The organism is Paenibacillus sp. FSL R7-0313 (assembly GCF_037969885.1).
Lineage (GTDB): Bacteria > Bacillota > Bacilli > Paenibacillales > Paenibacillaceae > Paenibacillus.
This window is the reverse complement of record NZ_CP150219.1, coordinates 5246139-5303809: the sequence shown is the minus strand read 5'-3', so window position 1 is coordinate 5303809 and position 57671 is coordinate 5246139. Positions and strand designations below refer to the sequence as shown.

At 45.3% G+C, this 57671-nt stretch carries 50 protein-coding genes (2 of these 50 cut by a window edge); 41 read left to right on the top strand and 9 right to left on the bottom strand.

Annotated features, from left to right (window positions below; genetic code table 11):
• Together NSQ38_RS22890 and NSQ38_RS22885 are read left to right on the top strand one after the other, a co-directional pair.
• Positions 1 to 332, top strand: the 3' portion of a protein-coding gene (locus tag NSQ38_RS22890) for a helix-turn-helix transcriptional regulator (protein ID WP_017688825.1). 4 nt of this gene lie to the left of the window's left edge; 332 of the gene's 336 nt are visible here — the last part of the coding sequence; its start codon lies beyond the left edge, outside the window; it ends in the stop codon at positions 330 to 332.
• Entirely contained in the window at positions 329 to 1666 is a 1338-nt protein-coding gene (locus NSQ38_RS22885; protein WP_339784168.1) for an FtsW/RodA/SpoVE family cell cycle protein, read from the top strand. Before NSQ38_RS22890 ends, NSQ38_RS22885 begins: the two co-directional genes overlap by 4 nt.
• Before the next feature lie 51 nt (positions 1667 to 1717).
• Here the strand turns inward: NSQ38_RS22885 and NSQ38_RS22880 are convergent, their stop codons facing one another.
• Positions 1718 to 3535 (bottom strand): ABC transporter substrate-binding protein, encoded by a 1818-nt coding sequence (locus NSQ38_RS22880; protein WP_339784167.1) that lies wholly within the window; start codon positions 3533 to 3535, stop codon positions 1718 to 1720.
• A 134-nt stretch (positions 3536 to 3669) separates the two neighbouring features.
• Between NSQ38_RS22880 and NSQ38_RS22875 the strand changes: the two genes are divergently transcribed.
• The 6 genes from NSQ38_RS22875 (at position 3670) to NSQ38_RS22850 (ending at position 10965) form a co-directional block, all read left to right on the top strand.
• A complete protein-coding gene (locus tag NSQ38_RS22875; RefSeq protein ID WP_339784166.1) occupies positions 3670 to 5289 on the top strand; it encodes a DUF4173 domain-containing protein in 1620 nt (539 codons plus the stop codon).
• 92 nt (positions 5290 to 5381) lie between these two features.
• Positions 5382 to 5732, top strand: coding sequence for a hypothetical protein (locus NSQ38_RS22870; protein WP_256704410.1), 351 nt, complete (start codon positions 5382 to 5384; stop codon positions 5730 to 5732).
• Entirely contained in the window at positions 5669 to 6556 is an 888-nt protein-coding gene (gene yidC, locus NSQ38_RS22865; RefSeq protein WP_339784165.1) for a membrane protein insertase YidC, read from the top strand. Before NSQ38_RS22870 ends, yidC begins: the two co-directional genes overlap by 64 nt.
• Positions 6557 to 6844: 288 nt before the next feature.
• On the top strand, positions 6845 to 8812 hold the full coding sequence (locus NSQ38_RS22860) for an AraC family transcriptional regulator (RefSeq protein ID WP_339784164.1): 1968 nt from the start codon (positions 6845 to 6847) through the stop codon (positions 8810 to 8812).
• Between the two features lie 117 nt (positions 8813 to 8929).
• Complete coding sequence (locus NSQ38_RS22855; protein ID WP_091031293.1) at positions 8930 to 9955, top strand: iron ABC transporter permease; 1026 nt, start codon at positions 8930 to 8932, stop codon at positions 9953 to 9955.
• A complete protein-coding gene (locus tag NSQ38_RS22850) occupies positions 9952 to 10965 on the top strand; it encodes an iron ABC transporter permease (protein ID WP_339784163.1) in 1014 nt (337 codons plus the stop codon). The genes NSQ38_RS22855 and NSQ38_RS22850 overlap by 4 nt, the downstream gene beginning before the upstream one ends.
• A gap of 243 nt (positions 10966 to 11208) precedes the next feature.
• On the opposite strand, the gene NSQ38_RS22845 is transcribed toward NSQ38_RS22850, so the two are convergent.
• Positions 11209 to 12318 (bottom strand): LuxR C-terminal-related transcriptional regulator, encoded by a 1110-nt coding sequence (locus tag NSQ38_RS22845; RefSeq protein WP_339784162.1) that lies wholly within the window; start codon positions 12316 to 12318, stop codon positions 11209 to 11211.
• Positions 12319 to 12447: 129 nt separating this feature from the next.
• Here NSQ38_RS22845 and NSQ38_RS22840 point away from each other — a divergent pair, with 129 nt between their 5' ends.
• From NSQ38_RS22840 to NSQ38_RS22780, 13 genes are all read left to right on the top strand, one after another.
• Positions 12448 to 13155 (top strand): class I SAM-dependent methyltransferase, encoded by a 708-nt coding sequence (locus NSQ38_RS22840; RefSeq protein WP_339784161.1) that lies wholly within the window; start codon positions 12448 to 12450, stop codon positions 13153 to 13155.
• Entirely contained in the window at positions 13139 to 14236 is a 1098-nt protein-coding gene (locus tag NSQ38_RS22835; protein WP_339784160.1) for a saccharopine dehydrogenase NADP-binding domain-containing protein, read from the top strand. The genes NSQ38_RS22840 and NSQ38_RS22835 overlap by 17 nt, the downstream gene beginning before the upstream one ends.
• Positions 14237 to 14310: 74 nt before the next feature.
• Complete coding sequence (locus NSQ38_RS22830; RefSeq protein WP_339784159.1) at positions 14311 to 14604, top strand: hypothetical protein; 294 nt, start codon at positions 14311 to 14313, stop codon at positions 14602 to 14604.
• A gap of 78 nt (positions 14605 to 14682) precedes the next feature.
• Positions 14683 to 15975, top strand: coding sequence for an amidohydrolase (locus NSQ38_RS22825; protein WP_339784158.1), 1293 nt, complete (start codon positions 14683 to 14685; stop codon positions 15973 to 15975).
• A gap of 192 nt (positions 15976 to 16167) precedes the next feature.
• Positions 16168 to 17199 (top strand): dockerin type I domain-containing protein, encoded by a 1032-nt coding sequence (locus NSQ38_RS22820; RefSeq protein WP_339784157.1) that lies wholly within the window; start codon positions 16168 to 16170, stop codon positions 17197 to 17199.
• A gap of 71 nt (positions 17200 to 17270) precedes the next feature.
• On the top strand, positions 17271 to 19223 hold the full coding sequence (locus NSQ38_RS22815; protein WP_339784156.1) for an S-layer homology domain-containing protein: 1953 nt from the start codon (positions 17271 to 17273) through the stop codon (positions 19221 to 19223).
• 193 nt (positions 19224 to 19416) lie between these two features.
• The gene (locus tag NSQ38_RS22810; protein ID WP_339784155.1) at positions 19417 to 21381 is read left to right on the top strand and encodes an ATP-binding cassette domain-containing protein; all 1965 of its coding nucleotides are present in this window, start codon (positions 19417 to 19419) and stop codon (positions 21379 to 21381) included.
• Positions 21382 to 21409: 28 nt separating this feature from the next.
• A complete protein-coding gene (locus tag NSQ38_RS22805) occupies positions 21410 to 22078 on the top strand; it encodes a response regulator transcription factor (RefSeq protein WP_339784154.1) in 669 nt (222 codons plus the stop codon).
• Positions 22075 to 23412 carry a HAMP domain-containing sensor histidine kinase gene (locus NSQ38_RS22800; RefSeq protein ID WP_339784153.1) on the top strand — a complete coding sequence of 446 codons (1338 nt, stop codon included), beginning with the start codon at positions 22075 to 22077 and terminating at the stop codon, positions 23410 to 23412. The genes NSQ38_RS22805 and NSQ38_RS22800 overlap by 4 nt, the downstream gene beginning before the upstream one ends.
• Positions 23413 to 23628: 216 nt before the next feature.
• A complete protein-coding gene (locus NSQ38_RS22795) occupies positions 23629 to 25464 on the top strand; it encodes a UbiD family decarboxylase (RefSeq protein WP_339784152.1) in 1836 nt (611 codons plus the stop codon).
• A gap of 281 nt (positions 25465 to 25745) precedes the next feature.
• Positions 25746 to 26837: an HD domain-containing phosphohydrolase gene (locus tag NSQ38_RS22790; RefSeq protein ID WP_338594287.1), complete on the top strand. Its 1092-nt coding sequence runs from the start codon at positions 25746 to 25748 to the stop codon at positions 26835 to 26837.
• Between the two features lie 160 nt (positions 26838 to 26997).
• Complete coding sequence (locus NSQ38_RS22785; RefSeq protein ID WP_339784151.1) at positions 26998 to 27453, top strand: SRPBCC family protein; 456 nt, start codon at positions 26998 to 27000, stop codon at positions 27451 to 27453.
• A gap of 32 nt (positions 27454 to 27485) precedes the next feature.
• Entirely contained in the window at positions 27486 to 27647 is a 162-nt protein-coding gene (locus NSQ38_RS22780; RefSeq protein WP_155985038.1) for a hypothetical protein, read from the top strand.
• A gap of 1 nt (position 27648) precedes the next feature.
• On the opposite strand, the gene NSQ38_RS22775 is transcribed toward NSQ38_RS22780, so the two are convergent.
• Positions 27649 to 28869 carry an MFS transporter gene (locus NSQ38_RS22775; protein WP_339784150.1) on the bottom strand — a complete coding sequence of 407 codons (1221 nt, stop codon included), beginning with the start codon at positions 28867 to 28869 and terminating at the stop codon, positions 27649 to 27651.
• Between the two features lie 239 nt (positions 28870 to 29108).
• Between NSQ38_RS22775 and NSQ38_RS22770 the strand changes: the two genes are divergently transcribed.
• Together NSQ38_RS22770 and NSQ38_RS22765 are read left to right on the top strand one after the other, a co-directional pair.
• On the top strand, positions 29109 to 29690 hold the full coding sequence (locus NSQ38_RS22770) for a TetR/AcrR family transcriptional regulator (protein WP_339784149.1): 582 nt from the start codon (positions 29109 to 29111) through the stop codon (positions 29688 to 29690).
• Between the two features lie 270 nt (positions 29691 to 29960).
• Positions 29961 to 30929: a D-2-hydroxyacid dehydrogenase family protein gene (locus NSQ38_RS22765; RefSeq protein ID WP_339784148.1), complete on the top strand. Its 969-nt coding sequence runs from the start codon at positions 29961 to 29963 to the stop codon at positions 30927 to 30929.
• Between the two features lie 176 nt (positions 30930 to 31105).
• Here NSQ38_RS22765 and NSQ38_RS22760 read toward each other — a convergent pair whose 3' ends face one another.
• Positions 31106 to 32143, bottom strand: coding sequence for a LacI family DNA-binding transcriptional regulator (locus NSQ38_RS22760; protein WP_339784147.1), 1038 nt, complete (start codon positions 32141 to 32143; stop codon positions 31106 to 31108).
• A 386-nt stretch (positions 32144 to 32529) separates the two neighbouring features.
• Between NSQ38_RS22760 and NSQ38_RS22755 the strand changes: the two genes are divergently transcribed.
• Entirely contained in the window at positions 32530 to 33579 is a 1050-nt protein-coding gene (locus NSQ38_RS22755; RefSeq protein ID WP_338594292.1) for a 2,3-butanediol dehydrogenase, read from the top strand.
• Between the two features lie 181 nt (positions 33580 to 33760).
• A complete protein-coding gene (locus tag NSQ38_RS22750) occupies positions 33761 to 35074 on the top strand; it encodes a hypothetical protein (protein WP_339784146.1) in 1314 nt (437 codons plus the stop codon).
• A 27-nt stretch (positions 35075 to 35101) separates the two neighbouring features.
• On the opposite strand, the gene NSQ38_RS22745 is transcribed toward NSQ38_RS22750, so the two are convergent.
• A complete protein-coding gene (locus tag NSQ38_RS22745) occupies positions 35102 to 35227 on the bottom strand; it encodes a hypothetical protein (RefSeq protein ID WP_339784145.1) in 126 nt (41 codons plus the stop codon).
• Between the two features lie 180 nt (positions 35228 to 35407).
• Between NSQ38_RS22745 and NSQ38_RS22740 the strand changes: the two genes are divergently transcribed.
• The 11 genes from NSQ38_RS22740 (at position 35408) to NSQ38_RS22690 (ending at position 48526) form a co-directional block, all read left to right on the top strand.
• A complete protein-coding gene (locus NSQ38_RS22740) occupies positions 35408 to 36511 on the top strand; it encodes an NADH:flavin oxidoreductase (RefSeq protein ID WP_339784144.1) in 1104 nt (367 codons plus the stop codon).
• A 396-nt stretch (positions 36512 to 36907) separates the two neighbouring features.
• Positions 36908 to 38248 carry a beta-N-acetylhexosaminidase gene (gene nagZ / locus NSQ38_RS22735; RefSeq protein ID WP_339784143.1) on the top strand — a complete coding sequence of 447 codons (1341 nt, stop codon included), beginning with the start codon at positions 36908 to 36910 and terminating at the stop codon, positions 38246 to 38248.
• Positions 38249 to 38289: 41 nt separating this feature from the next.
• Entirely contained in the window at positions 38290 to 38994 is a 705-nt protein-coding gene (locus tag NSQ38_RS22730) for a response regulator transcription factor (protein WP_339784142.1), read from the top strand.
• Entirely contained in the window at positions 38991 to 39974 is a 984-nt protein-coding gene (locus tag NSQ38_RS22725; protein ID WP_339784141.1) for a sensor histidine kinase, read from the top strand. Before NSQ38_RS22730 ends, NSQ38_RS22725 begins: the two co-directional genes overlap by 4 nt.
• Before the next feature lie 309 nt (positions 39975 to 40283).
• Complete coding sequence (locus NSQ38_RS22720) at positions 40284 to 41054, top strand: ABC transporter ATP-binding protein (RefSeq protein WP_338594299.1); 771 nt, start codon at positions 40284 to 40286, stop codon at positions 41052 to 41054.
• Positions 41029 to 42987 (top strand): ABC transporter permease, encoded by a 1959-nt coding sequence (locus tag NSQ38_RS22715; protein ID WP_339784140.1) that lies wholly within the window; start codon positions 41029 to 41031, stop codon positions 42985 to 42987. The genes NSQ38_RS22720 and NSQ38_RS22715 overlap by 26 nt, the downstream gene beginning before the upstream one ends.
• A 173-nt stretch (positions 42988 to 43160) precedes the next feature.
• Positions 43161 to 44606 carry a 4-hydroxyphenylacetate 3-hydroxylase N-terminal domain-containing protein gene (locus tag NSQ38_RS22710; protein WP_339784139.1) on the top strand — a complete coding sequence of 482 codons (1446 nt, stop codon included), beginning with the start codon at positions 43161 to 43163 and terminating at the stop codon, positions 44604 to 44606.
• Between the two features lie 234 nt (positions 44607 to 44840).
• Complete coding sequence (locus NSQ38_RS22705) at positions 44841 to 45548, top strand: response regulator transcription factor (protein WP_339784138.1); 708 nt, start codon at positions 44841 to 44843, stop codon at positions 45546 to 45548.
• Positions 45526 to 46983, top strand: coding sequence for a HAMP domain-containing sensor histidine kinase (locus NSQ38_RS22700; protein ID WP_249910888.1), 1458 nt, complete (start codon positions 45526 to 45528; stop codon positions 46981 to 46983). Before NSQ38_RS22705 ends, NSQ38_RS22700 begins: the two co-directional genes overlap by 23 nt.
• A 35-nt stretch (positions 46984 to 47018) precedes the next feature.
• Entirely contained in the window at positions 47019 to 48098 is a 1080-nt protein-coding gene (locus NSQ38_RS22695) for an AI-2E family transporter (protein WP_091031174.1), read from the top strand.
• 29 nt (positions 48099 to 48127) lie between these two features.
• Positions 48128 to 48526 (top strand): Asp23/Gls24 family envelope stress response protein, encoded by a 399-nt coding sequence (locus tag NSQ38_RS22690; protein ID WP_047842725.1) that lies wholly within the window; start codon positions 48128 to 48130, stop codon positions 48524 to 48526.
• A 30-nt stretch (positions 48527 to 48556) separates the two neighbouring features.
• On the opposite strand, the gene NSQ38_RS22685 is transcribed toward NSQ38_RS22690, so the two are convergent.
• Positions 48557 to 49390: an AraC family transcriptional regulator gene (locus tag NSQ38_RS22685; RefSeq protein ID WP_339784137.1), complete on the bottom strand. Its 834-nt coding sequence runs from the start codon at positions 49388 to 49390 to the stop codon at positions 48557 to 48559.
• Positions 49391 to 49603: 213 nt separating this feature from the next.
• Here NSQ38_RS22685 and NSQ38_RS22680 point away from each other — a divergent pair, with 213 nt between their 5' ends.
• The 3 genes from NSQ38_RS22680 to NSQ38_RS22670 all read left to right on the top strand — a co-directional run bounded on the left by NSQ38_RS22680 (position 49604) and on the right by NSQ38_RS22670 (position 53939).
• Positions 49604 to 50608 (top strand): aldo/keto reductase, encoded by a 1005-nt coding sequence (locus NSQ38_RS22680; protein WP_339784136.1) that lies wholly within the window; start codon positions 49604 to 49606, stop codon positions 50606 to 50608.
• 317 nt (positions 50609 to 50925) lie between these two features.
• Positions 50926 to 52467 carry an acyl--CoA ligase gene (locus tag NSQ38_RS22675; protein ID WP_339790659.1) on the top strand — a complete coding sequence of 514 codons (1542 nt, stop codon included), beginning with the start codon at positions 50926 to 50928 and terminating at the stop codon, positions 52465 to 52467.
• Between the two features lie 227 nt (positions 52468 to 52694).
• On the top strand, positions 52695 to 53939 hold the full coding sequence (locus tag NSQ38_RS22670) for an aminopeptidase (protein WP_145147292.1): 1245 nt from the start codon (positions 52695 to 52697) through the stop codon (positions 53937 to 53939).
• A 96-nt stretch (positions 53940 to 54035) separates the two neighbouring features.
• Here NSQ38_RS22670 and NSQ38_RS22665 read toward each other — a convergent pair whose 3' ends face one another.
• A complete protein-coding gene (locus tag NSQ38_RS22665) occupies positions 54036 to 54494 on the bottom strand; it encodes a GyrI-like domain-containing protein (RefSeq protein WP_133384551.1) in 459 nt (152 codons plus the stop codon).
• Positions 54495 to 54660: 166 nt separating this feature from the next.
• Here NSQ38_RS22665 and NSQ38_RS22660 point away from each other — a divergent pair, with 166 nt between their 5' ends.
• A complete protein-coding gene (locus tag NSQ38_RS22660) occupies positions 54661 to 55821 on the top strand; it encodes a leucine-rich repeat domain-containing protein (RefSeq protein ID WP_339784135.1) in 1161 nt (386 codons plus the stop codon).
• Positions 55822 to 56068: 247 nt separating this feature from the next.
• On the opposite strand, the gene NSQ38_RS22655 is transcribed toward NSQ38_RS22660, so the two are convergent.
• A complete protein-coding gene (locus NSQ38_RS22655) occupies positions 56069 to 56701 on the bottom strand; it encodes a nitroreductase family protein (protein ID WP_339784134.1) in 633 nt (210 codons plus the stop codon).
• Positions 56702 to 56831: 130 nt separating this feature from the next.
• Here NSQ38_RS22655 and NSQ38_RS22650 point away from each other — a divergent pair, with 130 nt between their 5' ends.
• On the top strand, positions 56832 to 57071 hold the full coding sequence (locus tag NSQ38_RS22650; RefSeq protein ID WP_017688780.1) for a hypothetical protein: 240 nt from the start codon (positions 56832 to 56834) through the stop codon (positions 57069 to 57071).
• Between the two features lie 134 nt (positions 57072 to 57205).
• Here NSQ38_RS22650 and NSQ38_RS22645 read toward each other — a convergent pair whose 3' ends face one another.
• On the bottom strand, positions 57206 to 57671 hold the 3' portion of the coding sequence (locus NSQ38_RS22645) for a M15 family metallopeptidase (protein WP_339784133.1). 308 nt of this gene lie beyond the right edge of the window; 466 of the gene's 774 nt are visible here — the last part of the coding sequence; the start codon falls outside the window, past its right edge — the gene reads right to left on this strand; its stop codon occupies positions 57206 to 57208.

The following is a 57671-nucleotide window of genomic DNA, read 5'->3' as shown; positions in this document are numbered from 1 at the left end:
AGGTTAACAAACAAATGATTAAAGGCAGTACCGAGACATTGATTCTGACCTTGCTTCAGGAACGACCGTTGTACGGTTATGAATTAATTAAGGAACTACATCGTCAATCTGAGGGTGTGTTTAATCTGAAAGAGGGCACGTTATATCCTATTTTGCATGCCATGGAGATTGAAGGTTGGGTAGAGTCGTACTGGATGGAGGTCGAAGGCCGTAAACGGAAATATTATTCGATTCGTGACAAGGGGATGGAGGCCTTACAAAGTAAAAAAGCAGAGTGGAATTTGTTCCGTCGAGCTGTGGATCGGGTGCTTGGGGAAGGAGGCCTGACATGACGAATCGACATGAGCGAATTCAGCATTATCTTGATCACATGTGTGTTCAGGTTAAAGCTCGCGAAGTACATAATGACTTGCGTGATGAGTTGGGAAACCACATGGAAGAGATGATTTTGGATAAAGAACAAGAAGGTTATACAGAGGAAGAAGCAATTACATATGCCATTGAACAGATGGGTGATCCCGCTGTCGTAGGAAAGAGTATGCACCGATTGCATCGCCATCGTATGCATTGGGCGCTGTTAACGGGAATTGCCAGTTTGCTAATAATAAGCCTGCTGCTGATGTGGATTTATACGACAAATATTTCAGATGAAAACTATCAGTTGATATATATAAGTCATTTGATGTATACCATTTTTGGTTTAATACTGATGGTGTTTTTGATGTATTTTGATTATCAAAAATGGAAAAAAGCTGCCTGGTGGATCTATATTTTGTTAAGTGGTATGTTGTGGATTAATCCGCTGGTATCACCGTTTGATTACGGTGTACAACGGTTTTGGAGCATATTCGGTTTTACAATTGATCTTACAACGACATCGATGTGGGTGTTGCCTCTCGCCATAGGTGCAATTATGCTGGATAAGTTGAGCACCAAGTGTGATGTACAATCCGTCTCAACATATATGCTTCTTGTGGCTTTGCCGTCTTATAGCCTATTTCAAGCTTCAGATTGGGTACGATTGTTTCTGTTCGGAACGGCAACGCTAATCATGCTTGCCTGGATTACACGAAAATGGCTCTATACTTTCATCGGAGCTACAATAACCGGAAGTGTTATTATGTTGCAGTTGTTTTTGACAGGTGAATACAAGCGCTTTGAGAGACTCTCTGTCGTTTTGAATCTTCAGAATGATCTGCTGGGAAACTTCGAGTATAACCGTTCAATTATAAGTATCCTTCAGTCCGCCGGATGGTGGGGCAACGGTTTTGACATAACCTTTGGAATTTCCCAAAGGTTTTATATGGACTATCCCGGTGTGATGCTTATTGATGTGTTTGGCTGGTCAGCAGGTATTTTGCTATTGCTTGGAATCGTATGGTTTATTGCCAGTATGTTAAAGACGTTACCGTGTATTAGGGATGATTTTGGTCGAATGATTATTTTCAGTATTACAATCACGTTCGCTTTGCAAATGTTATATTCTCTTGCGATGACTACCGGGAAGGTTCCAATTGTCAGTGTCAACTTTCCTTTTATCGGGCGCGGCATTCATATAATATTAGAATACGCCATGGTGGGTTTACTGCTTGGAGTATATCGACGTAAAGATACTATTTCATTGAGAAGCAAACAGGGAGAGCCGATCACGACCATGTCAAAATAAAAAAAGATACGTGATCGGAGATCGGATGGTATAAGTCATATAATACGATGTTTAATCAGACTGATGTGCTCGTGCGTCAGAAGGAAACCAGATATGACGCAGGTTCACCCAGCCCTGGCTGTTGAAAGATAGACCACGTACCGAAGGCAGATAAGCCGTCTCTACCGGTTTTTCAGATAAATGGAACAGTAGGTTCTGGCTGACCAAAAATTGCTCAATGCGGTCTAATTCAGAAGTTCGATCTGCTGCGATGGGAGAGGCGACGATGGTTTGCAAAATCTTATGAATCGCTATGCGAGCAGAATCTTCCAAATGCTCAGACAACGTGGAGTAGAGATCATACCTGCGCAGTTCTTCGTCCCTGTCCCGAATGAGCGAGAAGAGAATCAGATCAGATTCCAGCCGCAGATTTCCTTTGAACTGCTCCATTGTAGCGGTACGGACGGTACAAGAGAAACCGCACTGCTCCAGTATGGACGCCAGATGTTGGGCATCCCTGCGATATTGTGGAATGGTTGCAATGTGCAGGGAGATGGGACTGGAGGATACGGAATTTATCGATATATCGCTAAATCCCTCCGAGTGGGCCTGGACTTTCTTGGTATTCACCGTACTAAAATCAGACACAACGACCTCAGAGTCTTCTGCAGTTCCATCATCTCTATACATTCCAGCAAGGCATAACTGAAGGTGTGCTCTTACTGCCGGATCGTTTAACGGTCCGGTTTTTTGTGTATTACACGTGAGTAATTTATGAACCATCACACCTGCACTAATCTGTGTCCAGTCTGCACCCGCAGACAAAGACGGATTATGAACTAGATGAAAGAACGGAGTTTCGATATCTTGGCTATCGTCCATTTTTGCCGAGGCACTCCACGGAATTTGCAGGATATCTACTCGGTCCATATGTGCTCTACCCTGAAAATACGAGGAAAAGGCTTCAAGTCTGCACAAGTGATCATCCCAGGCAGTGACCTTGAACGGCCCCGTCCCAACAGGTTTTTGCATCCCATGTACATCACTCGAATGCTTCATCTTATGTTCGTTTGTTCCTGGTGAGGGTACAATCGCCGCACGACTTGTTGTCAGGAAGGACAAAAACAATTCATGAGGACCTTTCAACTGGAAACACACGGTTAAGGAATCGACCGTTTCAATAGAGAGAATCTGTTTACTTACATCACGGTACAGTGTCCGGCGATCTGTAGATTGCAGCCGTTCAAACGTATGTACAATATCATGGGACGTCAACAACTGACCATCGTGAAAAGTAATACCTTTCCGCAAATAAAAGATCCATGTCTTTCGGTCTGCACTGACATCCCAGGTATGAGCGAGACATGGGAGAATCTCTCCCTGTTCACCCCGCTGAACCAACCCGTCAAAGACATGGCTAGTAACAAAGGATTCAGCTAATAGATTAATGTAAAGCGGATCAAGCGCATGAAGCTGTTGGCGGAGGGGCAACCGAAGTGTATCAATCTGCTCATTATTGGTGCCGGCTTCCGTATGATGTCCTGAATATCCAAGCAACCACTGGTTTAGATGATCCTGCATGATTGTTGAACTGGAGAATGCGCTCACCTGCTCGGCAGCTTGCTGCAACTCCCGGCGATTCATGGCCTGCATCATATATTCTGCGGCGATTTGATCAGCCGGAACAAGCAAAGTCAGTGAAGAACGCCGACCACGGCCACGCTGGGAAACCCAACGAATCCAATCAAGGGCAACCATCTTTTTGACAATCGTTAACGTATTGCGGTGTGTACAATTTAGCAACTCAGCGAGATCAGCGAGTGTAAGTTCATGTTCTGTATGGTGACCGTAATGACGATGCAACAGCAGATATTGCTGATGTAATTTCAAGTGTTGATTCCCTCCTGGAGGTGAACTCTGACGTATTCCTCTAAAATAAGAAGTTTTGTCGATTATAATTTCTATTTATATTCCTATTTTATCATCTAGAATATAACATAGAAAGGTTAATGGAGGTTTTTTCCATGATTGATAAAATAATGGCTTCACCGCAACGCGCTCTAATCACGCTACTGTCTGCATGGATGCTGGCGATCATTCACCAGTATTTATTCTATGGTAATGAGATTGGCGTATCGTATCCTATCTTTGCAATTCTCTTTTATGTGTTCATGTATCTGTTTGCACGGGACCGCATGAGGTCTTTCAAGTTCATTGATGCTTTTGTGGCGGCTGTAGTGCTATTGTTGTCGCTAACGTTCCTGTTATACGACAATGAACTGCTGTATGTTCTTAATTTTCTGGTTGTACCCGGCGTAGTTATCTTACATATGACGTATCTGATGGGCAGAAAACAGAAGCAGTGGTGGGAGATTGGTTTGATTGGTACGGCTATTGACCACTTGTTGCCTCAAGCCATACGTCATTGGGGGACGGTTGCTGCCATTGCTGTGAGAGCAGGAGGGCGTGGCATCGGCAAATCACAGAAAACAGTTGTTTTTAAAGTACTCATTGGTCTTGTGGCGTCCTTGCCTATCCTCATTGTAGTCGTTGCATTACTGTCCTCTGCTGACGGGGTCTTTGATCAGTATTTAGCCGGTTTTCCGGAGTGGCTGAATCAGCTGGCTTTTACTCCAGGGATACCGAGAATCATCTGGATTGTCATCGCAGGTGTATTGCTGTTCGGTTATGTATGGGGATTCGTACAGCCAATGCAATATGAGGCAGAGAAGAGAGAGAACGCACATTGGAAAAATGGAGCTGCATCCACGGTTGATAAGCGTGACCACACCTATATATTCTCTCCTGTGGACCCGACCACTGAAGGTAAGGTTACGAATAAGATTACACCCGAGCCCGAACGCACTCCAGTTCAGCGGGAACCATTCAGATTGGACCCCATCATTGTAGGGACGATGCTGGTTGTCATTAACTGTGTGTACGTTTTGTTTGTACTTGTACAGTTTTCGTATCTGTTTGGTGCAGGAGAGGGGCATCTTCCGGTAGATCTGTCTTACGCAGACTATGCGAGAAGTGGATTCGCAGAGTTAATTCTCGTCACAGGTATTAACTTCTTTATTCTTATTGTTGCTTTGCAGTATACCCGTTCGAGTCGCAAAGCGGGTTCCATCGTGCATCAGGTATTGCTCCTGATTCTGGTCAGTTGTTCAGCAATTATGTTGTATTCCGCGTTTATGCGCCTAAATCTTTATGAGCAGGCATATGGATATACGTACATCCGCTTCCTGGTACACGCATTTATGATCTTCCTTGCACTCCTGTTGCTGATTGCTGGCCTTCGTATACGGTACACATCAATACCGCTGATTCGCTGGTATATTGTGCTGGCGCTCACAGCTTATGTTGCAGTCAACTATGTGGGCATGGATAAACGGATTGCCGAGCTGAATATTGAACGTTATCATCAGACTGGCAATATTGATGCAACCTATCTGGCGAGTCTATCGGCAGATGCAGTTCCGTTACTTCGAGAGTTTGCTCAGGAGGAGTATCCGGATCTCAAGAGGGAAATGCTGGAACGTCAAGCATATCTGGATATGGATACATCAGATCGCTCATGGCCTTCTTATAACGTGGCAAGACACCGAGCTGAGCAAGAGTTGTCCAAATTGAGAACGGAATAGCTGAAGTGTATTTGTTTTCCCATACGGATTTATGCAAAAACAATATGTAAGTGTTATAATATAAAAACTAACCTATAAAGGGGGTGAATCCCTTGTTTGAACTGCAGGAGTTATTACCATATTTATTCTCGATTGGACTCATCTTCACCGTCAGTTATGCCTATATTGCCCATCTTCACTGTGGCATGACGGAGTACTGGGTGGAAGGTGGCGCCGGTGGTGGACTTGAACCTGTACTTCCCGCCCTGTGTTTGGACAGACAGCATAGACAGGAAGACTGGAGTCGCATGATTAGACGAAGAGAAGCGCCCGATGAAGATGAACCAGATTGTCATTCCTCGTTGAACGATTGGTCAACAAATCAACGAGGAGGATATATATGGAACATAAGACTAACAAGGGATTCACTTTTACTTCGGGCAAGGGACGGATCTATGGCCTGATTGTCATTTTGTTTGCAGTCATGCTGCTTGCCGGATGCAGCAACAACGTGTCGGAGATTACTTCATCGACACCGGGATTTTTTAATCACTACATTGTATTTCCACTCTCGTATCTGATACAGCACATTGCCACGATATTTAACGGAAGCTACGGGGTCGCGATTATCGTGATTACGCTTGTCATTCGTCTAGCACTATTGCCATTGATGATGCGTCAAGCCAAGTCCCAGCAGGGAACACGAGTCATCATGAACGCCATGAAACCCGAGATGGATGCGCTCAAGAAAAAATATGAGGGCAAAAATGACCCTGCTGATAAGCAAAAGCTGTCTCAGGAAACGATGGAGCTGTACAAGAAACATAAGTTCAATCCGCTGAATATTGGTTGCTTGCCAATGCTCATCCAGTTGCCTATACTTTCAGGTATTTACACAGCCATCCGACTTACACCGGAGTTGTCCTCTCACTCGTTCCTGTGGTTCAAACTGGGAGCGCCGGACTACGTACTCGCTGTGGTGGTCGCGGTCATATATCTGATTCAAGCCAAGGTATCACAAGCCAATATGGCGCCTGAGCAGCGAAAACAGTTCGCCATTATGGGATATCTCTCCCCATTGATGATGGCATTCTTTTCTCTTACAGCTCCGGCAGCGATGCCGCTCTACTGGACGGTTGGGGGGTCATTCCTGGTACTACAGACGTTATTATTCCGTAAAATGTACCCGGTGGAACATCCACAGGAGCCAGTGGTTGTGGAAGTGAGTAAGAAAAAGAATAAAAAATCTACCTCATCCAAACCTTCTCGGAAACCTGCAAAGTCTTAATAAACTTGGTCCCAGTTGGCTGCGGAAACATGGTGATTAAGGAACAGTGTTGAACACGAAAAACATAATGAAGAAGCCTGATCCATATGGATCAGGCTTTTTTTGTACTCTCAGGTGTTCCTTTTTAGTTTTTTTTACGAAAGCGGATGAAAAGCATAACGTCTACAGCCTGTTCCCCAATATCACTTAATGATGATATACTTACCTGATCAGATATGATATTGATAATCAATATCAATTATTGAGTGATGTATACATTGGAAAAAGTGAAACGAGGAGCGCGGATAGATGCAAGAGGAAGAAGCAAGACAGGGATTTACACCGGAGATGATTGATATGATGGCCAGTATCTGGACACGTTCGATCATTACATTAATAGATGTACGCTTTCAGAATGTAGCGTCACAATACCCGTTGGAGCAATATAAAATGCCTAGTAGCATGTTTATCTATGCATATGGGGGAGAAGCGCAAATCCAACTGAATGAAACCACATTTGCAATGGAACGTTTTGGCTTAGTTCACGGTGGGAAGGGGAGCCTGCTCAGTATTACGACTAAAGAGGAGATTGTGAATACCTTTATGGTTTTCTATAGAGCAGAATCACCTCTCTTTTTCAAGAAACACCTGCAGCAATTACTGGAGCAAGTCAATCCATTTGTTCAACAGTTTGGTTATACGCCAAGTAATCCCATCTTGCTACACGATTGGTTCCAACGGATGATGAATGGCTGGAAACGTGGCAAAGCGATGGATCAGCTACAGGCCAAAAGTTTTCTATATCAATTGATTCATGAGGTGTATAGGGATTTGGAGGGTGGTGAGATTCGGTATCTCCAGCCAGATCCAGCCTGTTCTGCCAAGATATATCTCGATAAACATTACAGGGAGCCGATTATGTTTCAACAAATTGCCGATATGTTTGGGATCAGTGGTGGACAATTGACGCGGTTATTCAAAAAAAGGGAAGGGATGAACTTACAGGAGTATCTCATTCAGAGGAGGATTGAAGCTGCCTGTCATGACTTGAAACATACAGAAGCGACGGTTAAAGAAATCGCAACAGGAGCTGGCTTCGCAGATGAGAAAAACCTGTTCCGAATGTTTAAGAAGCATTACAAGATGACACCAAGTGATTATCGGAAAATAAACGCACTATCCATGCAGGTTAATGGTATTGATAATGATTCTCATCTCCCTTACGATGAGAGGGAACTAGCGAGTCTAGTCAAGTCTTATAGAGATGGGGAATCAACGATGTTTGGATCATTAAGAAGTAAAGAAATGATTTTGGCGGCGGCGATAAGCATGATGCTCTTATTGACAGCATGTACGTCAGGGACGCCAGCGAATAATGGGGGAACGGCGAATACAACACCTGCACAGACACAGCAGACGACACAACAGGAAGGGTCGGAGACAAAAGCTTCGGAAGCAGTCTCGCAGACCAGAACGATAACCACAGTTAAGGGTGATGTTGAGGTGCCTAACAATCCTCAGCGAGTTGTAGTCGATTATTTGGTTGGTGATGTGGTAGCCCTAGGTGTAACTCCTTTAGGTGTGGCAAGAGCGGCAAGGGGCGAGAAGGAGCCTGTTTATGCTAACCAGATTACAGACTCCATAAAAGTAGCCATGGAGCCGGAAGATATCATGACGCTTGAGCCTGATCTTATCATTTTGGCATGGAGCGATGAGTCATATGATGATTTATCCAAAATTGCCCCGACCATTTATGTTCCTTATGGTGATATGACTACAGAAGAGCGGATACATTTTATTAGCGATGTTTTGAACAAACAGGAAGAGGCTAAGGATGTTTTGAATGCTTATACCGGAAAAATTGAAGAAGCAAAGCTAGCTTTTCAGAATGCGGGCCTATCCGATGTAACGATTACGGTTGGAGAATTCAGTGATAAAAGTAACTACATAGCTGGAGCCAAGCATGCCGTTGGCGAGCTTGTTTACGATGAACTTCAATTGCAGGCACCTTCAAAAGTCCAAACGGATATTATCGACGCAGATAAATATTGGGGCGATGTCTCCATGGAAGTATTACCCGCTTACTCTGGGGATTATATGATCTTCTTAGGAGATGGAAACGTTGCTTCTGATAATGCTGTGTGGAATGCCATACCTGCTGTGCAACATGATCGGATCGTAAAGGTGGATTCTTCGCTATCTTGGTCCACCGACGTAATGACTTCCAGTGCATTGATTGATTATATTGTTAGTCAATTGCTGGCATTAGCTAAATAAGAGTTAGAACGAAATTTTAATTGAACACTCCAAATTTTCAAACATGACCAATCGAATATATGGACGTTCATATCCATATTCGTTTGGATTGTCAATAGGTGATGAAAGGGAAACGAGATGAAAAGCAAGCCTGAACAAAAACGCCGTGGGGCGATGAACTTCACCATGTACATGGTAGTAGGGCTTGGATTAACGGTTCTCATGTCGGCGGCATCGATTATGTTTGGTGCTGCTGATATGAGGTTAGCAACGGTATGGGAGGCTATATTCCGATTTGATCCAATGCGCACTGAACATCAAATTATCCAAACCATGCGTCTTCCGCGTACCGTAGCCGATCTGATCGTTGGGTGCAGCCTTGCGGTATGTGGCGCTATCATGCAGGGGACAACGCGCAATCCGCTGGCCGACTCCGGGCTCATGGGGATTAGCTCTGGCGCAGCATTTGCAATTGCACTATGCCTGGCCTTTCTGCCGGGTTATTCGTATTGGCAGATGATGTTGTTCGCTTGTCTGGGAGCAGCGATCGCCACCGGTATGACTTACTTTACCGCGTCACTGGGCAATCGCGGAATGACGCCTCAGCGACTTGTACTGGCAGGTCTGTCTATTTCAATGTTGTTTGGCGCACTCAGTCAGTATTTGGCGATCAATTATAACCTGGGCAGAGCATTGACATTCTGGACGGCGGGTAGTACAGCGGGTGTCAAATGGGGAGAATTGCTGATTATCTCACCGCTCTTTGTTGGTGGTATACTGCTGGCACTGGCCTTATCCCCTTCCGTTACATTGCTCAGTTTGGGAGATGATGTGGCAAGTGGACTCGGTATTCGTAGCGGACTGGTTAAGATTTTGTCGACAATTATTGTACTCGTGCTGACTGGATTGGCTGTTGTTGTGGTTGGCCCGGTCGGTTTTGTGGGTCTGATTACACCGCATATTGTGCGATATATGGTAGGTGTCGACTATCGATACATTATTCCGGCAGCGGCAATATATGGTGCGTTGCTGACCGTATCGGCCGATTTGGCTGGACGCTTGATCAATAAACCGTTCGAAACGCCGATTGCCATTATATTTTCTATCATTGGTGTGCCGTATTTTCTCTTCTTGGCTCGAAGACAAAGGAGGGAATACGAATGACCAAGCGGCATTATACGGTGAAACGAGGCATTATCATCAATGTAGTGCTTATGGTGCTTATCCTTGTTTTTGCTATCATTAGCATGAATTCTGGCAAGATGAATCTTTCACCGCTAGAAGTGCTGAACGTTCTCATAGGAAACGGTACCGATAAGCAAAATCTGATTGTGTTTGACTTTCGTTTGCCACGAATTGTACTTTCGATCTTGGTAGGTCTGGGAATGGGAGCGGCGGGGGTCGTGATGCAGAGTTTGCTGCGCAATGACATGGCTAGTCCGGGAACACTGGGAATTAGTTCGGGATCGGGCTTGTTTGTCCTGTTCTTTGTTGTATTCATTGCACCAACAGGGAAGAGTTCCTTCATTGCTCTGCCTCTGTTGGCTTTTGTTGGCGGACTATTGGCGGCGGGATTGATCTTCTTATTATCGTATCGCCGCGGACGAGATATCTCACCAATCGGTTTAATCTTGACCGGGGTCGCGCTAGGAAGCGGGTATGGGGCGCTGACGACTTTCTTGACACTCAAGCTGGATGATTCGCAGATGAACTTCATGCTGTATTGGCTCGCGGGGAGCCTATGGGGCGATGATTGGGGCTATATTTCCATACTCACACCATGGGTCTTGATCTTACTCGGCTATATTTTTTACAAGGCTCGCATACTGAATGCCCTCCATCTGGGCAATCAGACAGCACAGGGGCTTGGTGTTTCCGTGAAGCGGCAGTTCTTGGGGTTGTCAATCGCTGCTGTTGCTTTATCCTCTGGCAGTGTAGCTGTGGGGGGAAGCTTCTTTTTTGTTGGCTTGATCGCTCCGCATATGGCCAGAAAACTGGTCGGTCCCGATCACAAATTACTCATTCCGGCTGCCAGCTTGGCCGGGGGTCTAGTCGTGGTGGTGGCTGACACGATTACGCGCACCGTTAGCCTGGTAGGAGATGTGCCGACAGGAATCGTTATTACAGTCATTAGTGTCCCATATTTTCTTTATTTACTAGCAAAAGCCAAATAACACAATCAATGATACAGTCTAAATATTTTGTGGAAAACGGCTTGGTAGGACTGTAGACTGCATTTTAAAGCAGAATGCACGATATCAAAAGTTCAAAGATCGAAGTTACCCTGTATTACCGCTATGCTTCTTAATCAATAGCATATAGAAAAAGATGCCATTACGAGGATATCGTATTGGCATCTTTTAATTTTTTCTCATTATTTGATAGTCAATTTGATTACTGGGAAATTTCATCAGGATTTATATCGCAGGTTCATCCGACAGCTGGAAACGGGAAACGAAATACCAGATGAGCTCGCGACGTGAGGATACCTTGGTTTTGGCGAAAATGGATTTTAAATGATCCTGAACCGTGTATACAGAAATATGCATCGCGGCAGCAATCTCTTTGGAAGAATAGCTGCGCAGCACATATCCGAGCAGTTCCCGCTCTCGACTGGATAATCCGTGGCTTTCGGCGAGCAAGGGCAGCAAATCCTGTGGCATCGCCTGCTCCAAACGGATAGCAATCTGATCCGGTCCCGTAAGCTGTTGCATGAGACTGGCATGAAGTAGGAGGTAACGGCCATCCGGAAGTTGGATACAAACTTTGGAGGGTGGATCGGTTGCAATCTGAGTACCCACGACCAGTTCTGCCCGATTCTTGCGCTGCAAGTGGGAACTCACTGCACGTACCGGACGGGGCAACACATCCGGCCCTACATGTTCCAGCATACGTAATTGGGACAGCCAATATTGAGCGGAGGCGTTCAGGGATAAGAGCTGGAACGTGTCTGAGGTGATCAAAATTCCGGGTTCCTCGGGACTTTCACTCGTGATCTCATCGATCAGTGTCAGGCTCGTGGACCGCAGCATCGATGCAATAGAAGCGGTCCAGGACTGAATCATCATCCGCTCCTCTTCTGTAAAGACAGCACTTTCTGTCTTACGATATAGGGTCAGATATCCCCAGCAAGCGTCTCCACTGACCAATACAGCACGTAGTTCATCACCAAACCCCGCTGGCTGAAGAATGTTGATATAACGTGGGCTTTGTTCAAGCTGTGAGTTCATGGACGTATGAAGTGTAGCTGTATGCTCACCGCTGCGAATTAATTCAGCGTATTTATGTATATCTTCTTCCATGTATTCATTGATGAATAACCGATCATGAATGGCCTCAATGCCATCTTCTGTCACGGCTCCTGTGGAGAGAAGAGTCAGAGGATCAACGGTAGTGAAACAGTATGCATCGTAAGGTATAACCGTATGGATCTGCTTGAGAACAGCTTCCCGATAGGTATGTGAGGTCCAGGTTCCTTTTTCAAGAGAAGTGATAAGTCTGTGGTTCCGATCAATACGTGATGTCAACAAGATTACTCCTCTCTCTGTGCGCATATCCCAATGTTCTGGGATTGTAGGCTCGCCGTATCCTTCTATAATGAAATTAGACGAACAACGAGTCAAGTCTAACTTCAATTCAAGAGGAGTGCAGTGTCCATGAATCACAATCCATCACCGATGAGCTGGGAAACAGCAGATGTTCATCGTTACGAACAATCGATAGCCCTGAAAATTCCGGGTTATTCTCATATGCATGATCTAATGGAACGGCTGCTTGCAGCATCTTTTGCGGATAACAACGATATTAATATACTTATAGCCGGAGCGGGAGGGGGAAAAGAGATTGCTCTGCTTGGCTTACGCCATACGGAGTGGACATTGACTGGTGTTGATCCTTCACTGCCCATGCTGCAACTTGCTGAGAAACGAGTCGCGGAAGCAGGCATCGGTTCCAGAGTGAAGCTGCAGCCTGTCACGGTTGAAGAATTGCCGGAGGATATCGTATATGATGGGGCGACAAGCATGCTCATGATACATTTCCTTCAGGGGATGGAGGCCAAGAGAACGTTTCTTACCAGTCTTGCAGCGAGACTTAAACCGGGTGCACCACTGATCATTGCGGCTGTAAATGCCGATCTTTGTTCACCTGCACATCCAATCATGATGCAAGCTTGGAAGGATCACATGTTGAGTGTGGGCGTCCTTCCTGAAGAGTGGGAGCGTTTTGCTGCTTCCTTGGGCCGTGAATCCGATCCCATATCCTCTGAAGAGATGACTCAGCTACTGACCGAATGCGGTTTCTCACATATTACACGATACTTCGGGGCGTTCTGGGTGGAGGGGTATTATGCAATTCGAAACTAACGTGAAGCCTATGAAAGATCAGATCTGGGTGATTGGCGGTTATGGTCAAGTGGGGCAGATGATATGTACTCAACTGGGGAAATTGTTCCCGGGTAAAGTATGGGCTGCGGGTACACGCATGAACCGTGCGGAGGAATTCAGCAGGTCTACAGGTGGTGCTGTGCTACCACTTCAACTGGATGTAACACGACCTGTAGAGCCATCCATGTTAAGGCCTGTGAAACTGGTCATCATGTGTGTGGATCAGAGCGATACCCGTTTTGTTGAAGCCTGCGCACAAGCCGGAACCGACTATATTGATATTTCTGCAAAATATGATTTTCTCGCCCAGGTGGAACAACTGCACACCAAAATGCAACGTTCCCAATCGACCGCGATCCTCAGCGTTGGATTATCACCCGGAGTGACTAATTTGCTTGTGCGCGAAGCGACCATGCATATGGATCAGGTGGAGGAAGCAGACATTACCGTAATGCTGGGACTTGGAGAGAAGCACGGAAAAGCTGCCGTGGAGTGGACCGTTGATCAGATGAATGCCACTTACCAAGTGATGAAAAAGGGCAAACCTGCTGAGGTACAAAGTTTCGGAGATGGCAAACGTATTGATTTTGGAGCAAAACTAGGGCAGCGGAAGGCCTATCGATTTAACTTCTCGGATCAGCATGTGGTTGCCCGGACGTTACGTATTCCAACCGTATCTACCAGACTCTGTCTGGACTCCCGCTGGATCACAGGATCCATGGCACTCTCCAAACGTGCAGGGTTGTTTTCGTTACTGCGTATCCCGTCTATTCGGAATGGAACGGTTAAGGCATTTGGCCTTATTCCTGGGGGAGAGCCGATGTATGCGGTCAAGGTCGATGCCGCAGGATGGGAAAATGGTGAGCAAATCCGCGTCGAACAACTACTGGCCGGCGCAAAGGAAGCAGATGCAACAGCAGCGGTAGCTGCAGCCGTGGCAGAACGTGTGTATAAAACAGAGTTGCCTCATGGTGTGTTTCATATTGAACAGTGTCTCTCTTTGCAGGACATTCAGGATGCACTTCATACGCCACTAAAGGTGACGACCAAGATCACCTAGTTTCATGTTCTTTTGCTGAGAACCTCCGATCTGCTATGATGGAACAATAATCATGGCATGAATGGAGGGAGTTCATGAACTGCGTTGCTGTATTACCTTATTACAAAGTACAGAGAGAAGTGACGGGTCTCGCCCAGCAGATTGAGATGAATGCCCGTTCCATGATTCTGTATTCAGATAAAATCGTAACCAAATACCGCGAATTCAACATTACGGAAGTGTTCGACATGTCGTTTCGCCGTATGGGTGATGAAGGTGGATTTTTCTATCTGCACACAAGCACAGGAGTATATCCATATATGGTCGAAATCGACCCCAAACCCTTTATACAAAGTTTCAGAAAGATGACGATTCAAAAATTAAAATGACTTGACCTTGCCGTTACGTGAAGGCTTACCCTCGGATATGGAAAGAACCATAACCAATCCAGAGGAGCCGTGAATGTAATGAGTATACTGATTCAGCAAGCTACAATCCTAACGATGAAAGATGCCTATGCCCCCTTCACGGGGGATATTCGTGTTGAGGGAGATCGCATTACGCAGATTGCTGAACACATTTTGCCTCAACCGCAAGATGAGATTATCGATGGCCGCAATAAGATCGCCATGCCGGGTCTGATTAATGCCCATCAACATACACCAATGAGCCTGCTTCGGGGATTCTCGGATGATCTGAAGCTGATGGACTGGCTCGAACGCAAAATGTTGCCTGCCGAAGCGAGGATGAACCCGGAAGACATCTATTGGGGGGCCAAGTTATCCATCGCCGAGATGATCCGTTCGGGTACCACTGCGTTTGCGGATATGTACATTCATATGAATGAGATTGCAGAAGCAGTTAAGCAAACGGGTATGCGGGCATCGCTTACACGTGGGATGGTATTCATGGAGGATGATGGGGGACGCAGGTTGCAGGAGGCGATCGATCTTGTACAACGCTGGTCTGGAGCGGCTGAGGGACGGATTACAACGATGTATGGACCCCACTCACCGTACACTTGTCCCGTGGAGCCGCTTCGTGAAGTCATTGCTCTGGCTGTCAGGGAGGATATTCCTCTGCATATTCATCTGGCTGAGACAAAGGAAGAAGTTGTGAAGATTCGTGAGCGCTATGGTTTGACACCGACAGAGTATCTGGAAGAGGCGGGGATGTTCGAACAGGCACATGTACTGCTTGCGCATGGTGTACACCTCAATCGCAGGGACATCGGCAGATTGAAGGGCATGCGCGGCGGTGTAGCACACAATCCGGTCAGCAATCTGAAGTTGGGGTGTGGAATTGCTCCAATTACCGAGATGTTGGCCCAGGGAATTAACGTGGGCATCGGAACGGATGGAGCGGGAAGTGCCACAACCGTGGATATGTTCGAGGAGATCAAAGCTGCCACCTGGCTGCAAAAGCTGGACTATGGCGATCCCACTCGCTTACCAGCCAAGGACATACTAAGCATGGCTACACGCGGAAGTGCTAGTCTGCTAGGTCTACAGGATGAAATGGGTGTGCTTGAGGTGGGGCGCAAAGCTGATCTGATCCTGATTGATCTGGCGAAACCACATCTTCAACCGGTACATGAGGTAGAATCGTTACTGGCTTACAGCGTAAATGGAGCGGACGTGGACACCACGATTGTGAATGGTCAGATTCTCATGCGAGGCAGGAAACTGCTGACGATTGATGAGGATGAACTCTACCGTGAGGTAAAGGTTAGAGCAAAAAGAATTGTTGAGGGAATTTAATTTTTAGTGAATTTGATCCAAACTGGAAAAATATTTGTACTCAAAACGCTATGGAGGCTTACTCCATGGCGTTTTTTGTCGAATTATAACTGGTAATAGGTCCATGGTCCTGTTCAGAATTGGTTCAGAATGGGTCGTTATACTGAGCATGTAGTTGTTCAAATTTGAAATGTATACGAGGAGGAACATGAATTGAAGGGGAAACAAAACAAAAAACGGCTTAAGCCGATATTGAAAAAAAGCATGTTGACTGCGCTCGGATTGGGCATTGCATTGCCTATAGGTGGAACGCTCCCACAGGCTAACGCAGGAGCCATTGGTCCGGAAATAACCATTTCACGACCTGTGCTCAACGAGGATATTCGATGGTTGAATCGTTCATCGGAAGATTCAAATCAGCATTCTCTCGTGTCGTATACACCAATCGAGGCACTGGATAAGACTGTTATCATTGATTTAAATACGCATTTTCCACTCAATGCATACGATTCGGTAGGCGCCAGTTCAGATGATGATAGTGTGGCTCGCGTATACGTAAACAATGAAAATAAATTGGTAATCATTCCCTATAAATGGGGTAAGATCAACATTGAATTGAAAGCCAATTATACTTTATCCGGTGAACCTGTTAAGGATAATTTCGAACTTTATATTAGTAAACAAGGTGATGTGAATAATGATGGCAAAGTGAATTCTGCGGATGCAGCAGCGCTATTGAAACATCTTCGTAACGAATTCAACCGTCGCTCCTATACTGCTGTTGAGATGAATCGGATGGATGTCAACCGTGACGGTGAAGTTTTTTGGTCTGATCCTCAGGCTTTGCTGGAAGGCTATGCCGTTACAGAGCTTGGTGCCAAGGATAACCGTTATGTATTGACATTCAAGCAAGTGGACGATGCGCCTTATGCATTGAATGCTCAACTAATCGGTGAGATGAAGACCGGAGTCAAGATAACCAGTACAGTCGAATACTTTGACGCAGATGGTGATTACCCTAATACGACGCTGTATCAATGGTACCAAGGTTCGGATGCAACGGGAGAAGGTAAGACAGAGATCGCGGAAGCAACAAGCTCTGAGTACACTATTACTACGAGCGACTTGGGAAAATACCTTTTCCTTGAAATCACACCTCAATCTACTTCCGACGAGCAATTCCGAGGAAGAACAGTAACAATTGTTGGCAAACAAGCTGTTGAAGGACCTCCACCACCCCCTTGATCTTAAGTAGGGGATAAAAATCTCGTTCATCAGTGCATCTATTAAAGAATAAAGACTATGGAGGTTATTACATGTTTCAACCGAAAAAGAAACGTCCAAGAATCAGAAAAACAATGTCAGGTTTGATCGCACTGGCGTTACTCTCGTCACTCGTATTGCCGAGTGTAGCAGGGGCGGAGCCGATGGAACCATCACAGGTACAGTTTACGGATGTCAGCGTACAGGCTGGACAGAGCGTGCATGTTCCTGTGACGTTAAAACAACCGCATTATGCGGCAGTTACCGCTTATAATATGCAGATTGATTATGATTCGTCTGCACTGGAGATCGTACGTATCACGCCTAAATATGTGGGCGGCAATTTACCATCCATAGTGGAAAACAATGAAGAAAACTTCCATTATAAGATTGATAATGAAGCTGGCTGGGTGCGGATCATCTGGGCTGATTTTACTGCAGGCGAACATCCAGTACCTGTGGAGCAACAACTGTTTGATATTGAGGTCAAAGCCAAAAATAATGCGGCTCCAGGAACGAAAAAACTCACGGTTAATAGGGAAGATGCAGAGCACTGGAGTTTCACAAACGTAGATTATGAAAATTATACTGAATTGTCTGGTGGAACAATCACAATTACAGCAGCAAACTCAGGTGGCGACAATTCTGGTTCGACACCTACACCGAATCCTGGTAACTCTTCGGGTGGAGGAGGTAGTGTATCACCAACCTCCCCTGTCGTTACCCCAGTTCCATCGACTCCGGCGGTAACTAAAGGTGTAGACATCTATGTGAACGGACAGAAACAGGAACAATCTGCGACAGCTACCACATCAACGGTAAACAATCAGGTTACCACCACGATTCACGTGGATAATGACAAAGTCATCAATCAGATTGGTAGTGGACTAAGAACGCTTCTGCTGCCGATTACAGGTACAGGTAAGGGCGCGGTCGTTGGTGAACTGAACGGCAAGCTGGTCAAAACAATGGAAGGAAGTAATGCCGAAGTTGTCATTCAGACTGACAGTGGTACATACACCCTCCCAGCTAACCAGATTCAGGTGGATCAGATTCATAACCAATTTGGAGGAACGACTCCACTCGAAGATATCACAATTCAGATCGCCATTGCGCCTAGTGCTGCATCCAAACAAACAGCCATTCAGGCGGCAGCGGACAAATTGGAGAACACTACAGTGATCGCAGCTCCGGTTGATTTTGAAGTGAAAGCGATTTGGAATGGACAGCAGGTTAATGTGGATCGTTTCAACTCATATGTAGAGCGCTCCATTACATTGCCAGAGGGTGTCGATGGTTCAAAGATCACGACAGGAGTTGTACTTCAGCCAGATGGCAGCCTTCTGCATGTACCAACCAAGGTTATCAAAGGTAATGGACAAGATTCTGCTATTATTAACAGCTTGACGAACAGCACTTATGCTCTGATCTATCATCCGGCAACATTCAGTGATGTAACGAACCACTGGAGTCGTGATGACGTACAGGATCTGGCATCCCGTCTGATCGTACAAGGTACTGGTGAGAACGTGTTTGCGCCAGACCGGAGTATTACGCGAGCAGAGTTTACGGCTGTTCTGTTAAGAGGTTTGGGGCTGCACGCACCGCGCAGTACAGAAGCGGCATCGTTCACAGATGTGAATACAGGCAGCTGGTATGAGGATGAGGTTCAGACGGCTGTGTCCTACGGCCTGATCTCAGGTTATGCTGACGACAGCTTCCGTCCGAACAGCGAAATTTCTCGTGCTGAAGCGTTGACCATTGTGTCACGTGCGATGAAACTGGTCGGTCTGGCACAGGCCGATGCTTCAGAGACAACAAGTCTGCTGAGCACATACAGCGATAGCGCTAAAGTACAAGCATGGGCAGCAGAGCCGGTTGCATCGGCAATTAAACAAGAGCTGGTACAAGGTGCTGATGGCAAGCTGATGACAGATGCAGACATTAGTCGTGCACAATCTGCGGCAATTGTGAAAAGGCTGCTGGCAAAAGCCGGATTAATCTAATCAAATTTTGGACACCTACACTTACTTGGAATGATTTATTTCAAGCAAGCTGTAGGTGTTTTTTTGCATATCGTTTTTCTCGAACCTCTTATAGATGCAATGGTCCAGTTCATTATCAGTTCACACTGATTTGTTACGATATGAACATCAAATAGATAGATATTGTGCATGATCAGGAGAGGAAGAGATCCATATGAAAATACTGGAAGTTAAAAATGTGAAAAAATCATACACCTTATATGGAAAAGAAAAAGTTCCCGTACTCCACGGTTTGAACCTGAGTTTTGAGACAGGGGAATTTGTCTCGATCCTTGGCGAATCTGGCTGCGGTAAGTCAACACTGATGAATATCATCGGTGGCATGGACTCCGACTATGAAGGGGACGTCGTTGTTCGTGGCAAGAACTTAAGTGCCATGACAGAGAAGGAAATGGATGATTATCGGAAGAATAATATCGGCTTTGTCTTTCAAAATTTCAATCTGATCCCGCATCTGTCTGTCCTCGAAAATGTGACGATTGCAATGCAAATGACGGATACCAATGAGAAGGATCGCAACCAACGTGCTGTTGATATTTTGACAGAGGTCGGACTGAAAGATCATCTGAACAAACGTCCCAACCAGTTATCCGGGGGGCAGAAGCAACGGGTTTCCATCGCACGGGCATTATCCAACAATCCGGATATTATTCTTGCAGATGAACCGACGGGTGCTCTGGATAGGGAAAACGGAGATCAAATCCTCGCTTTGCTAGACAGTATAGCCAAAAAGGGAATGCTGGTGATTGCCGTAACTCACTCGCAGAAAGTCGCTGACTCCGGTACACGTATTGTGAAGGTTGAAGAGGGGCGCATTAGTGATGATATTCACCTGAAAGATCCTTCTACGGCTTTTTACGAGAGTGGTCAGGATTCTTCCCGGAGCCTGAGCTTGCTTGCTTCATTCAAGATGGCACTCAAAAATATGAAACTCAACGGCAAGCGTAATGTACTGGTAGCATTGGGGGGATCTATAGGTATATTAAGTGTACTCCTGATGCTCTCCTTGGGGAATGGTATAACGACTTATATGAATGACGAAATCAATTCAAGTATGGACCCTTTGCTCGTGGATATAACAAAGCCGAGTGAAGAAGCCAAGGATATGCAAGGCCCCGAGGCTTTGATGGCTGCGGGTGAACCGTTCACCGAAGCTGATATCGAGACGATCCGAAGTTTCCCTAATGTAGATCACGTAGAGACAATTACGACCATTACAGGCCAATCGACTATGGTGAATGAAAAACAAAGTGTGGGACTCACGCAATTAACAACGTTAACGGATGCTTTTGATCCAGCATTGATAACAACGGGTGTTCTGCCGGTAGAAAATGAGATGTTGTTACCCCTCGATACGGCGAAACAATTAAGCGGAAATGATCAAGCTGAAACCATGATCGGTAAGTCTGTGTTTCTATATATCAACGAGATGGATGGCAATAATAAACCAGTGACTTTGGAGAAAGAAGTAACGATCTCAGGGATATACGAAGCGGCAGATCCACGATCTCCAATGCAACAATCGCCGGGATACATTTCATCAGAAACGCTGGAGCAAATGTATACAGACAAAGGAATAACAATCGGGCCGATTCAGGTTAACGCCTATGCAACCGATATGAAATATGTCAATGATATCAATGAAGCTGCTGTTGATGCTGGCTTCGCAGGCTCCCAGATGGCCAAAGTTATGGAGAATATCACGACATATGTAAGTATGGCTTCCATTGTGCTCGCGGGTATTGCAGGCATTTCGTTGATCGTATCTGGTATTATGATATTGGTTGTACTCTATATTAGTGTCGTGGAACGGACAAAAGAGATCGGCATTCTTCGGGCCATTGGAGCTAGAAAGAAAGATATCAAGCGAATATTCTTCTCCGAATCTGCCTTATTAGGCGTATTTAGTGGTATTATTGCGGTGGTCTTTGCAGTGATCATTAGTTATGTATTAAATATTCTACTGGATAATGTGTTTGGAGCAAAACTCATTAATCTCTCGGGATATTATATCTTGTTTGGTATTGTGGTAAGTACAGGAATTAGTATCGTGGCCGGTTTGATGCCATCATCAAAAGCGGCGAAGCTGGACCCGATGGAATCGTTGCGATACGAATAAAACCAATTGCGGAAAGGATAATGGCTACATGAACACAATTCTGGTGGTGGACGATGATTCCCATATCCGCAAATTAATCCGAATCTATCTTGAAAAAAATCAATTCTCCGTGCTGGAAGCACCAGACGGTCAAGAGGCGTTAGATATCCTCTCGCATACGAAAGTTGATCTGGCGATTGTGGATGTGATGATGCCGCGAATAGACGGTATTGAACTGACGGAAGATATTCGCTCTTATCTGGATATTCCAATCCTGATGGTGACTGCCAAGGGAGAATCCAAGGACAAAGTCAGAGGATTTAATGCCGGGTCAGACGATTACCTGGTTAAACCGTTTGATCCTGTGGAGTTAATCTTGCGTGTAAAATCGTTACTGAAACGATATAACAAAAGTTCATCAAACATGATTCAGATCACCGGTGTAACAATTGATTTGGGCAATCTGATAGTCATTGCGGACGGACAAACTATCGAATTGAAAAAGAAGGAATGTGAATTGTTATTTTCTCTGGCGAGTTCGCCAGGGAAAATATTCACACGTACACAGCTTATAGATGACATATGGGGCATCGACTACGAAGGAGATGAGCGTACGGTTGACGTACATATCAAACGGTTAAGGGAACGGCTTGAACCTGTACCTGAGCTAGTGATCTCAACGATAAGAGGACTTGGATATCGTCTGGAGCGGGCATGAAAATGTTTAGGAAAAGCTTGCGACTTCGCATCGTAGCTACTTTTATCGGGATTGTTCTGGTGAGTTTAATTCTCTCCTTTATGATAAATAACGGGTCTCAGGAAAAGACACCGAATCGTTTTATGGTTACTTTTGCTCAAGATCTCGCTACACTGATTAACCTGATCGATGATCCGGAAAAAGTGAAATCAAGCTTGGATATTTTTGCTCGCTACGGCTTGAATATCACTCCTGTGAATGAACAAAGTGAAGTGTTATCTTCCTTGCCAGAGGACAAAGTTCATTCGTTATTTGAGGCGGGTACAACGGATGCCATTTTTCTGTCCAGTAAAGACGGAATTGCGACCATAGGTGTTCCCGGAACAAACGAGGGGATCGGCACATTTCTGATTCAAAGTGATTTCTCATCTCTTTTTCATACACTGCGAAACACGCTCTTAACCTCACTATTAACAGTTCTGGTGATTGGCAGCTTATTAATCCTGTTCATGTCCGGGTACATTGTGAAACCGATTAAGAGATTAACGGTTGCAGCGAAGGAGATGTCATCAGGTGATCTGTCGGTCCGCTTGAAACATAATAATCAGGATGAGTTTGGCGAACTGATGGAGAGCTTTAATCATATGGCCAGTGAGTTGCAAAAAATCGATTCGGTTCGTGATGACTTTGTCAGCAACGTCTCTCATGAAATGCAGTCTCCGCTCACTTCAATCAGGGGATTTACCAGAGCACTACAAGATGGTGTTATTCCATTAGAAGAGCAGAAAGAGCATTTGGATATTATCTATGAGGAAACGCTGCGCTTATCGAGGCTCAGTGATAATCTGCTTCGGCTAGCCTCGCTGGATTCCGAGCATCATCCTGTTCATTTCACCACATTCCAGGTAGATGAACAATTAAGAAGGGCGATCTTACTGGCGGAGCCGCAGTGGGCGCAGAAGGATATCCAGATCGAGTTGGACTTGTTGCCCTGCGAAATCACAGTGGACAAAGATTTGTTTGATCAGGTCTGGCAGAATTTAATAAACAATGCGATCAAATACACCGGTCCTAAGGGTACCATTCATGTCGAAATTGAGACGTCATCTTCATTTGTGAAAGTATTGATTAGAGATTCTGGACAAGGAATACCTGAGGAAGCACTCCCGTATATTTTTGATCGATTCTACATGGTGGATAAAGCGCGGAGCAGCTCGCTTCGAGGGAATGGATTGGGTTTGTCCATTGTGATTAAAATATTGAAATTGCATCAATGTACAATTGATGTAGAGAGCGAAATAGGTAAAGGCACACAGTTTATTGTCACGATCCCCAGATCAACCATTACACCTTAAGGCAAGCCAGAACAGAGAGAGCAGCAATATGGTAACAATCGGTTCCTGTGCGTTCAGGATTCAGATTGCTGCCATATTGCTTTTTTTATATCTGTATTCGCGACAAAATTTCACATATAGTTTTGTTTAGCAGTGGATCATTTGATAAAATAGAAGAGACGTTATGTGAATCTATGAACTTAATTAATTTAATCATACAGAGAATGGAGCCATCCAATGAAATATCGCAATATGGAAGATTGTATTAACGATCTGGAGCAGCACGGTCATTTGATTCGGGTCAAAGAAGAGGTTGATCCGCATCTGGAGATGGCAGCGATCCATATGAAAGTGCACGAGGCTAAAGGCCCGGCGTTATTATTCGAAAATGTAAAAGGCTCAAAGTTCCAGGCTGTATCGAATCTGTTCGGCACGGTGGAACGAAGCAAATTCATGTTCCGCGGTACGCTGGAAGGTGTACAACGGGTTATGGCTGTTCGTGACGATCCCATGAAGGCGCTTAAGACGCCATTTCAGCATGTCCAAACAGGTCTTGCTGCCTGGAAGGCGCTGCCAAAACAGAAATCTATAAGCCTGCCGGTGTCCGCGCAAGAGATTCAAATCTCGGATCTGCCGCTCATCAAACACTGGCCTATGGACGGTGGGGCATTTGTAACGTTGCCACAGGTGTATTCCGAAGATCCAGATAAGCCAGGCATCATGAATTCAAACTTGGGGATGTACCGGGTTCAACTGGATGGCAATGATTTTGAAATGAACAAGGAAATAGGGTTACACTATCAAATTCATCGCGGAATTGGTATACATCAAGCCAAAGCTGTCAAAAAGGGAGAACCGCTTAAAGTGAGTATTTTCATTGGTGGTCCACCTGCACATACACTTTCAGCGGTTATGCCTTTGCCTGAAGGACTAAGTGAAATGACATTTGCCGGTTTGCTCGCTGGACGTCGCTTCCGGTACAGTTACAAGGACGGATATTGCATCAGTAATGATGCTGATTTTGTCATCACAGGTGATATCTACCCAGGTGAGACAAAACCCGAAGGTCCGTTCGGAGATCATCTGGGTTATTACAGTCTGACGCATGAATTCCCGCTAATGCGTGTGCATAAAGTCTATGCCAAACCTAATGCCATCTGGCCGTTTACGGTTGTTGGTCGTCCACCGCAAGAGGATACGGCGTTTGGCGATTTGATTCATGAGATTACTGGAGACGCGATCAAACAGGAGATTCCAGGCGTCAAAGAAGTGCATGCGGTCGATGCGGCAGGGGTCCATCCATTACTGTTTGCAATCGGCAGTGAACGTTACACGCCTTACCAGGCGGTGAAGCAACCGACAGAGTTGCTCACGATTGCCAATCGCATTTTGGGTACGGGTCAGCTCAGTTTAGCGAAGTACCTGTTTATTACTGCTGAGGATCAGCAACCTCTGGATACCCACAAGGAAGTTGAATTCCTGACCTATATCTTGGAGCGTATGAATATGCAGCGGGATATTCATTTCCACACCCATACAACAATTGATACACTGGATTATTCGGGTACAGGGCTGAACAGCGGCAGCAAGGTCGTTTTTGCAGCGTATGGCGACAAGGTTCGAGAGTTGTGCACGGAAGTTCCGGAGTCTTTGAAAAACATTCGCGGTTATGAGAATCCGCAGCTCATCATGCCGGGTATCGTTTCGATCCAGACATCGGCCTTCACGAGTTATGCGGATACAGCACAAGAGATGCAAGCATTCACGTCTCTATTGAAAGAACAGGGAGGTCTGGACTCGTGTCCGCTGATCATTCTATGTGACGACAGTTCATTCCTGAGTGCTAACCTCAGCAACTTCTTATGGGCCACCTTTACTCGCAGCAACCCTTCACATGACATGTACGGGGTTAATAGCGGATATGACCACAAGCATTGGGGGTGTGATCAGGTGATTATTGATGCGCGTACCAAACCTCACCAGGCACCGCCGCTGATTCCCGATGCTTCGGTGGAGAAGAGCATTGAACGTTTATTTGTTAAAGGGGCAAGTCTGGCTTCGATCAAAATCTAATGTGAGATGTCTTGAAGAAGTTCAAACGGAGCGTTTGAACTTCTTTGGCTTACTCTGATACGGGGATGGATACAAAAGTGTGTAAAAGTTTAAAACCGGGACTAATTTGGATATTGGGGTGAGGATAAAGTCTTATACGTTCGTATTTACCTTTTCGATTAAGGTCGTTTGAACTATGTATGAAATGAAGAATTATAACGATATAAAGAGTATAGGTATTTTTGTGGCCCCGTTCCGTTGGGTGCTGTTACTATAATGAATTGTTCAGGGGGAATACCGATTTGAGAATCCATATTATGAACCTGCAAGACGGAGACCGTCTAACTGCGGATACATTCAGCGATGCAGGATTACACGTTCTCGGGAAGGGAACTGTGATCAAAGGTGAGGATATCTCCTTGCTTATGCAGCACCGTGTAGATTATGTAGATATTGAATCACGCGAAGAGGAAATCACTGAAGCAGAATTTTTTGCTGCAGCCGCCAAGCATGCTTCGGGGTTAAATACAAGCACGAAGGAAGAGCCGCCTGAAGAAGAGATGAAGTCCCAATTTATTCAGACTGTACATAATTATCAAAATGCTTTTCTCGAAGCTCTGACCGTTGGCAAGTTCAACGCCACCATGGTGGATGATGCACTGCAACCGATGGTTGAGGGGCTGGATGAGCAGAAAGATGTCGTTCATCTCCTGATGATGCTGGAGCGGGATGATGTCAATAACTATACACATTCAATCCAGGTAGGATTGTTGTCCTTCTACCTTGCGAATTGGCTTGGGTATTCTCAGAAGGAGAGTTATCAGATTAGTCGCGGTGGTTATCTGCATGACATTGGAAAGTGCAAAGTATCCCACCGGATTCGGAACAAAACAGAACCGTTGACGGCGGACGAGCAGCTTGAAATGCAGCGTCACACCATATATGGCCATGAAATCATCAAAAATTCGATGACGGATGAAGCGACAGCACTGGTTGCTCTGCAACATCACGAGCGGGAAGATGGATCGGGTTATCCGATGCAACTTGAGAAAAGTGAAATTCATCCATATACCCAGATTGTATCTGTAGCTGATATCTATATAGGCATGAGATCCGGGAACCACGGAGGCAGCAATCCAAATCTGATCAACAACCTTAGAGATATCTATGGAATGGGATTTGGTAAACTGAATGAAAAACCGGTTCAGGCATTGATGCAGCATTTGCTTCCTAATTTCATCGGAAAACAGGTACTGCTCAGCAATGGAGAAAAAGGTGTAATTGTTATGAACAATACGTCTGATATTTTCAAACCGCTCATCAAAGTGGAGTCTGAAGAATATCGCGATCTCTCCAAAGAGCGTACGCTTGCCATTGATGAATTGCTTATTTAATCTGAATATGATCTGTATTCCTTACTTATATTGAGAACGGGCCTCCTGTACTAAGACAGGGGACCCGTTTTTTGTTATATCATCCACGATGTGTTGTTCGACCAAGGAAGCAAGCGTATACTTGCAAAGACCTTATTTTTCCTGCCAAGGAGCGATTGCCATGATTGCAGTGACAACCGAGATTACGATACATGCCTCGATTGAACGATGCTTTGACTATGCCCGGGATATTGATGTACATACTCAGACCGTCTGGCAACATACGAGAGAGCGAGCAGTCGCAGGAGTAACCACAGGAAGAATTGGAGCAGGGGATACAGTTACATTTCAGGCTACTCATTTTGGTGTCAGACAGAAGTTGAAGTCCCGAATTGTACAGTTTGAACGACCGTTTCTATTTGTGGATCAGATGGAAAAGGGGGCTTTCAAGAGCATGCGACATGAACATCATTTCAGCGTAATTGGGGATCAGATGACTTGCATGAGAGACACACTTCGATTCGAAGCTCCACTTGGAGTGCTGGGATGGGCAACCGAGCGGCTTGTGCTGAAGAGATACATGCAGGCATTTCTAGAGGATCGTAATCGTAAGCTCAAAGATATGCTTGAGCAGTAGTCATAATTGAAGGGATAGAGGAGAGAAGACGTTTGATGGATAATGAATATTTTGTAGGTTGGGGCACCCTTGCATTGATTAATGCCGGACTGGCACAGGGAAAAAACAGAAGTGGTCGGAACTGGTTTCTGATTTCCCTGTTATTTGGTCCGTTGGCAACCCTATTTATTGTGGTGTGGAATAAACTGGACTAATTCAACGATCGAGATTCCGATGCATATAACGATCGATCATCCAGAACACAAGGGCTGCTGCACTAACGCCAGCACCTAACCAGCATACGGCTGTCCAGCCTGCCCATGCATACACTTTGGTAGAAATGATGGAGCCGGTTGCACTGCCGATGGAATAAAAGATCATATAAGCTGCCGTCAGGCGACTCTGTGCTTCGGGGCGAACTTTGTAGATCAGGCTCTGGTTGGTAACATGTACGGCCTGCACGGCGAGATCGAGCAGGATAACGCCCAGGATCAGAAACCAGAGAGAATGATGGACATAACCGATGGGTAGCCAGGACAAGAGCAGAATGACAAGGGCGATACCGGTTGTTTTCTGCCCAAGGCCCCGGTCTGCAAGTTTACCTGCACGGGCAGCAGCCAATGCTCCCGCCGCTCCTGCGAGACCGAATGCACCTATGACCGTATGAGACAGGGACAGTGGAGGGCTACTTAGTGGCAGAACCATGGAAGTCCACAAGATGCTAAAGGCTGTAAAAATCAGCATGGCCAGCACACCTCGTACTCGTAACACACGCAACTCACGGTACAGTTGCAAGACGGAACCGAGTAATTGGGTATAGCGTTGTTTCACTTGCGGGGACTGCTGCTTTGGGAGAACAAGATATAAGGCGACAATTCCGAGTAATGTAAGGCTGGCAGAGAAGAGATATACCGATCGCCACCCGAGCCAATCGTTCAGCGTACCAGCAACCGTTCGTGCAAGTAAAATGCCAATGACGATTCCGCTGGTTACCTGCCCGACAATGCGACCACGTTCGAACGGGGCTGCCAAGTGTGCAGCAAAGGCAACGAGCGTTTGCGTAATGACGGCTAATAAACCAACGACAGCCATGCCCGTGAATAAAAGTGAGCTGGATTGTGCGGTTCCTACGAGAACCAGTGCAAGAACGGATAAGAGCATTTGAATAATGATCAACTTACGGCGATTTAAGAGGTCCCCAAGCGGAACGAGAAGGAACAGCCCCAAGGCATAACATATTTGAGTCACTGTGATAACAATCCCTATGGATGATGAAGAGAGGCTGAATTCTTGAGCGATGGAGTCCAGCAAAGGCTGAGCATAATAGATATTTGCGACCGCAAGTCCGCTGCACACGGCAAAGAGTAGAGCAACTAACCGTGACATGGCAGGACGATCCTTAGTGGATAATTGTGCATCTGGAGAAGAAGTTTGCATGAGTCGTTGTCACCTTTCTATTATGTACTGATCGGTATGTTATGTTTCGGGATAACCATACTTTATTTGCGTGAATTCTGTCAACAGAGAATTGGCTGAGATTTTCAACTTGGTTAAAACACTTTAGGGAGGAGTTTATTTAATTTTCAATCATTTTAAGTGAGTGATCTTTGACTTATCCATTGGTATGAAGTTAAAATATATAAACATACTGATCGATACATAAAGAGGTGGATTGTATGGTTAGACAACGGGAATTTGATACGGATAAAGCACTCGATGCAGCGATGCATACATTTTGGGACAAGGGGTTCGAAGCATCATCTTTAAGTGATTTGACGACTGCAATGGGCATTCAACGTCCCAGTCTGTATGCGGCTTTTGGCGATAAAAAGGAATTATTCGAAACAGCACTTCGCAGGTATACCACTCAGCATGCGGCTCAAGTCAGAGCCAGACTTCAACAGGGCTCCTCCGTGCGAGAAGCCTTTCGTGGATTGTTTGAACATATTGGAGCAGAGGGGAGTGTGACCGAACCTAGTCACGGCTGTTTTTGCATTAATACGATGGTTGAGCTGGCTCCACATGATCCCAAATTCGCTGTCCTTACACGGGAGCATCAGATGTACCTGGGTGTTCTTTTCAAAGAAACGATAGAACGAGGGCAACAGAGCGGGGAGTTGTCTACTGACATGAACGCGAGTGCGGTCGCACAGTCTCTGGTTGTATCCATGATTGGACTGACTGTACTGATGAAATCAGCACCGGACCGCTTGTTTGTAGAGCAAAGCATCCAGATTACGCTGTCTTTGCTGCAGTAATAGGGATTTATTCTGTTTAAAGTGATGCGGAATTGCTACAATATATATAAATTGAACTTAACATTTATACAAAACGGAGAGGACAGAAATAAGCTGAGGAAGCGGAGCGTTCGCCTTTATCCCCGGATTTTTCCTTTATAAAAGGAATCGAAGAAAATCTGGGGATAACAGCGATCAGAAGGTTGTTCTGTCATTGGAGTGACTAGTGTAAATATTATTTAGTTTAATTTATATAGACAAGAAATGAGCAGATATAGGAGGAGATCAGAAATGAATACAAAGTTGCGCTGTGCCGTTTTGGATGACTATCAGAACGTTGCGCTGACGTCGGCGGACTGGAGTCCGTTGATGGATCAGGTAGAGATTCAGACATTCAACAACTATATGGGCTCGGAAGAAAAAGTCATTCAGGAATTGCAGGATTTCGATATTGTGGTTCTGATGCGGGAACGTACACCGTTTCCGGAGAAGGTCATTTCTCAGCTCCCTAAGCTAAAACTTCTGATTACAAGTGGTATGCGCAACGCGTCGATAGATCTCAAGGCTGCAGAGAAGAACGGGATTATTGTGTGTGGAACCGAGGGAAGCTCTAATCCGCCGACGGAGCTTACATGGGCACTGATTCTGGGGCTGTCCAGACAACTGGTTACGGAAAATAATGCACTTCGCTCCAATCGAAACTGGCAGAGCACTGTAGGGTTGGATTTGCATGGGAGAACACTTGGATTGCTCGGTTTGGGCAAGATAGGCACTCGCATGGCTGAGATCGCACAAGCATTTGGTATGAATGTGATGGCCTGGAGCGAGAATCTAACACAAGAGAAAGCCGAAAAACATGGTGTCATCTGGTCCGAGACCAAGGAGCAATTGCTTGCACAGAGCGACATCGTATCCATTCATCTGGTATTGAGTGATCGTACGCGGAATCTGATCGGACAAGCCGAGTTTCAACTAATGAAATCGAGTGCGCTACTCATCAATACGTCGCGAGCGGGCATTGTCGATCAGGAAGCTATGGTGGAGGCATTGCAGAGTGGTGTGATTGCTGGTGCAGGTCTGGATGTATATGAGCAGGAACCGCTGCCAGTTAACCATGTGATGCGAACATTGCCCAACGTTCTGGCCACACCGCATCTGGGTTATGTGACTCGTGGCAATTATGAGATCTATTATAATCATACCGTAGAGAATATAGCGATGTTCCTGAAGGGAACTCCAATCAGGCAACTGCTTTGTTAGAATGAACGTATGCGGAGTATGACTCTGCTATAGTTATATATAATCAACGACAAATAAGGTGCTGCCAGGAAAGAGTTAGACCTGAGCAACACCTTTTTAGTATAAATGTGTAAAAACAAATGAAGGGATAGCCGTAAAATATATTCTATCCTAATGCCCCATCCCCCTCACCAAATTTAACGGTGTGGCCCTCGCTGGGAAGAATGCATCATGGCGACGCTTGATTCACGAACGATTAAGCGTGGTTCAAATTGGATGTGTTCGTAATCGGTCGTATTCATCTCCCGAATTCGTTTTAACAACAGCTCGGTAGCAAGTCTGGCGACTTCTTCGCCCATAATGGACACGGAACTAATCTGAGGAGACGTAACGGTCGTCCATTGATTGTTATCCACACCCACAACAGCCACATCTTCCGGTACACGGACCCCTAACTCCTTGAACCGATTAACCAATCCGATGGCAACCATATCATTAATGGCATAGACAGCATCTGGCATATGCGTAAGTCCATAGAAATAATCTGCAGCATTGGCACCTGTATTTAATGAAAAGTCCTCACCAAAATAGACGAGCGAGATGTCCACGTGACCTACGGCTTGCTCATACGCACGAAAGCGTTCTTCAATAATGTCCTTCGGTGCTCCTGCATAAGCGATTCGAGTCCGGCCGATTTTGAACAGATGCTCCATCACCAATTTGCCTTCGGGTTGAGAAAGAGAGACGATATCTGCCTTCATACCCGGTTCCAGTTTTTTGCCGTAATTAATCATGGAGATAGGGAGCGGCGCTTTATCAATCAGTCCGGGTAACGTTTTGGGGTACGCCAGAGGCATGAAGATCAGTCCGTCCACATGCAATTTTTTTACATTACGAATGGTTTCAAGCTCCGTTCTGGCATTGCCTGCCGTATTGATCTGCACGACATGGTACCCGTGCTGCTTCGCCGTTTGCTCTACAGACCAGGAGATTTCCGGAATGATGGCGTTACGAATGTCGGGTACCACGAGCGCGATCTGGTGCGTTTGCCGGATTTTTAGACTCTGTGCTGAGGTGTTGGGTACAAAACCCAGTTCTTCAATGGCCTGCATCACTTTATCTCGTGTTTTACTGCTGATGCCTTCTGAATTGTTGATGGCCCGGGATACGGTAGCGATGCCCACGCCGGCACGCTCTGCAACATCCTTGATCGTAAGTTTCTGTTCTTTCCTCAATGTACTGTTACCTCACTTTATCGGAAACGATTCCGAATTATTAGGAATATGTATGTGCTTCACGATAGTTATATAACCTGATTATAACATTTGAACAATGAAGTATCCCGTGAAAGGATCAGTTTTATGGCGAGGCCTGATTAAATTTCAATAGATCTACAATAATATTTGCCATAATATATGTTAATAACAAGGATTACATCGTTTGTAATACCACTAAGATCACTTGAATTAAAGTATAAGCATTCTAAAATGAACTCGATATGATCACGAAATAGACATATTAATGGAGAAATATGTTTGACAGCGTATCTAAAATGTGACATATTTAATTTACGGAAACGTTTCCGATTATATCACAAATTATGATCTGGGAGATGAAATGAATGAAAGCATTACGTTGGCATGGAGTCAAAGATTTACGTCTCGAAAATATTAATGAACCTCAGCCTGAAGAAGGAAAGGTCAAAATAAAAGTGGAATGGTGCGGTATCTGCGGCAGTGATTTGCACGAGTACACAGCAGGTCCAATCTTCATTCCAGCTCAAGCGCCGCATCCGTTAACAGGGGAACAAGCGCCTATAGTTATGGGGCATGAATTCTCAGGACAGGTGGTTGAAGTAGGGGAAGGTGTTACACGTTTCAAGGCAGGCGATCGTGTTGTGGTAGAACCCATCTATGCATGTGGACACTGCGAAGCTTGTAAACAGGGCAGATACAATCTGTGCGATCAGATGGGTTTCCTTGGACTCGCTGGAGGCGGAGGAGGATTCTCCGAGTATGTTACTGCTGCAGAAAACATGGTACATGCCATTCCGGATTCAATCTCGTATGAGCAAGGTGCGTTGGTTGAACCTTCAGCTGTAGCACTTCACGCTGTGCGCCAAAGCAAGCTGAAAGTGGGAGATACGGCAGCCGTGTTTGGCGCAGGCCCAATCGGACTACTGGTCATCGAAGCGCTTAAAGCTTCGGGAGCGTCGGATATTTATGTGGTGGAGTTATCGGATGAACGGAAAGCAAAAGCCGAAGAACTTGGTGCCATTGTGATTGATCCAGTGCAGTTTAATGTAGTGGAAGAGATCCACCAACGTACACAAGGTGGCGTTAACGTAGCCTATGAAGTAACCGGTGTTCCACGTGTTCTGCAACAAGCCATCGATTCGACACGTATTGGTGGAGAGTTGATGATCGTCAGTATTTTTGAACAGGAAGCACCGATCCACCCGAACTCAATTGTCATGAAAGAACGTACAGTTAATGGCATTATTGGTTATCGCGATGTGTTCCCGGCGGTTATCAGTCTGATGGATAAAGGTTTCTTCCCGGCTGACAAGCTGGTGACCAAACGAATTTCGTTGGATGAAGTGGTAGAGCATGGATTTGAAGCACTGTTGAAAGAGAAAAATCAGGTTAAGATTTTGGTAAAAGCTGAATAGAAATCACAGACAGTAAGAACAAGTAGACAGCACATCAACAGATGTGATTGTCTACTTTTTTTGTATAAATAGGGCGGAATTTGTTGCATGTGCGGGTGGTTTTACATAGTATAAAAAGATACAAATTGTATCATCTTGGTGTGAAGGTAATGATGATGAAAAAATGAAGGAGGAAGCGGACATGCAGAGACATACAAAATGGACAGCCGTAATTTTGACCATTGTCGCAGGAATGAGCTGGATGCTTATGGGGAACTCCAAGCCGAAAAACACAAACTCAACAACACAACCCCCTGCGGCGGAACGTGGGCTTGCCAAGGTGTCGAATGCACCGATCAGTTCAGCGGATGTAACATCGAAGATCGAACTGTTAGGCAGACCTTTTACCAAAACACCATATGCTAATAACGTTTGGGACATGCAACTGTACAACGGCAAGATATATTTGGGCCACGGAAACAGTAGTAATCTGGGTGTAGCGCCGAATTCAGGTCCTATTCCAGTCATTTATTATGATACAGCAAATGCGAAATTCAAGACCCAGTCGGTAACCAATAGCAATCCGAGTATTATGCCATTGACGAAGATGTATGTGGATGAGGAACAGATTGACATTTACAGAGTGCTGAACGACAAGTTATATATCCCTGGCAATGATTCTGATAGTGAAAAGTGGGAACTGGGTAACTTCTATCGTCTTGATGGAGAGGTGTGGACCAAATATCGCAATCTGCCGCTGGGTGTACACGTATACGATTTGGCATCGTATCAGGGTAAGATGTTTGCCGCGCTGGGTACGGAGTCCAAACCAACCATACTAATCTCTCATAATGAAGGTGAAACTTGGCAGAAATATGCGACCATTAATACGTTTGGTTTCCGGGCTTATACCATGTTCCATCTTAATGGCAAGTTATATGCATCTGGCATGATGTATCCTGCCAATAAAATATGGAATGACAAAACTAATATTTTGGAGATTAATGAAAATCTTGAGAAACGGGATGTTGTCATCTATGGTAACAAAATGCTGCCTGGATTAACTTATCAAACGGGCACGATTCCTTATAATAAAATAGGCAAGAATGTTAACTTTAATAACAAGTTGCTCTATATAGCAGGTGGCGTGTTTAATGATGGGCAGCTGCTGCCCAAATCTTTGAATGTCATGACCGATATTAATCAGGCAAGACGAGTTAATCTGCCAGATGCCAAGGCGCTTCCTACAGATGTGCTGTTGCGTGATGGCAAGGTGTATGTGCTTACGTACACTCGCCAAAATGCCAATCTGTATATCAATCGGGTCTACCAATCAACGGATCTGACCACATGGAATGAGATTTTACGTTTTAACCAGGACACGTATGCCAAGTCTTTCGAAGAGAACGAGGGTGACTTCTACTTTGGTCTGGGTACCGATCCGGATGTGTTATCAACTTCATCAGGGAAATTGCTTCGAGTGAATCGGAGTGATGTCCCCGTGAATGCTAATTAAATTGGAAGGAAGATTATGGATTATATACTATGCTACATCCACATTATTGGTGACCGGGAAAATACCTGTTGTATCGTAGATCGCAGGACGGATTGCTGTGGTAGTGTGTTTAAACAGAGGCTGCCACAAGGCAGCTCTCTTTTTTTTGTTCATAAGATGAACTTGACTGTCTAACTTCGAAAATTTGAAAATAAAATTAAGAGACTATAAAATGGATAGAGAAATATCCCTGAACCAGTCAACTGGATTACACGTGTTACAATATACAAAAGCATGTCGCATTTCATGTGGATGCGGAGTTCCACACTTCCAATTGCAAAGGAGCAATGTACTATGAATGTACCTTCAGCATTATTTAAACCTTTCACCTCGGACAAGCTAACATTGTCTAATCGAATCGTTATGGCACCCATGACTCGCGGATTCTCACCAGAGGGTGTACCTGGACCAGAAGTTGCTGAATACTATCGTCGCAGAGCAGCAGGTGGAGTGGGGCTCATCATAACGGAAGGTACAGGCATTAATCATCCATCTTCGGTTAGTGGAGCGAGTATTCCATTATTCCATGGTGAAGATTCGTTGCAAGGATGGGCTAATGTAGTGAAAGCAGTACATGAAGCGGGTGGCAAAATTATGCCACAATTGTGGCATGTGGGTACAGCACGTCTTTCCGGTGACTTGCCTAACGCAGAAGCTGATCCTGTAAGTCCGTCAGGGGTTAGCATGGCAGGTGAACCATCACGTGAACCCTTGACGGAAGAGGAGATTCAAGATCTTGTACAGGCATTTGCCCAAGCGGCAGCGGATGCACAGCGAATCGGTTTTGACGGAATTGAACTGCACGGAGCCCATGGATACCTGATTGACCAATTCTTCTGGGAGCAGACGAATCGACGGACCGACCAATATGGTGGTGATTTGGTACGTCGAACCCAATTTGCGGTTGAAGTGATTGAAGCTTGTCGTGCGGCGGTTGGTCCTGATTTCCCAATTGTGCTCCGGTTCTCCCAATGGAAGATGGGGAATTATGAGGCACGTCTGGTGGAGACGCCAGAACAATTGGAGCAATTCCTGGCCCCGCTCAGTGCTGCTGGCGTGGATATATTCCATTGTTCTACACGCCGGTTCTGGTTACCGGAATTCGAAGGATCTGAGCTGAATCTTGCGGGTTGGACACAGAAAATCACTGGCAAACCTGCCATTTCGGTTGGATCGGTAGGACTTGAAGCTGAATTTGTGGACAGAGCAACCGAGAATCAGGGAACAGGGGATGCCCATTTGGATCTATTAAATGAGAAGCTGGAGAACAATGAATTTGACCTGATCGCCTTGGGTCGTGTTCTGCTTAGTGATCCCGAATGGCCTGCCAAAGTTCGTGAAGGTCGCATATCCGAAATCATTCCTTTTACAACGGAAGTGTTGCAAACACTCCATTAATAGAAGCCTAAGAACGTTTGGTGAAAGGTGAACCAACGCTGAACGGCAACGATTTACAACGAAAAGTAAATAAAACGAACAAATAGGCCGCCTTAGGGCGGCTTTTTAATTTACCTATAATAATAATTTCAACATATGAAAAATTCACAATAGTAAAACACTTTCCTGCACCGTTGCTCCTATTCATTATCCCCACACGCCCCGCACGCGCTAGTCACAACACCATTTAGTTCCATATTTCAGGCTCTATAGCAACCATTTTTTTCGCTGCATATATGTCAGCACAACGATTCAATCCTCAGAAGCGCTCATTTTGAAAATCATTCACCTTGTGATAAGGTTAGGCCTGAACCTTTGGATTACCAAGATGACATTACATAAGGAGGATGAATATCCTTGTACAACTATAGTTACACCTCGAACAGTAAATGGAGAAAACCACTGCAGATGCTGTGTCTTCTGCTGGGAGTAGTCCTGCTTTTATCGGCATGTGGCCAAGCACAGAAACCTTCCTCTGCAACGGACTCGAATACCGGCTCGAACGCTGGCTCTAACTCAGGGCAATCTTCCTCATCGCCGGAGCAGAATACCGCTCCACCGCAGGAAGAAGTACCAGAGGAACCGCAAGAAGAAGTCGATCCGGTGCAGGAGCAGCTCAGTTCATTAACGTTAGAAGAGAAGATTGGACAGATGATACTGGCCGGTGTTCAAGGGACAACGTTGGATGATCAAGCCAAACAGATGATTACGGATCAGAAGGTAGGGGGCATTATTTTCTATGCCAACAATGTATCGACACTCGATGGAACAGCCAAGTTTGTGCAATCCATCAAGGAAGCGAATCAGTCCAACCCGGTACCGATCTTCATGAGTGTGGACCAGGAGGGCGGCAAAGTCAGTCGTATGCCGGAGACGGTGGAATCCATTCCTTCCAGTAGAAAAGTAGGCCAGACGAACGATAGCGCGCTCGCTGAAACGATGGGGGAATTGCTGGCGAGACAGGTTCAACTTGCAGGTTTTAATGTGGACTTTGCTCCTGTGTTGGATGTGAACAGTAACCCGAAGAACCCGGTCATTGGAGATCGTTCATTCGGCAGCTCGGCAGAACTGGTGTCACGTATGGGGATTGCTGAGATGAAAGGTCTACGAAGTGAAGGCATTATTCCGGTAGTGAAACATTTCCCGGGGCATGGGGATACGTCCGTGGACTCCCATCTTGACCTTCCTGTCGTGAACAAAACGGAAAAACAACTGGCCGAGCTGGAATGGATTCCGTTCCAGGCCGCGGTGAAGGAACAAGTTGAAGCAGTCATGGTTGCACACATTTTGTTCCCGAAGCTTGATCCGGATCATCCGGCTTCCTTATCGGATGTCATTATTGGTGAACATTTGCGCGGCAAATTTAAGTATGACGGTGTCGTCATCACAGATGACCTGAGTATGGGAGCAATAGCGAAGAACTTCAAGTTGGATGAAGCTGCCCTAGCAACGGTTAAAGCAGGAAGTGACATTCTCTTGGTAGCTCATAGTTATGAAAGTGCCAAGACGATTTTTGACACGCTAATGAGTGCAGTGAAGTCAGGTAAAATCTCCGAATCCCGAATTGATGAAAGTGTATATCGTATCCTGGCATTGAAGCAACAATACAAGTTATCGGATGATCAGAAAGCTTCCGGAGACCTGAAGCAATTGAATGCAGATATTGTGGATTGGCGTAAGGAAATCGATGCTCGATAATAAATCCTGTGTTATGATTTTGCCAGAGGTGAGATCCAATAATGTATACCATTATGATAATAGAGGACGATCCCAAGATTGCGGGATTATTGAAATCACATATTGAACGCTACGGGGACCGGGCCGTTCTGGTCGAGGATTTTGAGATGATTGTGCAACAGTTTGAGCAGGTACAGCCACATGTGGTACTTCTGGATATCAATTTGCCCAGTTACGATGGTTTCTATTGGTGCCGCCAGATTCGTACGCTGTCCACATGCCCAATTTTGTTTATCTCCGCGCGGAGTGGGAAGATGGATCAGGTCATGGCACTGGAAAACGGGGCGGATGATTATATCACGAAGCCATTTGAGCATGAGATTGTGATAGCAAAAATTCGAAGTCAGCTACGCCGGGTATATGGGGATTATGCTGCACGTGACGAAGAACGCAAGGTGGAACTGGACGGCTTGGTCGTGTACTTGGAAAGACTGGAGATTCAGCTTGGTGATCGCAAAGTGCAGCTGACGAAGAAGGAAACGATTCTGCTGGAAACGTTACTGCGCCGCAGTCCCAAGCTGGTGAGCAGAGAGACAATCCTGGAGAAACTGTGGGATGACTCTTTTGTAGATGACAATACGCTCAGCGTAAACGTTACCCGGGTACGTAAGCGATTGGCTGAGCTTGGCATTACGGATGCACTGGAAACGGTCAGAGGTTCAGGTTATCGACTGAACAATAACTGGAAGACCGCTTCTCCATCATGAGATTGTTTATACGTGAACATCTCGCGTTAACTTGCTGGGTTGTTGCTATCTTATTGACCGTTGTTGCAGTGTTCTGGTATGACGGTTACAACGATTGGGTCACGGCTGCTTATGCCGTAACGCTGGGATTATTTTTGTACATCGGTTATTTGGTGTATCGTTATTATTCACATCGTTCTTTTTATGCCCGGATGTCTCGATCGATGGATTCACTGAAGGAATTTGTACCACTGAACGAAACAAGTCCATTATCACTGGCGCTGGAGAAGCTACTGGATTCACAATACGGCCAGTATCACACACATCTGCATCGGTTGGAACAGCGACAGCAAGAATATCTGACATTCATGAACCAGTGGGTCCATCAGATGAAGACACCGTTATCCGTCATTGAGTTGACCGTGGAAGATCAGGAGGATGATGATCCTCGGCTCATAAGCATTCGGGAGGAAGCGGACCAGATGAGGCGAGGTTTGGAGACTGTGCTGTATGTGGCCCGGTTGGATACCTTCGAGCAAGATTTCAGTGTGGAACCTGTGATACTGAAGACCGCTGGGGAAGAAGCGATACATGAACTCAAGCGATTCTTTATTCGCAATCACGTCTATCCAGAGATGCATATCGATTCTGCGCTGGTTGTGCAATCCGATGCCAAGTGGATTCGGTTTGTATTGGTACAGTTACTGTCGAACGCAATCAAATACTCTGCGGGCAGCGGGCAAAAGATCTATGTGCGTGCGTATGAAGCCGAACGCTCCATCATGCTGGAAGTGCAGGATCAGGGTATCGGGATTCCGAAGTCTGATTTAAATCGGGTATTCCAACCTTTCTTCACCGGGGAGAACGGGCGGCATTTCAAAGAGTCCACAGGCATGGGGTTGTATATTGCAAAAGAAGTGGTGACGCGAATGAACCATCGGATTGATCTTGAATCCGTGTACGGCGAAGGAACGACTGTCCGAATTACATTCAACTCCTGAAGTGACAGGTTGAAGATAATTGGGACATGAGGTGTGTATTTTATTAAAGAAGTGTGAGTAGAGTATGAATTACAGTGTCAGTGTAAGTATAGACGTCTATTGCCTGATCCGGGCGAAGGCGTCTTTTTGATTTTCATGATGCAACCTTACAACATTGTCATGTTGATGAAAGGTTAAACCATAGGAGAATGGCCGAAACTTCGATAGACTATAGTCAGAAGATCAGATGAAAGGCCACGCACAATACACATGCACACAGCATGAAAGTAACTTAATTTTGAATTCATACATCACTAAGGAGTTGTAACCATGGAGATTTGTTCTGTGAAACAGATCAGTAAAATCTACAAAGGCATCGTATCTTATGAAGCGTTATCAGGTATTGACCTCAGTATTCAGGAAGGTGAGTTTGTTGGCATTATGGGACCATCAGGTAGTGGCAAAACAACACTGCTGAACATGATCTCAACCATTGATCATCCAACATCAGGCGAACTGCGGATTGCAGGGAAGAATCCGTTTGAATTGAATCAGGACGAACTCGCGCTGTTCCGGCGTAAAGAGCTTGGATTTGTTTTTCAATCGTTCAATCTGTTAAATACACTGACAGTTAAGGAAAACATTGTGCTGCCACTGACTCTTGACGGTGTTTCGCTAGCAGAGATGAACACTCGTGTTGAACAGCTGGCAAGCAAGTTGGGGATCGAGGGTATTCTGAACAAACGGACATATGAGATATCAGGAGGACAGGCACAGCGTACGGCCATTGCCAGAGCGCTGATCCATTCCCCGAAGTTGATTCTGGCAGATGAGCCAACAGGCAACCTGGATTCGAAGGCGGCAAGAGATGTCATGGAGATTCTAGAAACTCGCAATCAGGAGGATCAGGCTACGATGCTGCTGGTCACTCATGATGCAGTAGCTGCAAGTTATTGCAGTCGGGTTGTCTTTATCAAGGATGGCAAACTCTACAACGAAATTCACTACGGCGATAATCGTGCAGCCTTTTACCAGAAGATTATTAATGTATTATCCCTAATTGGAGGGTCAGGACATGAATTTTCGCCAGTTCGCCATTAATAACGTTGTTCGTAATAAACGAATTTATCTGGCTCATTTTCTGAGCAGTACGTTTTCCGTCATGATCTTTTTTACTTATGCATTGCTATTGTTCCATCCCGATTTGAAAGCGGGGTTAAAGGGATCAAGTGGTACGGTTACTTTGCTTGCGAATCAGGGGTTTATGATTGCGGAGATCATTATATTCATCTTTTCGTTCCTGTTCCTGCTCTACTCGGTAGGTTCATTTCTAAAGACGCGTAAGAAGGAATTTGGTATCTTCCTGATTCTTGGCATGACACGCAAACAGATGAATCGGCTTCTGTTTATGGAGAATATGTGTATTGGATTAGCTTCGATCATTACGGGCATCGGACTCGGGCTCATTTTCGGCAAATTGATTCTGCTCATCTGTGGCTCCATGCTGGCTGTTGAGAACAGTCTTCGGTTCTATTTTCCGCTGAAAGGCATCGCCTTGACGGTTGGAGCATTTCTGCTATTGTTCGTTGTCATCGCGATGTCGTCATCCTTGCTCATACGGAAAGGTTCACTCATTGACCTTGTGAAATCAGAGGAAAAACCGAAACCGGAACCCAAAGCATCACGCTTACTCGCCTTGCTGTCGGTGCTGTTCATTGGCGGGGGTTATGCAGGAGTATTCACTTTTGTATGGGTAAGCTTCTCCTTTCCATTATTACTTGCAAGTGTCGTGGTTGTTATAGTAGGTACTTACTTTCTGTTCACACAGCTCAGTGTATACATCATTCGGGCACTGAAAAGAAATCCAAGGTTGTTTTTCCGTAAAACCAATCTGCTCTTCCTATCTGAACTTACCTACCGAATGAAAGATAACGCCATCATGTTTTTCATGGTAAGTATCATTTCAGCTTCTTCATTTACGGGAATTGGCACCATGCTTGCTATTGCTGACCCGGGGTTGTCGTCCATGTCGAATCCGTACGCATTCAGTTATATGAATAACTGGTATACTCCAAACTCCGAGCGACATATTCGGCAGATTGAAGAAACGTTGATTGATAATCAAGTTCCCTACGTGAAGGGCAGTTATGCTCCTATAGGTGAAAATAATAATGGGAATATTATCAAACTGAGTGATTATAACCGTCTTGCGAAGGCACTGGGGTATGAAGAACGTACGTTGAAACAAATCGATGAGTCATTTATGACACCAAGCAATTTGGCGATGCGCAAGGAGTACCGTGAACAGGTTGAAAAAGGAGCCTCGGGAGGAAAGATCAATCTGGAGGTTGATAATCAGCGCGTACCTGTCCAGCTATCGACACCTGGTACCGATATTGTGATTCCTTTTCAATATGAAATTTATCTCTACGTCGTAACCGACGAATTGTTTAATAAGATGAGACCTGCGTACAACGAGGAAGTTGGCATGCCTGAAGGTTTCTATTCGAGTCGAACGATACAATTTATCGTGAAAGATTGGATGGGTACACGCAGCTTTGCTCCTGAATTGATCAAATCCATTCAAGATGATCATTCCGAAAAAGGTTATTACGAGGTCAGCGCGCTTGTGGTGGATTGGCTTAATTCCAAGCAGACCAATGGCATCATTCTAATTTTGAGCGGCCTGATCGGCATTGTTTTCTTCACCTTTGCAGCAAGTTTCACGTATTTCAGACTTTACGCAGATCTAGAACGGGATGAAGCGCAGTATCGCATGATTGGCAAAATGGGACTGAGTCGTCCCGAACTCCGTAAGATCGTAACAAGGCAGCTATTGCTTATGTTCTTCCTGCCGATTCTGGTGGCGGTCATCCACAGTTCGGTTGCCTTTGTGGCGTTGCAGCAACTGGTTGATTTCTCGGTCTTTGGATACAGCCTGCGCATCTTCTTGGTGTTTGCTTCCATGCAGATTTTGTATTTTGCACTCGTTCGCTGGCGGTATCTGCGTCACATGTATTCCAAATTAGTCTAAAATAGCATGGCCCAACAGACACCGGACTCTTCGCTCGGTGTCTGTTGACTTTTCTATCTCTGGCACAGTACTATTTTGTTAGATACAGAATGTATCATTACATAGTTTCTCAAGCAGTTAGAAGGATGGAGTTACAGAAATGTCAGGCCGGTGCCTGAGAGGGAGGACATATCATGAGTATCACGATGTCTCGTGGACAAGCTTACATTCAGCGTCTGAATGATGAGCGGAATGTATGGCTGGACGGAGAGCGTATCCAGGTAACTGGGCATCAGGCCTTTCAGGGAACACTTCAAACCATAGAAGGATTGTTCAATCTGGTGGATGACCCGGAGACAAGGGAAATCGTGGCCTATTGGGACGAACAGACGGGAAGTTACGTGCATCGCTCTTTTCTTGTGCCTCGTTCACTTCCTGACGTGAACAGCAGGGCGGATGCTTTTCGGCTGTGGGCCGATCGGACGTATGGGGTGATGAGCCGATTGTCTGATTATGCCCGATCCAGGCTGACAGGTTGGTACGCAACACGACATGAGATGACAGCGCATGACCCGGCATTTGCAGGTAAAATATCCGCATATTTTGAACAAGCCAAGCGAAACGATGCATTCCTAACAATTGTCCAGCGTGACCCGCAGATTAATCGTTCCTTGCCTGTTGGAGAAGATGAGGATGCCATGCTGCGAATTGTCAAAAGTAATGCGGAGGGCGTTGTGATCCGCGGGGCCAAAATGGTGGCAACAGCAGCGCCTTATGCCGATGATATCATTGCTTATCCCGTTCAACGAATTCCAGGCCACCTGCCAGAGCTGGCCCATATGGTAATTGTAGCCGCGGACAGCCCGGGCTTGCACATGATGTGTCGTGAATCTTTTGCCACAAAAGATACAGATAAATCACATCCACTCAGTGCGCAGTATGATGAGATGGATGCCGTGTTATTTTTTGACGATGTATTTGTGCCCTGGGAACGTGTATTACTGCACAATAACCCTGAAGCCGTATGGCAGATTCGCTGCAATACAGCTTCGGCCAGTCTGGCCTACCATCAGAGTGTCATTCGTTTACACTCGAAACTGGAGTTTATTACAGCCGTGACCTCATCCATTGCCAAGGAGATTGGGGTGGACTCTTTCCTGAATGTGCAGGAACAACTTGGAGAGCTGATCAGTCAGATGCAGACTATCGAGGGACTGATTATTGCTGCTGAAGCACAGTCCAAACCAGACACATTTGGCAACTGGTTGCCGGAATTCAAATATATTGAAACCGCACGTAATCTGGGCAATCGCTATTATCCCCGCGCGGTGGAGATTTTGAAGACCATTGCTGCGGGTGGTCTGATTCAGATTCCTTCAGGTACGTTTGAAATAAATGAAATGATGGGTTCTATGGTAGGCAAATATCTTGGTGGAGTAACGATGCAAGCCCCGGAGAAGATTCGTCTCTTTCAACTCGCATGGGAGCTGACTGGAAGTCCACTCGGAGCAAGGCATGATCTATATGAACGTTTCTACGCGGGTGATCCCGTGCGCAATCGGGCGAACCAATATGTGCAGTATGACAAGGAACGTTTATTGGGAAAAGTTGAACCGTGGCTTCGTTCGCTGAAGGATTGATCTGATAATCTAATACAAATGGTCCGAATGAAGATTGAAAAGCCTGAATGGAGAATGAAAAGCTTGAATGTAGGCTGAAAACAGCCCTATTTTAGTTGATGCCTTGGCTTGCGCCAGGGCTCTATTTCTATTTATTTAGATTATCTTTAGAAATGATTTAGGTTGAATTAAGAGACGTAGTATATAGTATTAATGTAGAGATAGGCATAGAGTATAGGAAATGAGAGGAATAACATGAGATACACCGTATTAATAGCAGATGACGAACCAGAGATTGTGGAACTGCTTCAACTCTATCTGGAGAAGGACTATACCATTAAAACAGCGGTGAATGGAGCCGAGGCGCTACAAACCATACGTTCAACACAGATCGATCTGGTCATACTGGACATTATGATGCCTGTAATGGATGGATTGCAGTTGATCAAACAGATCAGGGCTACACATCACATGCCTGTACTGTTCCTGTCCGCCAAAAGTCAGGATCACGATAAAATCCTTGGGCTTGGACTTGGGGCAGACGATTATATAGCGAAGCCGTTCAACCCGCTTGAGATTGTCGCCAGAGTAGAGGCGTTGCTCAGAAGAGTCAATCAATTTGATGCAGCGGAGATCCCCGCAGCGAAAGAACAGAATCTGGTATTAGGTGATCTGACCCTGGATCGATCCCAATGTATCCTTTTTCGTTCAGGAAATCCTGTAACATTGACCTCTACAGAGTATAAAATTATGGAATTGTTGCTTGATCAACCTGGCCGAGTGTTCACCCGTAAAAAAATATACGAAGCCGTCTGGGGCGACTATTATGCGCACGAGGACAGCACGATTATGGTACATATCAGCAACATTCGGGAGAAGATCGAGCGTGACTCCAGACAACCGGAATATCTCAAAACGATAAGGGGACTGGGATACAAAATTGAAGCGCCCATGGAAAGCTAGAGAAAAGCGACTGTTGCAGACATCCCTGACACTGGATTTCTTGCTGTTCAACTTCTTTTTGTTGTTACTGGTATTAATCGTGTACCTTATGGTGTCACTGGATGTTGTGGACTTTCGCATTTCGGATCAGGTCGTTGATCCGGATCTCAATGTTGAAGCCCACGTGTATGTGGCAGAGTTGGAGAATGAATTTTACTCCGGTGGAGGTTCGGTTTCTCAAGGTAAAGACACAGAGATTCAACGTCTCAAGGACAGCGGCGGCTGGATTGAGATTCTGGATGCGAATCGCAACGTCATTCGTCATGTGGGAGAAAAGCAAGATGTGTTCACACAATACAGTGAAGCCGATCTGTATGATGGACTGGAAAATCGGAGTGACCAGGAATACTATTATTCGATCACTCCTCTCTCGACAGAAGGAGCGGCAGCGTATGTGTTGCTGAAGATCCCGCGTGATCTGGTCAGCGTAAGGATTAATGATAATCAGTTGATTACCAATCTGAAACATCCATTATCCTTTTACATTATGATTGGCATCGGTTTGGTTTTATTATTGATCTTTGTCTATAGCTATTGGGTCGCACGGAGAATCAAAAAACCACTCAGCATCCTCTCCTCGGGTCTTACGCAGATGATACAAGGAAATTATAGTACACGGATGTCGATCTCAGCCGAGAGGGAATTTGTCCAGATCGGTGAGACCTTTAACTACATGGCGGACGTCATTGAGAACACCTCTGCGGAGAAACGTTACGCTGAAGAGAGCAAACAGCGACTGATTGTAGATTTATCACATGATCTGAAGACACCGATAACATCTATACAGGGATATGCGCAGGCTTTGGTGGAAGGACGTGGAGAGGACAAGGACAGGCAGCAAAGATATCTGGGATACATCTATAACAAGTCTGTTCAAGTTGCACGCATGATACAGAATATGCTGGAGCTGCTCAAGGTGGATTCGCCCGATTTTCGCATGCATATTCAGAGAAGAGAGATTGGAGAATTCGTGCGCGAGATTATGGCAGATACCTATGGGGAGATTGAACAGAAACAGTTTGTCCTCCATGTACTTGTTCCTGATCAGGAGATCTACGCGAGGTATGATCCGGAGCTGTTATCCAGAGTCATTCAGAATCTGATCACCAATGCTCTGTCTTATAATCCACTCGGGACAGAACTGCGCGTCGAACTCATTCCGCTTCATACCCATGTGGTGATAGAGGTGGCAGATAACGGAGTGGGCATACCTCAAGAACTATGGTCAACGATCTTTGACCCGTTTGTACGAGGGGATGAGGCGCGGACAGCGACCGGAGGCACCGGACTTGGTTTGTCCATCGCACGACGTAATACGGAGAAAATGGGTGGACGGCTGATCCTTTCCCGGCGTGGGCGAGAGACCACCGTGTTTACCATTGAGATTCCAAATTAAATAAGAGAAGAAATGTCCATGTGGAGGGAAATATTTTGTTCAAAGTAAATACGTTTGTCCGGTTCAGTATTGCACTGGCGCTGATATTGGTTAATATCTATTTATTATCACGTGTGAGCTTCATCTTTCAGCCGCTCGTCACCATGATCACGGTCATTACCGTGCCGATGATGTTGTCGGTGTTCTTTTATTATCTGCTCAGACCGCTTGTGAATTATATGGAGAAAAAGAAAATAAATCGCACGCTAAGTATTTTGCTAATCTATCTGGTTATTGCTATTCTGGGAGTGTTCTTCATCATTGGTTTATGGCCATCGTTACGTGAGCAACTGATCAATCTGGTTGATAACGCACCAAGTCTAATTAATTCATTAAGTGAACAGCTGAGAGAGCTGGAGCAAAATGGTGCCATTCAGGCCTTGTTCCCTGAGGGCTCGACACCTTTCTCCCAGATCACGGAGTATATCAACAAAGGATTTAACTTTGTAACCAACTATGTAAGTGGATTCTTCTCACTCGTTTCCAGTTTTGCGATCATCTTGTTTACACTACCGATCCTTTTGTTCTATATGCTGTTACAAGGCGAGAAATTTGGTCGTAAACTGGCACATATCGCTCCAAAACGTTTCCAAAATGACAGCCGTGAAGTTGTACTTGAGATTGATCAGGCGCTGAGTGGTTTTATTGTAGGTCGAGTCTTGGTAAATCTGGCGCTGGGTGTACTGATGTATATCGGTTTCCTGATCATTGGACTGCCGTACGCATTACTGCTCACGGTAATCGCGGTCATCATGAACTTTGTTCCATTTATCGGAGCGATTGTGTCGTCCGTGCCTATTGTGATCATGGGTCTCGTGGTATCACCATCGGTTGCCATCTGGTCTCTGATTATTATTCTCGTCGCTCAGCAGATTCAGGACAACCTGGTTGCACCGTACGTATTCGGCAAAAAGCTGGATATTCACCCGTTAACGACGATTATTCTGGTCTTGGGTGCAGGGGACCTGGGTGGAATTATTGCCATCCTGATTATTATCCCGGTTTATATGATCGTTAAAATTCTTCTGGTTCGAATCTATAACATGTTCTTCAAGGACAAATGGCAGAATGCATAGAATTTAAATTATTCGAAGGAGTGGAGCACATGTCTGAAATTATCGAAAAACAATACAATGAACCTGAATATATCGCACCTCAATCTGTTCAAATGGGTACCATTCACATCTCGAACGATGTGTTATCCAAGATCGTGGGGATGGCCGCTCAATCAACGGCTGGCGTATCCTCCATGTCGGTTGGACTGACTGAAGGGATTGCCAAGAGTATCAGCGGCAAGAGTCTGCAAAAAGGGATTGACGTACACGTCAAAGACGATCAGGCAACCATCCAGCTGCGCATCAACATTCAATATGGCAACAAGATGCACGAGGTCTGCCGTGAACTTCAACATAATGTTCAACAGGCTGTAGAACAATTAGCCGGCGTTATGGTCGATGAAATCAAAGTGCAAGTTGTTGGCATATCCATGCCGGAGACGGTATAACCAATTGGCAAAAAAACAGCACCTTCCCAATTAACAACTTAACTGGGAGGGTGCTGTTTTATGTTTACGGTAGTAGGTGGGCGCTTCACCCATCACTTTTTTGAACATTTTGGAGAAAAGCAATTGATCGGTGTAGCCCACAGAACGGGCAATATCACCAATGGTCAAACCGGGATCAAGGGTCAATTCGGCTGCCCTTCGCATTCGGTAATGGACCAGATACGATTGGATGCTGCTTCCCATCTGATCCTTGAAGAGAGAGCAGAGGTAACTGCGCTGCAAGCCGACATGAGCCGCGATGGATTGAACGGTAATGGCATTGGCATAGTTCATTTCAATGAAGTCGATTACCTGCGTTACGTACGTTTCCTTCGAATAATCCGGCATGGGTTGAAGATGATCTGAATTAGCCTGATCAATTAAAATGGAGAAGAATTGATACAGCAAACCAGTCATGCTAATCTCCCAGCCTTTGTGGGTATTGCGAGAATTGATCATTCGGTGCAGGCAGGATCGCATCTCGTCATCCTCATTACCCAGCTCAAAAATCGGGTGATGCTCGGACAGACAGGCCTGCTGTAAAAAGGAAGAACTATTGCTGCCTTGAAAAGCAACCCAGCTGTATTCCCATGGATCATCCTGATCTGCTTCGTAATGCACGACGGAATGCGGAACAATCAGAAAACCTTGACCTTTGTGCAGGGTATGCGTTTTGCCACCAACTTCGAAGGTGCCTTTGCCATTCAAAATATAATGAATTTTATAATAGTCTCGCATGGCAGGGCCAAAGTGGTGACCAGGTGTACAGGCTTCCGTGCCATAATGAAGGAGCTGAAGCTCCTGAAAATGATTGTTCTTGAACATATACGTAATCAAGGGTATTCACTCCTGTACGATTTCGTCTCATCTTGCATTTTAACATATTAATTAGTGTGAAAGATGAATAATTTAAGACTAGTTTATATAGATAACAATCATTATTACATATGTTCAAAGTGAAATGCCATATCGTTTTGGCAGAAAAATGTCTAAGATGAAAAGGAATTCAACAAACCTTACAGGAAAGTGAGAATAACGATGCCCTATACTGCGAGTGAACAACGATATGATGAGATGAAATATGTACGTTCCGGCAAATCCGGAATCAGACTGCCGCAAATTGCGCTGGGTTTATGGCAGAACTTTGGTGGCAACCGCACATTGGATATTCAGGAAGAAATGATTTTACGTGCCTTTGACCTCGGAATTAATCATTTCGATCTGGCGAATAACTATGGTCCACCTCCAGGATCAGCGGAAGAGAACTTTGGTGTGATTTACAAAAAACATCTGCGTCCTTACCGGGATGAACTGCTCATTTCGTCGAAGGCAGGTTACCATATGTGGAGTGGACCTTACGGCGAATGGGGTTCCCGCAAAAACCTGATTGCCAGTCTGGATCAAAGTCTTGGTCGGATGGGGCTGGACTATGTGGACATTTTCTATCATCACCGTCCAGATCCGGATACACCGTTGGAAGAAACGATGACGGCACTGGATCACATCGTGCGGCAAGGTAAAGCTCTGTATGTGGGCTTGTCCAATTATAATGCAGAACAGACGCAAGAAGCGGCAACCATTCTCCGTCGTCTGGGTACGCCGTGTCTGGTTCATCAGCCAAACTACTCGATGCTGAATCGCTGGATTGAAGACGGTTTGCAAGACGTACTGGATGAGCAGGGCGTAGGTTCCATTGCGTTCTGTCCACTCGGCCGCGGTCAGTTGACGAATAAATATGTCGATAAGATCAAGGAAGAACGCGCCAATCCAACAGGCAATTTGAAAAAAGAAGCATACACGGACGAACGGATTGCCAAGTTCGATGCGCTTCAGGCGGTTGCGGAGCGAAGAGGGCAGACGATCTCTCAACTGGCTCTGAACTGGATCTTGCGCGGTAACCGTGTAACCTCTGCACTGATTGGTGCAAGCCGTGTGTCCCAGATTGAAGAAAACGTGGCTGCCCTCCAGGCACCGGATCTGACAACGGAAGAGTTGAATGAGATCGAAAGCATTTTGGACGGAATGGGTAATTATCCGTGGTAACATATACAGTATAGCTGTGTGAAAATTATAGTTAGGTAAAATTAATTTAATATAATTATTAGAATGAAATGGCGCCTACCTGATCAATCAGGAAGGCGCCATTTTGTATATGTCATTTTCTTTATAGGATAAGATCTATTATAATAGTTCATTAATTGACCTATGTTTATTTTTTCAGAATGAACCTAGTTCATAGCACCTGGTCCTAGGATTTAGGGTATAATATATAGAAGCTATACATTTGAACTACGAAGGAGAGGCTCCATTTGAACTTTGAACAGTGGATTTCGCCTGAAAGCTATAACCTGACATCCGAGATGGAGAATCATCCATCAGACCGGATTGCACTTAGATGGCTCAGCGATCAACGAGAATTGGAAGAGATCACGTATGGTGATTTATTCAAGCAGGCGAATCGTCTTGCTGGAGGTTTGCGTGAACTTGGACTAGAAAAGGGTGATCGGGTGTTGGTCATGGTACCACGCCGTATTATTGCCTATGTCATTTATATTGCTTGTCTGAAATTGGGGATTGCCGTTATTCCTTCCTCCGAGATGTTACGGGCAAAAGATCTGGAATATCGTCTGCGTCACTCTGAGGCGCGGGCTGTTATTGTATGGTCCGAGACGACCTCGGAAGTGGAAAAGATGGACGCGGATCTGCCATCACTGGCACATCGCATCGTGGCATCACCGAATGGAGAAGTTAGCGTACCTGCTGAAGGTTGGGTCAATGTGCATGAGTTAATGCAGAATCAACCCGATGAGATGGCTGCGGTGGAAACACACCGTGATGATACGGCTATCCTTGCTTATACTTCGGGCACAACAGGTAATCCCAAAGGAGTTGTACATAGCCACGGTTGGGGATATGCCCACCTGCGAATCGCTTCTTCATTATGGCTGGATATCCAACCTTCGGATACGGTATGGGCAACTGCAGCACCCGGATGGCAAAAATGGATCTGGAGCCCGTTCCTGTCGGTACTCGGAAGAGGCGCGACTGGACTGGTCTACAATGGATCATTCCAGCCCAAGCGTTACCTGGAACTGATGCAGGAACATCAGATTAATGTCCTTTGCTGTACACCGACCGAATATCGGTTGATGGCCAAAGCCGATGATCTTGGACATTATGATCTGTCTCATCTGCGCAGTGCTGTTTCAGCGGGTGAACCGCTCAATCAGGAAGTCATTGAAATCTTCCAGCGTCACTTCGACCTGACTATTCGAGACGGATATGGACAGACCGAGAGCACGTTGTTAATCGGCAGTCTCAAAGATGCACCTGTACGTATTGGCTCCATGGGTCAGTCGATTACACCTGGATTGATTGAAATTATTGATGAAGAGGGACAACCTGTGCCTGCGGGTGAAGTGGGAGATATCGCGGTACACAAAGAGATGCCAGCTTTGTTCAAGTCCTATTATCAGGATGAGGGACGGAAGGAAGCGAGTCAGCGTGGCGATTATTTTGTAACAGGGGACCGTGCACGTAAAGACGAAGAAGGTTACTTCTGGTTTGAAGGCCGCAGTGACGATATCATCATCAGTTCGGGTTACACCATTGGACCATTCGAAGTGGAAGAAGCACTCATGAAACACGCCAGTGTGAAGGAATGCGCGGTGGTTGCAAGTCCGGATGAGATCCGTGGCAATGTGGTGAAAGCATTTGTCGTACTGCGAGATGTTTCGCTGGCTTCACCAGAACTGATGCGTGAATTGCAGCACCACGTCAAAGAAATCACAGCACCTTACAAATATCCACGTAAGATCGAATTTGTTACGGATCTGCCAAAGACCAACTCTGGTAAAATCCGCCGGATTGAGTTGCGCGAACAAGAAAAACGTAATGTATAAATGAGATTAGGTAACGAATGATTGAAAAATAATAGCATAAGTAGTGAAAGAGAAGGAATCGATTCTGAAGAAGCGATAGCGTTCGTATTTGTCTCCTAATTTTAACCTTTGAAATACGATGAAGAAAATTTGGAGACAACGACGATCTAAAGAACGATCCTTCGCTGTAACGGCCACTCAGCAGATTCCGAGTCATCTTAAAATTTGAAACAGGAGTGAACACAACCATGAGTCAATTTGAACAAACCTTTGAAAAGTCATTGGAACAATACGCAGAACTGGTTGTCAAAGTTGGCGTGAATATTCAAAAAGGACAGGATCTGCTCGTTACTGCTCCCATCGAAACACTTGAATTCACACGTCTCATTGTGCAAAAAGCCTATGCGGCTGGTGCAAACTATGTACAAGTGGACTTTGATGACGACAATATTACCCGCAGTCGTTTTGAACATGGCTCCAATGACAGCTTTGACTACTATCCAGCCTGGAAGGCGGATATGATGGAGAAGTTTGCAGAAGCAGGCGGTGCTACCCTGACGATCAAAGTTCCAGATCCTGAACTGTATAATGGAATTGACTCCGACAGCGTGTCCCGGGCAACCAAAGCGGCTGCTCAGGCACGTAAAGGGTACTCAAAATACACACGTAATCATGAAATTAGCTGGTGTCTGATCAAGGCACCGACCAAGGCTTGGGCGAACAAAGTGTTTGCCGACATCCCGGAAGAAGACCGAATCAACGTGATGTGGGAAACGATCTTCAAAATGAACCGTGTGGATGGCGGAGACGCTGTACAAAATTGGAGAGAACATCTGGATACCCTGAATACCATGAGTGATCTCCTGAACAAAAAGAACTATAAGAGTCTGCATTACCGTGCGCCAGGTACAGACCTGAAAATTGAATTGGTCCACAACCACATCTGGGGTGGCGGTGGTAGCGAAAATAAACAAGGTGTATACACGGTCGCGAATATGCCAACTGAAGAAGTATTCACCATGCCTAAGCGCAGTGGAGTGAATGGATATGTCAGCAGCACCATGCCTTTGAACCTGAATGGACAGCTGGTAGACCAGATGAGAATCACATTCAAGGATGGACAGGTTGTAGCGTTTACGGCAGCATCGGGTGAAGAGCATTTGAAGAATCTGTTTGCCACCGATGAAGGAGCACGTTATCTGGGTGAAGTGGCACTCGTACCACATGACTCCCCGATCTCCAACCTGAATCGCATTTTCTACAATACGGGTATTGATGAAAATGCATCCTGCCATTTGGCTGTGGGCAGTGCATATCCATTCAACATGAAAGATGGCACAACCATGTCGAACGAAGAGTTGCTGAAGCATGAGTGCAATGTGAGCTTGACCCACGTTGATTTCATGATCGGTTCCGCTGAACTGGATATCGATGGTGAGTTACAGGATGGTACAATCGAGCCGGTATTCCGTAAAGGCAACTGGGCATTTTAATATCTTAACAAGTCTTAACTAGCTAGTAGTAGCAATCGTTAACAAAAAAAGTGACTTCAATTTGAAGTCGCTTTTTTTGTTTCTTCATAACATGAATTACACAGGTCTTACAGGCACACATATCTCGCAATAATGCTGATTGAGCAGTGCCCAACGATATCGTTCTATAACCGGCTTGTTGTCCATCAGATAACCACTTGTTTGTAAATGAGGGATGATGATGTTCCATGTCTGCTGAATAGCTTCTGCCGTGTGTCTCACCTTACAGATGAGATAATCTCCACCTGATAGCTCGCCAATCTCAACAAACTCATCTTCCAGACGTTCAGATTCAGTGATAACAATACAGGCATCATATCTACATTTTTCGGGCGGTGTGGTAGTTGGGTCATCTTGGGGTATGCCTAGTAATGTTGCTGATTCATGAAGCAATTGGTTTTTGTCTGCCCATTGTTTCAGCGTATTCATCGCTTGAGCATTGGCTGGACCGTAAGGACCAACCTGTCGAACATAGGCGAGACGATATGACGGGAGGTTTTCGATATACATTTCCATGAAAATCTTCCTCTCTGTACGATTTCTCTTACATGTTGGATGCTAACATGGTATAAAAGAATTTGCTTAGGTAATTGTTGAATCCTGGCGACGAAACTCATAGAATAGTGATAATATCTTGGAAGACTGTTCCAATAGAGCAAAAAGAGAGGGGGAGGCGTTAGACATGGATATTACTTATGCCTTCACGGATGAACGTTTCAGGCAAGTTGTGTTGGATCGTTTTTGTGATCAGCGGGGGTTCATTCAGGAAAGTGACGTTCATGAGGTTGAGATATTACAACTTTCCAATCACAATATTAGCAATCTTGATGGAGTCGAGTATTTCAGGGATCTTCAAGAGCTGGATTGTGCCTATAATCAATTGGCCGGTCTGGATCTTACTCAGAATCACAAGCTGAGGACGTTACGTTGCAGAGAGAATCAGCTTCTTACACTGAATCTCCGCTCCAATTCGGAATTGCAGGTGCTGGATTGCAGTTTTAATCGACTTCGCAAATTGGATCTTTCTCATAATTCCAAACTTATAACGGTGGAGTGTCATTGGAATATGTTGTCGGAGCTGGTTTCAGAGCCCCTTGAGCAGTTGGAGGAACTTAGTTGCAGTTATAACGCTCTTTTCTCACTTGAACTTGAACACAATAAGCAACTGCGGCGACTTGATTGCGCCAACAATTACATGTTGGAACTTGATGTAAAAGGTTGTCCAAACTTGATTGAACTTCGTTGTAACCACAACCATATCAAACAGTTGGATTTTCGTTCAAATATGGTTTTGGAGAGTGTCCGTTGTTTTAATAACCATATTAGCAAGCTGGATATTCGCCATAACGTACAACTAAGAGAGTTATACTGTTCCGAGAACAAATTAACCAAGTTGGATTATAGCGCTAATCCCAAGCTGGAGAGACTGCAATATGCAGACAATCTGATTTTTGAATCCAATCATGAAGTTCCGGGTATGGGGGTGTTTCAGTATGACGTCTCGATGTCCAACTATCAGATGCGATTACTTATTCAGGATAAAGAACTGGTATTCACTGCGCAGGTTTCAACCAAGACAGAGATGGTAACATTGTCCCCATATATGGAAGAGACGTGGAAACGGTGGGACATGCTTGGTGAGCAGGCGCTTAAAACCATTGCCGAGGCTCATCCGGACGAGGATATCAATGCATTGATTTTGGCTGATGCAGAATTTCAGGGAGATCAATACCTTCGATTGGGTTATGATGCGGGGGATACACCTGCTGGTCGACTTTACATATATGCCGAGTTTGACGATGAATTTCACATGTTGGATACGTTGATCTATGAAACGTACTAAAGCCACGAGATCGTGGCTTTTTTGCTGTGTTATTGTGCTATATAAGTTGAACTAAAGATTATTTACACTGTCACTACGATGACAGAACAACCTTCCAATCGCTGTTATCCCCAGATTTTATTCGATTCCTTTTCTAAAGGGGAAAATCCCGGGATAAAGGCGAACGCTTCGCTTTTTCAGGTTTTTTCTGTCCTCTCCGTTATCGTGAAAATGTTAGTTCAACTTATATAAATTGTTATATTATATGTTATTCAGCGTGCATTTTGTTGAAGCTAACATATTCGTTAATCGGTTTACGGTAACCGCGTGGGCGCTGTTTGGCTTCCGACTTTTTGCCTATGGTGATCAGCATAACCGGTACATAATGGTTAGGGATTTCCAAACTCTTTTGCAGTTCTTCGGAGTCAAAGCCAATCATTGGACAAGTGTCCCATCCGCGATCCTGAGCGATCAGCATCAATTGCATGGCAGACAGGCTGGCATTGCGAATCGCATCCTCACGTTGGAAGAATCTGCCCCGAGATTCGTAAAATTCAGTGACACTTTGGGATTCCTGCTCGTATTGGAACGGAGTAAGAGCGCCAAGGTTCAGCAAGCCTTCGTTAATGGTGCGGATATGATGATGTGCGTTAACATCGCCCAAAACCACGATGACCGCAGAAGCTGTTTTTACTTTATATTGCTGGGAAGCTTCATAGACTTTCTCTTTCTGTTCCTCGTCTTTAATCACAAGATAGTGCGTGTGTTGCAGGTTAAAGGCAGATGGTGCAAATTTGTTCAGGGCAAACATCTCTTGTAGTTCCGAATCTGAAATTTCAATTCCTTCTTCAAAAATAACGGCCGATCTACGGTTTTTGACTAGATTCTCCAACTCACTCATGGTGGTTTCCCTCGCTTATGTATAATTTATAAACTGACTATAACACACTTAGTTACTTTATGTAAGTGTTATTTTAGAATAAGACAAGGATTGTCTGCCATACGCTAAAATAAAACACTAGAGGTGATTCATGAAAGCATTGATCGCAAGGTATATGGGAGGACATGACCCTCATGAATTTCGGGTATATGTGATCCAATCTTCGACGTTAAAACGTTTTGTAGTTGTGGAGATTATTCTAGGCCCTATCGTGTACAATGTCGCACTTTATTTGTGCCATAATGCAATACTTGCTGGCGTAGGCTCTTGGGCTGGAACAGAAGGCCTGAAGAGACTGCCACTGGTCTTTAGAAAAATCGTTGGGACATGATGAGGGGTGTAAATGAAAGATTGAAGCAGAAGAGGGCCAGTTGCGGCCCCATCTTCTCCTTCAGTCATGTTATCTATAGTCACGCTTCTTTTATCTAATCAAATAACTGTCTAAGTTTTGGGTTCATAACTGCCTTATTTGGCACGTTCCAAATACTGCTCCAGCGTAAGTTTCTGGTTGGTAATCTCACCAGCAATATATACTCCGACATAACGTACATGCCATGGCTCATAGGAGTAACCGGTCAATTTCTCCTGATCTTTGCCATAACGAATGATGAATCCGTACTTGTGGGCATTGGCTTTCAGCCATTTGCCTTCTTTGGTGTTGCCGAAGCTTTGCTGAAGATCATAACCAGCCGAAGCGCTGGAGATATCCATGGCTAGACCAGTCTGATGTTCGCTTTGTCCTGGCCGAGCACTTGTTTTATTGGCAACAGCTTCACCTTTGATGCTGGCATTACGGTCAAAGATCGATTTCTGAGTCGCATAAGAGCGATAGCCAGACACCGCTTTGATATCGATGCCGTCTTTTTTGGCAGCCGCAAATAATTTTTCAATCGCGGTTGCAGCCACTTTACGCATTTGTTTCTTCGGACTG

Excerpts from the sequence above, each read along its gene's own strand:
- NSQ38_RS22690 (WP_047842725.1), top strand. The coding sequence starts at position 48,128 with ATGTCTGAAATTATCGAAAAACAATACAATGAACCTGAATATATCGCA.
- NSQ38_RS22855 (WP_091031293.1), top strand. The coding sequence starts at position 8,930 with ATGAAAAGCAAGCCTGAACAAAAACGCCGTGGGGCGATGAACTTCACC.
- NSQ38_RS22675 (WP_339790659.1), top strand. The coding sequence starts at position 50,926 with ATGGAGAATCATCCATCAGACCGGATTGCACTTAGATGGCTCAGCGAT.
- NSQ38_RS22785 (WP_339784151.1), top strand. The coding sequence starts at position 26,998 with ATGATTGCAGTGACAACCGAGATTACGATACATGCCTCGATTGAACGA.
- NSQ38_RS22720 (WP_338594299.1), top strand. The coding sequence starts at position 40,284 with ATGGAGATTTGTTCTGTGAAACAGATCAGTAAAATCTACAAAGGCATC.
- NSQ38_RS22665 (WP_133384551.1), bottom strand. The coding sequence starts at position 54,494 with ATGGAAATGTATATCGAAAACCTCCCGTCATATCGTCTCGCCTATGTT.
- NSQ38_RS22745 (WP_339784145.1), bottom strand. The coding sequence starts at position 35,227 with ATGAACAAAAAAAAGAGAGCTGCCTTGTGGCAGCCTCTGTTTAAACAC.
- NSQ38_RS22670 (WP_145147292.1), top strand. The coding sequence starts at position 52,695 with ATGAGTCAATTTGAACAAACCTTTGAAAAGTCATTGGAACAATACGCA.
- NSQ38_RS22750 (WP_339784146.1), top strand. The coding sequence starts at position 33,761 with ATGCAGAGACATACAAAATGGACAGCCGTAATTTTGACCATTGTCGCA.
- NSQ38_RS22840 (WP_339784161.1), top strand. The coding sequence starts at position 12,448 with ATGAATCACAATCCATCACCGATGAGCTGGGAAACAGCAGATGTTCAT.
- NSQ38_RS22830 (WP_339784159.1), top strand. The coding sequence starts at position 14,311 with ATGAACTGCGTTGCTGTATTACCTTATTACAAAGTACAGAGAGAAGTG.
- NSQ38_RS22770 (WP_339784149.1), top strand. The coding sequence starts at position 29,109 with ATGGTTAGACAACGGGAATTTGATACGGATAAAGCACTCGATGCAGCG.
- NSQ38_RS22825 (WP_339784158.1), top strand. The coding sequence starts at position 14,683 with ATGAGTATACTGATTCAGCAAGCTACAATCCTAACGATGAAAGATGCC.
- NSQ38_RS22800 (WP_339784153.1), top strand. The coding sequence starts at position 22,075 with ATGAAAATGTTTAGGAAAAGCTTGCGACTTCGCATCGTAGCTACTTTT.
- NSQ38_RS22680 (WP_339784136.1), top strand. The coding sequence starts at position 49,604 with ATGCCCTATACTGCGAGTGAACAACGATATGATGAGATGAAATATGTA.
- NSQ38_RS22710 (WP_339784139.1), top strand. The coding sequence starts at position 43,161 with ATGAGTATCACGATGTCTCGTGGACAAGCTTACATTCAGCGTCTGAAT.
- NSQ38_RS22805 (WP_339784154.1), top strand. The coding sequence starts at position 21,410 with ATGAACACAATTCTGGTGGTGGACGATGATTCCCATATCCGCAAATTA.
- NSQ38_RS22655 (WP_339784134.1), bottom strand. The coding sequence starts at position 56,701 with ATGAGTGAGTTGGAGAATCTAGTCAAAAACCGTAGATCGGCCGTTATT.
- NSQ38_RS22725 (WP_339784141.1), top strand. The coding sequence starts at position 38,991 with ATGAGATTGTTTATACGTGAACATCTCGCGTTAACTTGCTGGGTTGTT.
- NSQ38_RS22765 (WP_339784148.1), top strand. The coding sequence starts at position 29,961 with ATGAATACAAAGTTGCGCTGTGCCGTTTTGGATGACTATCAGAACGTT.
- NSQ38_RS22705 (WP_339784138.1), top strand. The coding sequence starts at position 44,841 with ATGAGATACACCGTATTAATAGCAGATGACGAACCAGAGATTGTGGAA.
- yidC (WP_339784165.1), top strand. The coding sequence starts at position 5,669 with ATGGAACATAAGACTAACAAGGGATTCACTTTTACTTCGGGCAAGGGA.
- NSQ38_RS22755 (WP_338594292.1), top strand. The coding sequence starts at position 32,530 with ATGAAAGCATTACGTTGGCATGGAGTCAAAGATTTACGTCTCGAAAAT.
- NSQ38_RS22650 (WP_017688780.1), top strand. The coding sequence starts at position 56,832 with ATGAAAGCATTGATCGCAAGGTATATGGGAGGACATGACCCTCATGAA.
- NSQ38_RS22660 (WP_339784135.1), top strand. The coding sequence starts at position 54,661 with ATGGATATTACTTATGCCTTCACGGATGAACGTTTCAGGCAAGTTGTG.
- NSQ38_RS22685 (WP_339784137.1), bottom strand. The coding sequence starts at position 49,390 with ATGTTCAAGAACAATCATTTTCAGGAGCTTCAGCTCCTTCATTATGGC.
- NSQ38_RS22850 (WP_339784163.1), top strand. The coding sequence starts at position 9,952 with ATGACCAAGCGGCATTATACGGTGAAACGAGGCATTATCATCAATGTA.
- NSQ38_RS22775 (WP_339784150.1), bottom strand. The coding sequence starts at position 28,869 with ATGCAAACTTCTTCTCCAGATGCACAATTATCCACTAAGGATCGTCCT.
- NSQ38_RS22810 (WP_339784155.1), top strand. The coding sequence starts at position 19,417 with ATGAAAATACTGGAAGTTAAAAATGTGAAAAAATCATACACCTTATAT.
- NSQ38_RS22875 (WP_339784166.1), top strand. The coding sequence starts at position 3,670 with ATGATTGATAAAATAATGGCTTCACCGCAACGCGCTCTAATCACGCTA.
- NSQ38_RS22860 (WP_339784164.1), top strand. The coding sequence starts at position 6,845 with ATGCAAGAGGAAGAAGCAAGACAGGGATTTACACCGGAGATGATTGAT.
- NSQ38_RS22730 (WP_339784142.1), top strand. The coding sequence starts at position 38,290 with ATGTATACCATTATGATAATAGAGGACGATCCCAAGATTGCGGGATTA.
- NSQ38_RS22835 (WP_339784160.1), top strand. The coding sequence starts at position 13,139 with ATGCAATTCGAAACTAACGTGAAGCCTATGAAAGATCAGATCTGGGTG.
- NSQ38_RS22815 (WP_339784156.1), top strand. The coding sequence starts at position 17,271 with ATGTTTCAACCGAAAAAGAAACGTCCAAGAATCAGAAAAACAATGTCA.
- NSQ38_RS22795 (WP_339784152.1), top strand. The coding sequence starts at position 23,629 with ATGAAATATCGCAATATGGAAGATTGTATTAACGATCTGGAGCAGCAC.
- NSQ38_RS22885 (WP_339784168.1), top strand. The coding sequence starts at position 329 with ATGACGAATCGACATGAGCGAATTCAGCATTATCTTGATCACATGTGT.
- NSQ38_RS22740 (WP_339784144.1), top strand. The coding sequence starts at position 35,408 with ATGAATGTACCTTCAGCATTATTTAAACCTTTCACCTCGGACAAGCTA.
- NSQ38_RS22715 (WP_339784140.1), top strand. The coding sequence starts at position 41,029 with ATGAATTTTCGCCAGTTCGCCATTAATAACGTTGTTCGTAATAAACGA.